The organism is Conyzicola sp. (assembly GCF_046714715.1).
Classification (GTDB): Bacteria; Actinomycetota; Actinomycetes; order Actinomycetales; family Microbacteriaceae; genus Conyzicola.
The window spans coordinates 1-47739 of the sequence record NZ_JBKKAD010000105.1; the positions used below are offsets into that span (position 1 = coordinate 1).

Annotated in this window: 50 protein-coding genes, 2 tRNA genes and 1 pseudogene; 13 read left to right on the forward strand and 40 right to left on the reverse strand. The window is 69.4% G+C overall.

Annotated elements, in window-relative coordinates; all coding sequences use genetic code 11:
- Positions 1-109 precede the first annotated feature (109 nt).
- The 9 genes from ACLQ6X_RS08150 to ACLQ6X_RS08190 form a co-directional block, all read right to left on the reverse strand.
- Positions 110-466, reverse strand: a complete 357-nt coding sequence (locus ACLQ6X_RS08150) for a PRC-barrel domain-containing protein (RefSeq protein ID WP_411699674.1) — start codon at positions 464-466, stop codon at positions 110-112.
- 112 nt (positions 467-578) lie between these two features.
- Complete coding sequence (locus tag ACLQ6X_RS08155; protein ID WP_411699675.1) at positions 579-1787, reverse strand: acetyl-CoA C-acetyltransferase; 1209 nt, start codon at positions 1785-1787, stop codon at positions 579-581.
- On the reverse strand, positions 1784-2410 hold the full coding sequence (locus ACLQ6X_RS08160) for a 3-oxoacid CoA-transferase subunit B (RefSeq protein WP_411699676.1): 627 nt from the start codon (positions 2408-2410) through the stop codon (positions 1784-1786). Before ACLQ6X_RS08160 ends, ACLQ6X_RS08155 begins: the two co-directional genes overlap by 4 nt.
- Positions 2407-3189: a CoA transferase subunit A gene (locus tag ACLQ6X_RS08165; protein WP_411699677.1), complete on the reverse strand. Its 783-nt coding sequence runs from the start codon at positions 3187-3189 to the stop codon at positions 2407-2409. The genes ACLQ6X_RS08160 and ACLQ6X_RS08165 overlap by 4 nt, the downstream gene beginning before the upstream one ends.
- A complete protein-coding gene (gene pcaC / locus ACLQ6X_RS08170; protein ID WP_411699678.1) occupies positions 3189-4316 on the reverse strand; it encodes a 4-carboxymuconolactone decarboxylase in 1128 nt (375 codons plus the stop codon). Before pcaC ends, ACLQ6X_RS08165 begins: the two co-directional genes overlap by 1 nt.
- A complete protein-coding gene (locus tag ACLQ6X_RS08175; RefSeq protein ID WP_411699679.1) occupies positions 4313-5722 on the reverse strand; it encodes a lyase family protein in 1410 nt (469 codons plus the stop codon). The genes pcaC and ACLQ6X_RS08175 overlap by 4 nt, the downstream gene beginning before the upstream one ends.
- On the reverse strand, positions 5719-6240 hold the full coding sequence (gene pcaG, locus ACLQ6X_RS08180) for a protocatechuate 3,4-dioxygenase subunit alpha (RefSeq protein ID WP_411699680.1): 522 nt from the start codon (positions 6238-6240) through the stop codon (positions 5719-5721). Before pcaG ends, ACLQ6X_RS08175 begins: the two co-directional genes overlap by 4 nt.
- Positions 6233-6970, reverse strand: coding sequence for a protocatechuate 3,4-dioxygenase subunit beta (gene pcaH, locus ACLQ6X_RS08185; RefSeq protein ID WP_411699722.1), 738 nt, complete (start codon positions 6968-6970; stop codon positions 6233-6235). Before pcaH ends, pcaG begins: the two co-directional genes overlap by 8 nt.
- A gap of 130 nt (positions 6971-7100) precedes the next feature.
- A complete protein-coding gene (locus ACLQ6X_RS08190) occupies positions 7101-7901 on the reverse strand; it encodes an IclR family transcriptional regulator (RefSeq protein WP_411699681.1) in 801 nt (266 codons plus the stop codon).
- A 106-nt stretch (positions 7902-8007) separates the two neighbouring features.
- On the opposite strand from ACLQ6X_RS08190, the gene ACLQ6X_RS08195 reads away from it, so the two are divergent.
- Positions 8008-8763, forward strand: coding sequence for an IclR family transcriptional regulator (locus ACLQ6X_RS08195; protein WP_411699682.1), 756 nt, complete (start codon positions 8008-8010; stop codon positions 8761-8763).
- A gap of 4 nt (positions 8764-8767) precedes the next feature.
- Here ACLQ6X_RS08195 and ACLQ6X_RS08200 read toward each other — a convergent pair whose 3' ends face one another.
- Entirely contained in the window at positions 8768-9058 is a 291-nt protein-coding gene (locus tag ACLQ6X_RS08200) for a Dabb family protein (protein WP_411699683.1), read from the reverse strand.
- Positions 9055-10902: a TIM barrel protein gene (locus tag ACLQ6X_RS08205; RefSeq protein ID WP_411699684.1), complete on the reverse strand. Its 1848-nt coding sequence runs from the start codon at positions 10900-10902 to the stop codon at positions 9055-9057. Before ACLQ6X_RS08205 ends, ACLQ6X_RS08200 begins: the two co-directional genes overlap by 4 nt.
- A gap of 168 nt (positions 10903-11070) precedes the next feature.
- Between ACLQ6X_RS08205 and aroQ the strand changes: the two genes are divergently transcribed.
- Positions 11071-11532, forward strand: a complete 462-nt coding sequence (aroQ, locus tag ACLQ6X_RS08210) for a type II 3-dehydroquinate dehydratase (protein ID WP_411699685.1) — start codon at positions 11071-11073, stop codon at positions 11530-11532.
- Positions 11533-11541: 9 nt separating this feature from the next.
- Here the strand turns inward: aroQ and ACLQ6X_RS08215 are convergent, their stop codons facing one another.
- From ACLQ6X_RS08215 to ACLQ6X_RS08275, 13 genes are all read right to left on the reverse strand, one after another.
- Positions 11542-12429, reverse strand: coding sequence for a shikimate dehydrogenase (locus ACLQ6X_RS08215; protein WP_411699686.1), 888 nt, complete (start codon positions 12427-12429; stop codon positions 11542-11544).
- 46 nt (positions 12430-12475) lie between these two features.
- Positions 12476-13213, reverse strand: a complete 738-nt coding sequence (locus ACLQ6X_RS08220; protein WP_411699687.1) for an IclR family transcriptional regulator — start codon at positions 13211-13213, stop codon at positions 12476-12478.
- Between the two features lie 62 nt (positions 13214-13275).
- Positions 13276-14322, reverse strand: coding sequence for a TRAP transporter substrate-binding protein DctP (gene dctP, locus ACLQ6X_RS08225; RefSeq protein ID WP_411699688.1), 1047 nt, complete (start codon positions 14320-14322; stop codon positions 13276-13278).
- An 82-nt stretch (positions 14323-14404) separates the two neighbouring features.
- Positions 14405-15679 carry a TRAP transporter large permease gene (locus tag ACLQ6X_RS08230; protein WP_411699689.1) on the reverse strand — a complete coding sequence of 425 codons (1275 nt, stop codon included), beginning with the start codon at positions 15677-15679 and terminating at the stop codon, positions 14405-14407.
- Between the two features lies 1 nt (position 15680).
- A complete protein-coding gene (locus ACLQ6X_RS08235) occupies positions 15681-16256 on the reverse strand; it encodes a TRAP transporter small permease (protein WP_411699690.1) in 576 nt (191 codons plus the stop codon).
- A 264-nt stretch (positions 16257-16520) separates the two neighbouring features.
- Positions 16521-16593, reverse strand: a tRNA-Glu gene (locus ACLQ6X_RS08240).
- A 67-nt stretch (positions 16594-16660) separates the two neighbouring features.
- Positions 16661-17653, reverse strand: a complete 993-nt coding sequence (locus tag ACLQ6X_RS08245; protein WP_411699691.1) for an NAD-dependent epimerase/dehydratase family protein — start codon at positions 17651-17653, stop codon at positions 16661-16663.
- A 52-nt stretch (positions 17654-17705) separates the two neighbouring features.
- Positions 17706-18215 (reverse strand): GNAT family N-acetyltransferase, encoded by a 510-nt coding sequence (locus tag ACLQ6X_RS08250; protein ID WP_411699692.1) that lies wholly within the window; start codon positions 18213-18215, stop codon positions 17706-17708.
- On the reverse strand, positions 18212-19105 hold the full coding sequence (locus ACLQ6X_RS08255) for an alpha/beta fold hydrolase (RefSeq protein ID WP_411699693.1): 894 nt from the start codon (positions 19103-19105) through the stop codon (positions 18212-18214). The genes ACLQ6X_RS08250 and ACLQ6X_RS08255 overlap by 4 nt, the downstream gene beginning before the upstream one ends.
- A complete protein-coding gene (locus tag ACLQ6X_RS08260) occupies positions 19102-19974 on the reverse strand; it encodes a PhzF family phenazine biosynthesis protein (protein WP_411699694.1) in 873 nt (290 codons plus the stop codon). Before ACLQ6X_RS08260 ends, ACLQ6X_RS08255 begins: the two co-directional genes overlap by 4 nt.
- Before the next feature lie 69 nt (positions 19975-20043).
- Entirely contained in the window at positions 20044-20970 is a 927-nt protein-coding gene (locus tag ACLQ6X_RS08265) for a diacylglycerol/lipid kinase family protein (RefSeq protein WP_411699695.1), read from the reverse strand.
- A 21-nt stretch (positions 20971-20991) separates the two neighbouring features.
- Positions 20992-23085 (reverse strand): copper-translocating P-type ATPase, encoded by a 2094-nt coding sequence (locus ACLQ6X_RS08270; protein ID WP_411699696.1) that lies wholly within the window; start codon positions 23083-23085, stop codon positions 20992-20994.
- Complete coding sequence (locus tag ACLQ6X_RS08275) at positions 23085-23366, reverse strand: metal-sensitive transcriptional regulator (RefSeq protein ID WP_411699697.1); 282 nt, start codon at positions 23364-23366, stop codon at positions 23085-23087. The genes ACLQ6X_RS08270 and ACLQ6X_RS08275 overlap by 1 nt, the downstream gene beginning before the upstream one ends.
- A gap of 69 nt (positions 23367-23435) precedes the next feature.
- On the opposite strand from ACLQ6X_RS08275, the gene ACLQ6X_RS08280 reads away from it, so the two are divergent.
- Both ACLQ6X_RS08280 and ACLQ6X_RS08285 read left to right on the forward strand, forming a co-directional pair.
- Positions 23436-24071, forward strand: coding sequence for an MBL fold metallo-hydrolase (locus tag ACLQ6X_RS08280; protein ID WP_411699698.1), 636 nt, complete (start codon positions 23436-23438; stop codon positions 24069-24071).
- A 166-nt stretch (positions 24072-24237) separates the two neighbouring features.
- Complete coding sequence (locus ACLQ6X_RS08285) at positions 24238-25641, forward strand: DUF222 domain-containing protein (RefSeq protein ID WP_411699699.1); 1404 nt, start codon at positions 24238-24240, stop codon at positions 25639-25641.
- A 51-nt stretch (positions 25642-25692) separates the two neighbouring features.
- Here ACLQ6X_RS08285 and ACLQ6X_RS08290 read toward each other — a convergent pair whose 3' ends face one another.
- Complete coding sequence (locus ACLQ6X_RS08290) at positions 25693-26487, reverse strand: amino acid deaminase (RefSeq protein WP_411699700.1); 795 nt, start codon at positions 26485-26487, stop codon at positions 25693-25695.
- Between the two features lie 84 nt (positions 26488-26571).
- On the opposite strand from ACLQ6X_RS08290, the gene ACLQ6X_RS08295 reads away from it, so the two are divergent.
- The 6 genes and pseudogenes from ACLQ6X_RS08295 (at position 26572) to ACLQ6X_RS08320 (ending at position 31631) form a co-directional block, all read left to right on the forward strand.
- A complete protein-coding gene (locus ACLQ6X_RS08295) occupies positions 26572-27333 on the forward strand; it encodes an HAD family hydrolase (protein ID WP_411699701.1) in 762 nt (253 codons plus the stop codon).
- Positions 27323-28300, forward strand: a complete 978-nt coding sequence (locus ACLQ6X_RS08300) for a phosphate/phosphite/phosphonate ABC transporter substrate-binding protein (RefSeq protein ID WP_411699702.1) — start codon at positions 27323-27325, stop codon at positions 28298-28300. The genes ACLQ6X_RS08295 and ACLQ6X_RS08300 overlap by 11 nt, the downstream gene beginning before the upstream one ends.
- 73 nt (positions 28301-28373) lie before the next feature.
- Positions 28374-29129: pseudogene (gene phnC / locus ACLQ6X_RS08305) on the forward strand (phosphonate ABC transporter ATP-binding protein).
- Positions 29126-29956, forward strand: coding sequence for a phosphonate ABC transporter, permease protein PhnE (gene phnE, locus ACLQ6X_RS08310; RefSeq protein WP_411699703.1), 831 nt, complete (start codon positions 29126-29128; stop codon positions 29954-29956). Before phnC ends, phnE (ACLQ6X_RS08310) begins: the two are co-directional and overlap by 4 nt.
- Complete coding sequence (phnE, locus tag ACLQ6X_RS08315) at positions 29953-30774, forward strand: phosphonate ABC transporter, permease protein PhnE (protein ID WP_411699704.1); 822 nt, start codon at positions 29953-29955, stop codon at positions 30772-30774. The genes phnE (ACLQ6X_RS08310) and phnE (ACLQ6X_RS08315) overlap by 4 nt, the downstream gene beginning before the upstream one ends.
- The gene (locus ACLQ6X_RS08320; protein WP_411699705.1) at positions 30771-31631 is read left to right on the forward strand and encodes a MurR/RpiR family transcriptional regulator; all 861 of its coding nucleotides are present in this window, start codon (positions 30771-30773) and stop codon (positions 31629-31631) included. Before phnE (ACLQ6X_RS08315) ends, ACLQ6X_RS08320 begins: the two co-directional genes overlap by 4 nt.
- Positions 31632-31690: 59 nt before the next feature.
- Here the strand turns inward: ACLQ6X_RS08320 and ACLQ6X_RS08325 are convergent, their stop codons facing one another.
- From ACLQ6X_RS08325 to ACLQ6X_RS08350, 6 genes are all read right to left on the reverse strand, one after another.
- On the reverse strand, positions 31691-32284 hold the full coding sequence (locus ACLQ6X_RS08325; RefSeq protein WP_411699706.1) for a dihydrofolate reductase family protein: 594 nt from the start codon (positions 32282-32284) through the stop codon (positions 31691-31693).
- Between the two features lie 145 nt (positions 32285-32429).
- Positions 32430-32696, reverse strand: coding sequence for a hypothetical protein (locus tag ACLQ6X_RS08330; RefSeq protein ID WP_411699707.1), 267 nt, complete (start codon positions 32694-32696; stop codon positions 32430-32432).
- A 22-nt stretch (positions 32697-32718) separates the two neighbouring features.
- Complete coding sequence (locus ACLQ6X_RS08335) at positions 32719-33726, reverse strand: hypothetical protein (protein WP_411699708.1); 1008 nt, start codon at positions 33724-33726, stop codon at positions 32719-32721.
- A gap of 157 nt (positions 33727-33883) precedes the next feature.
- Positions 33884-34450 (reverse strand): hypothetical protein, encoded by a 567-nt coding sequence (locus ACLQ6X_RS08340; protein ID WP_411699709.1) that lies wholly within the window; start codon positions 34448-34450, stop codon positions 33884-33886.
- A gap of 57 nt (positions 34451-34507) precedes the next feature.
- Complete coding sequence (locus tag ACLQ6X_RS08345) at positions 34508-34846, reverse strand: cupin domain-containing protein (RefSeq protein ID WP_411699710.1); 339 nt, start codon at positions 34844-34846, stop codon at positions 34508-34510.
- Between the two features lie 27 nt (positions 34847-34873).
- The gene (locus tag ACLQ6X_RS08350; protein WP_411699711.1) at positions 34874-35140 is read right to left on the reverse strand and encodes a hypothetical protein; all 267 of its coding nucleotides are present in this window, start codon (positions 35138-35140) and stop codon (positions 34874-34876) included.
- Positions 35141-35229: 89 nt separating this feature from the next.
- Between ACLQ6X_RS08350 and ACLQ6X_RS08355 the strand changes: the two genes are divergently transcribed.
- Positions 35230-36024, forward strand: coding sequence for an SDR family NAD(P)-dependent oxidoreductase (locus tag ACLQ6X_RS08355; protein WP_411699712.1), 795 nt, complete (start codon positions 35230-35232; stop codon positions 36022-36024).
- A gap of 29 nt (positions 36025-36053) precedes the next feature.
- Here ACLQ6X_RS08355 and treS read toward each other — a convergent pair whose 3' ends face one another.
- The 3 genes from treS to pstS form a co-directional block, all read right to left on the reverse strand.
- Positions 36054-38309: a maltose alpha-D-glucosyltransferase gene (gene treS, locus ACLQ6X_RS08360; protein ID WP_411699723.1), complete on the reverse strand. Its 2256-nt coding sequence runs from the start codon at positions 38307-38309 to the stop codon at positions 36054-36056.
- A 150-nt stretch (positions 38310-38459) separates the two neighbouring features.
- On the reverse strand, positions 38460-39701 hold the full coding sequence (locus ACLQ6X_RS08365) for a DUF3500 domain-containing protein (protein WP_411699713.1): 1242 nt from the start codon (positions 39699-39701) through the stop codon (positions 38460-38462).
- Between the two features lie 69 nt (positions 39702-39770).
- On the reverse strand, positions 39771-41387 hold the full coding sequence (gene pstS, locus ACLQ6X_RS08370) for a phosphate ABC transporter substrate-binding protein PstS (protein WP_411699714.1): 1617 nt from the start codon (positions 41385-41387) through the stop codon (positions 39771-39773).
- Between the two features lie 218 nt (positions 41388-41605).
- Here pstS and ACLQ6X_RS08375 point away from each other — a divergent pair, with 218 nt between their 5' ends.
- Entirely contained in the window at positions 41606-42286 is a 681-nt protein-coding gene (locus ACLQ6X_RS08375; protein ID WP_411699715.1) for a 4a-hydroxytetrahydrobiopterin dehydratase, read from the forward strand.
- 23 nt (positions 42287-42309) lie between these two features.
- On the opposite strand, the gene ACLQ6X_RS08380 is transcribed toward ACLQ6X_RS08375, so the two are convergent.
- The 6 genes from ACLQ6X_RS08380 to ACLQ6X_RS08405 all read right to left on the reverse strand — a co-directional run bounded on the left by ACLQ6X_RS08380 (position 42310) and on the right by ACLQ6X_RS08405 (position 47372).
- The gene (locus ACLQ6X_RS08380) at positions 42310-42732 is read right to left on the reverse strand and encodes a BLUF domain-containing protein (protein ID WP_411699716.1); all 423 of its coding nucleotides are present in this window, start codon (positions 42730-42732) and stop codon (positions 42310-42312) included.
- A 125-nt stretch (positions 42733-42857) separates the two neighbouring features.
- A tRNA-Gln gene (locus ACLQ6X_RS08385) sits at positions 42858-42929 on the reverse strand.
- Positions 42930-43018: 89 nt separating this feature from the next.
- On the reverse strand, positions 43019-43912 hold the full coding sequence (locus ACLQ6X_RS08390) for an NAD(P)/FAD-dependent oxidoreductase (RefSeq protein WP_411699717.1): 894 nt from the start codon (positions 43910-43912) through the stop codon (positions 43019-43021).
- Positions 43909-45384 carry a glutamate--tRNA ligase gene (gene gltX / locus ACLQ6X_RS08395; protein ID WP_411699718.1) on the reverse strand — a complete coding sequence of 492 codons (1476 nt, stop codon included), beginning with the start codon at positions 45382-45384 and terminating at the stop codon, positions 43909-43911. The genes ACLQ6X_RS08390 and gltX overlap by 4 nt, the downstream gene beginning before the upstream one ends.
- 12 nt (positions 45385-45396) lie before the next feature.
- Positions 45397-46617 (reverse strand): MFS transporter, encoded by a 1221-nt coding sequence (locus tag ACLQ6X_RS08400; protein WP_411699719.1) that lies wholly within the window; start codon positions 46615-46617, stop codon positions 45397-45399.
- Positions 46614-47372: a fumarylacetoacetate hydrolase family protein gene (locus ACLQ6X_RS08405; protein WP_411699720.1), complete on the reverse strand. Its 759-nt coding sequence runs from the start codon at positions 47370-47372 to the stop codon at positions 46614-46616. Before ACLQ6X_RS08405 ends, ACLQ6X_RS08400 begins: the two co-directional genes overlap by 4 nt.
- 59 nt (positions 47373-47431) lie before the next feature.
- On the opposite strand from ACLQ6X_RS08405, the gene ACLQ6X_RS08410 reads away from it, so the two are divergent.
- Positions 47432-47739: aldo/keto reductase (locus ACLQ6X_RS08410; protein WP_411699721.1), on the forward strand; the 308-nt coding region annotated here is incomplete at its 3' end.

Consider the following 47739-nt stretch of genomic DNA (forward strand, 5'->3'; position numbering starts at 1 on the left):
GCCCGGGTAAGTTTTCTAAACCCCACCGGCCCGGGCCTACCCCGCCAACGCCTACGGGGCGGACCCGGGCCGAGGCCCCGGCCCCGCGCCTTCGTCACTAACGCTGGGTTCAGCGGCGGCCGAGCCGGCGTTCGCCGTGCACCCCGGTGCTGTACGGCAGCTCAAAGTGGGCATACAGCTCCGGCTCGCGCGCGGCCTCGAGCTCGCCGTCGGTCGCGATCGATGGCGCGTCCTTGATGAGCTTCTTGTCGAACTGCACCTTGAGGTACTTCGGCGCCACGACGGCACCGTTCAGCGGAACGAAGACCAGCTTCTGCCCACCCAGGATGCCCACGTGCACGGCCGCGAAGGCGGGCTGCTCGGTCGAGGTCTCGAAGTAGATGCTCTCGAACGAGCCGACCTTCGATCCTTCGGCATCCACGACGGGAAGCCCGATCCAGTCGCGCAGGTTTTCCGCTTCGAACATGTTCGTGCCCTTCTCGGCGGGAAAGGTTCCAGCCCGTGCTCTCAACGCTAGCCGCAGCGACCTCGACGGGTGCGACCTAGCGTCAGCGCGCAAGGTGTGCGTTGTGCGTCGCTCAGACGCGCTCGAACACGGCGGCGAGCCCCTGCCCGCCCCCGATGCACATCGTCTCGAGCAGGTAGCGGCCGCCCGTGCGGTGCAGGTGGCGGCTGGCCGTCGCGAGAATGCGCGCGCCCGTCGCGCCCACCGGATGACCGAGCGAGATTCCCGAACCCAGCACGTTGATCCGTTCCCAATCGCCCGGCTCGATCTCCCACTCCCGCGTGACCGCGAGCACCTGCGCCGCGAAGGCCTCGTTGAGCTCGATCAGGTCGACGTCGGCGAACGCGACGCCGGCCCGCTCGAGCGCCTTCGCCGTGGCGGGAACCGGGCCGAGGCCCATGCGCGACGGTTCCACTCCCGCGCGGGCCCAGCCGCACAACCGCACGAGCGGCACGAGACCCAGCCGCTCGGCCTGCTGCGGCGTCGTGACGATCATCGCCGCGGCCGCATCATTCTGTCCGCTCGCGTTGCCCGCGGTGACGGTCGCCCGCGGGTCGTCGCGTCCGAGGATCGGGGTGAGACGGGCGAGTGCCTCCGCGCTCGACTCGCGGGGAGTCTCGTCGCGGTCGACGACGGTGTCGCCCTTGCGGCCTCGCACGTTGACCGGCACGATCTCGTCGGCGAAGTGTCCGGCGGCGACCGCGGCGAGGGCCCGCTGGTGCGAGCGCAGCGTGAGGTCGTCCTGCTCCTCGCGGGGGATGTCGAAGTCGCGGCGCAGGTTCTCGGCGGTCTCGAGCATCCCTCCGGGCACGGGGTGGTTCTTGCCACCCGCCGTCTCGCGGCCGCGGCCGAGCGCGTCGTGCAGGAGCAGGCCGCCGGTGCCGCCCACTCCGAACCGTGCGGTGGTCGTGTAGAACGGCGCCTGGCTCATCGAGTCGACCCCGCCGGCGATCACCACGTCGCTGATGCCGGTCTGCACCTGCATCGCCCCGTCGAGTACCGCCTGCAGTCCCGAACCGCAGCGGCGGTCGAGTTGCAGGCCTCCGACGGTCACCGGCAGTCCGGCGTCGAGTGCTGCGACGCGGGCGACGGGCGGTGCCTCCGCCGTCGGGTAGGCCTGGCCGAAGATCACGTCGTCCACCTCTGCCCCGTCGATGCCGGTGCGGCGCATGAGCTCCGCGATAACGGTCGCGGCGAGTTCCGCTGCCGTCACGTCGCGGAACACCCCGCCGAAGCGTCCGATCGGGGTGCGCAGCGGTTCGCAGATCACGACGTCTCTCATCGCAGCTCGGCTCCCGTCGCCGCCCGAACCTCGGCCTCGGTGACGCCGGCCGCGAGTTCCACGAGCACGAGCCCGTTCTCGGTGACATCGATCACGGCGAGGTCGGTGATGATGCGGTCGACGACGCGCTTGCCCGTGAGCGGCAGCGTGCAGCGCTCCACGATCTTGTGCTCCCCCGTCTTCGTCACGTGCTCCATCAGCACGATGATCTTCTTCGCCCCGTGCACGAGGTCCATCGCGCCGCCCATGCCCTTCACCAGCTTGCCGGGCACGGCCCAGTTGGCGATGTCGCCCGCAGCCGAGACCTGCATGGCGCCGAGCACCGCGACGTCGATCACGCCACCCCGGATCATCCCGAAGCTCTGCGCCGAATCGAAGTAGGCCGCACCGGGCAGCACCGTGACCGTCTCCTTGCCCGCGTTGATGAGCTTCGGATCCTCCTCGCCTTCCCACGGGTAGGGCCCGACGCCGAGAATGCCGTTCTCGGAGTGCAACACGACGGTGATGTCGTCGGCGATGTGGTTCGGGATGAGCGTCGGCAGGCCGATGCCGAGGTTGACGTAGCTGCCGTCGGTGAGTTCCGCGGCGGCGCGCGCCGCGAGTTCGTCGCGGGTGAGAGTCATCGGTCCTCCGGTCGGTGGCGGGTGGTCACGAGCTCGATCGGCAGGTCGGCCGCATCGTCGGGCGACAGCTGCACGATGCGGTCGACGTAGATGCCGGCGAGGTGCACGTCGTCGGGGTCGATCTCGCCCGGCTGCACGAGTTCGTCCACCTCGGCGATCGTCACCCGTCCTGCCATGCCCGCCACCGGGTTGAAATTGCGCGCCGATTTCTCGAAGACCAGGTTGCCGTGGGTGTCGCCGCGGGCCGCCCGCACGAGCGCGAAGTCGGTGACAATGGCCTCCTCCAACACGTATTCCTTGGTCGCCCCCAGCGACGAGAACTCGCGCGTCTCTTTCGGCGGTGATGCGACGAGCACCGAGCCGTCGGGCGCGTACCGCCACGGCAGTCCGCCCTCGGACACCAGGGTGCCCACGCCGCTCGCCGTGAAGAACGCGGGGATGCCCGCACCGCCGGCCCGCAGGCGTTCGGCGAGTGTTCCCTGCGGCGTCAGTTCGACCTCGAGCGAGCCGTCGAGGTAGCGCCGGGCGAAGTCCTTGTTCTGCCCGATGTAGCTCGCCGTCACCCGGCTGATGCGGTCTTCGCGCAGCAGCTCGCCGAGGCCCCAACCGTCGACCCCGCAGTTGTTCGACACCACCCGCAGGTCGCTCGTGCCCTGGGCGAGCAGGGCCCGGATCAGCACGATCGGCACCCCGACGAGTCCGAAGCCGCCGACCGCGATCGAGGATCCGTCGGCGATATCGGCCACGGCATCCGCGGGGTTCGCGACGCTCTTGTCCATCAGTCGTCCAGTTCTGCGAAGACCCGCTTCGCCGTCTCGAAGGCCGAGTTCGCGGCGGGCACCCCCGCGTAGACGGCGGTGTGCATGATCGCCTCGGCGATCTCGTCGCGGCTGAGCCCGTTCGTGAGCGCCGCGCGCACGTGCATCGCGAGCTCGTGCTGGTGGTTTCCGGTGATGAGCGCCGCGAGGGTGAGCAGGCTGCGGTCACGCCGCGCGAGGGTCGGGCGCGACCAGATCTCGCCCCACGCGTAGCGCGTGATGAAGTTCTGGAAGTCGGCGGTCTCGGCCGTGATGCCGGCGCTCGCCCGGTCGACGTGGGCATCGCCGAGCACCTCACGGCGTACGCGCATGCCGCCCAGCCGGGACCGCAGCAGCGACGCCACGACGTCCGGCCGCTCGATCGCCGGCAGGTGGGCGGCGCCCTCGATGAGTCGATAGGTCGCGCCGGGGATCGACGCGGCGAGGGCCTCGAGCTGGGTCGGCGGGGTGGCGACGTCGGATTCGCCGGCAGCGCAGAGGGTGGGCACACGGATGTCGCGTGCCGCATCCCGCGCGTCGAAGTCGGCCAGGGCCTCGCAAACGAGGGCGTACGACACGTCGTCTACATCGAGCAGGGCGGTCAGGGCGGGGGCGCCGACGGCGGGATGCGCGTCGAGGAAGCCCGGTGCGAACCACCGCTCGGCGCTGAGGGCCACGAGCGAGGCGGTGCCGCTGCTTCTGGCGCGCTCGGCCCGTTCGCGCCAGCCCTCGGGGCTGCCGATGCGGGCGGCCGAGCAGATCACCGCGAGGCTCGAGATCCGCTGGGGGTGGCGCAGCGCCAGTTCGAGCCCGACGGCGCCGCCCGCCGAGATACCGGCGTAGGCGAAGGGGCCGCCGCCCACCGAGTCGACCAGGTCGATGACGGCGTCGGCGAGGTCGGCCACGGTGAACGGCTGCGACGCGGCGGGACTCGAGCCGTGTCCCGGCAGGTCGTACCGCAGCACCCGGTGGTCGGCAGCGAGGTCGTTCGCGACGGCATCCCACAGGGCGGTCGTGGTTCCCAGCGACGGCCCGAGCACGACGAGTTCGGGGGCGCGGTCGGGCGACCGCACCGGGGTGACGGTTCCGCGCAGCAGGGGGAGGCTCACGATGCCTCCCCGACGGGCGCCGTCACCGCGCGGAACGCCGCGAGAACGCGGTCGATGGCGGCGTCCGCGGCGGCGGTGCTGGTGGTGTCGGCGCTGCCGTCGGCGGCGCTGCCTTCGAACGCGGCCGCCACGGCGTCGCGCACGCCCCGGTCGTACGAGCCAGCCGCCATGGCCTCGGCGACCACCTCGGCAAGCGGGTGTCCGCTGCGGGCGGCCTCGCGCGACGCCGTGCCGACCAGCTCGAACGCGGCGGCATGCCCCACGCTCTCGGCGAGCACGGCCACCACCTGTTCGCTGTAGATCAGCCCGCCGGTGAGTTCGAGGTTGGCGGCCATTCGCGCGACGTCGACGTCGAGCCCGGCGGCCAGGGTGGCGGCGCCGTGGGCTGCCGAGATCGCGGTGCGTTCGAGCTCGCGCAGCGGCAGCCACTCGGCGTGCCACGCGCCGGTCGGGCGTTGGTCGTCCGCGAGCGCCGAGCCGTAGAGCGAGGCGAGCTGCTGGGGTGCGCGGCGTGCCGCGGCGTGCACGAGCACGGCCGTCACCGGGTTGTGCTTGTGGGGCATCGCCGACGATCCACCGCGGGCGCGCTCGGTGACCTCGCCGATCTCGGTGCGGGCGAGCACCGTCACGTCGAGCGCCACCACCCCGACCGCGGCAACGGCTCCGGCGAGCGCCGAGGCGAGCGTGAGCACGGGTGCCCGGCTGCCATGCCAGGCGATCGGCGCCACGCGCAGACCCAGGCGGCGCGCGACGGCCGCGGCGACGTGGTCGGCGCTCGAACCCCGCGAGGTCGCCGCCCGGGAGAGGGAGGCGAGCGACCCGACCGCGCCACCCAGCTGCAGCGGTAGCCCCGCGCGAGCACGGTCGACCAGGTCGATCGCCGTGGTCACGCCGTCGAGCCAGCCCGCGGCGACGAAACCGAACGTGGTGGGGGCGGCGTGCTGACCGAGCGTGCGGGCGACCATCGGGGTGGCGCGGTGGGTCTCGACGAGCGCCGCGAGCGCCGCGCCGGCGTCGTGCAGCCGCGCGAGCACCTCGTCGCACACGTCCCGGGCGACCAGCATGGCGGCCGTGTCGAGGATGTCCTGGCTGGTGGCGCCGAGGTGCACGTGGTCGGACGCGCCGTCGTGCAGGGCGTCCGCCGCGGCGCCGAGCCGCGTCACGAGCGGGATCACCGGGTTGCCGCCGGCGCGCGAGGACGAAGCTATCGCCGCGACGTCCACGCCCGCCGTCTCGAGCCCGTCGCACACCCCGAGCATCCACTCGGGGGCCACGCCCTCGTCGACGAGGGCGCGCGACAGGGCGAGCTCGGCCCGCACCATCGCGGCCAGGAACGCCGCGTCGCCCGTGAGGTCGAGCGCCCGGCTGCCCTGCGCGAGCGGGTCGAGCAGGCCGGCGTCGATCACGTGTACTCCAAGAACACGGTCTCGCCGTCACCCTGCAGACGGATGTCGAACCGGTACGAGCGTTCGGCATCGGCCGTAGCGACGAGGGTCGCCCGGCGGTCGGCGGGCAGAGACGCGAGCAGCGCGTCGTCGACGTCGCCGAAGTAGGCGCGGGTGAACAGGTGGTGGCTCAGGCCACGCGCGAAGACCGCGAGGGTCGCGAACGAGGTGCCGGGAACGACCGTCGTGAAGGAGTACTCGCCGGCGAGGTTCGTGGCAGCGCGGCCGAAGCCCGTGAAGCCGTAACCGTCGCGCACGAGACTGCCCCGACGCCGGCTGGGCGACCCCGTGTCATCCGCCTGCCAGATCTCGACCACCGCGTCGCGCACACCCGTGCCGGCCGCGTCGAACACGGTGCCGTGTAGGCGCACGGCACGCGGGTCGGTCGCGGGCACGACCCGGGGTCCGTCGGCGTACGGCAGCGCGAAGTGGAAGAACGGTCCGACGGTCTGCGACGGCGTCTGGGCGAACTCACTCATCGGCGTCTTCCGCCTCCATCCAGGTCGAGCGGGGCCCGGTCAGCACGATGTCCCAGCGGTAGCCGAGCGAATGCTCGGGAACGCTCGACTCGTGGTCGTACCGCCCGACGAGGCGCTCGCGTGCGGCCGGGTCGACGATCGACTGGTAGATCGGGTCGAGCGCGAACAGCGGGTCGCCGGGAAAATACATCTGCGTCACGAGCCGCTGGGTGAACTGCGAGCCGAACACCGAGAAGTGGATGTGCGCCGGGCGCCAGGCGTTCGTGTGGTTGAGCCACGGGTACGGGCCGGGCTTGATGGTGCGGAACGAGTACGAGCCGTCGTCGCCGGTGATTGCCCGGCCCACCCCGGTGAAGTTCGGGTCGAGCGGCGCCGGGTGCTGGTCGCGCTTGTGCACGTAGCGACCGGCCGAGTTGGCCTGCCAGAGCTCGATGAGCTGCGACCGCACCGGCCGGCCGTCACCGTCGACGACGCGCCCGCTCACGGTGATGCGTTCGCCGAGCGGCTCGCCGGCGTGCTGGATGGTGAGGTCCGACTCGAGCTCGTCGACGTCGGTGTGGCCGAAGGCCGGGGAGAAGCGCTCGATCTCCTCCGGGTCGACCCTGACGAGCCGGTGGGTCGGATGTCTCAGCAGCGAGCTGCGGTAGGGCGGGTAATCGCGGCGAGGGTGCAGCTCGGGTGCTCCCCCGGCACTGACGAGGGCCGCGGCATCCGCCTCGATCCGTCGCATCTCTTCGGAGATCGCGCTCTGGGTGGTTTCGTCGTGCGTTTGGGGCTGACTCACGATTCTCTCCCTAGCGACGACGACAGGCGGCTCCAGTCTGCGACAGCGCGACTCCTCGGCTTAGCGGCTGTTCCACTCAGTGGGTGACGCGGTGCCGCGAGACCGGCGGCAGACTGCTCAGGCGGCCGAGGTTGAGGGCGGCGAGGTGCACGGCGGGACCGATGCGGTGCGGGTCGAAGGCGCCGATGCGGCCGGAGACCGAGAGCGCCGCGACCGCTCGCGACTCCGCGCCGAGAATGGGACTGGCCGCCGCGGTGACGCCGGGGCCGGCCTCCGCGGTGGAGTACGCGAGGCCGGTGGCGCGGATCGTCGCGAGCTCGCGCAGCAGCGACGTCGAGTCGGTGATGGTTCCCGGCTGGTAGGCCACGAACCCGTTCTCGATCACCCGCTCGACGACCTCGGGCGGGGAGAACGCGAGCAGCGCCTTGCCCGCGCCGGTCGCGTAGGCAGGCAGGCGGCCGCCGACGCGCGACAGCAGGTAGGAGGAGTCGTATCCGCGCAGGATGCCGATGTAGACGATCTCTGTGCCCTCGAGCACCGAAAGGTGAACCGACTGCCGGGTCGAGCTGCGCAGGTCGACCATGGTCGGCAGAGCGAGTGAGCGCAGTTCGTTGGGCTGGCCGGAGAGGGTTCCCAGCTCGAACAGCCGCAGGCCGATGCAGACCAGCCCGCCCCTGCGCTCGAGGTAGCCGTGCTCGACGAGGCTCGATACCAGGCGCGACGCCGTGGACTTGGGCAGGCCCGAGCGGCGGGCGATCTCGTTGACGCCCATGCGGTCGTTCTCGGGCGAGAAGGCGCCGAGCACGGCGGTCATTCGTTCGATGATCGATACGGCGGCGCTCGGCTCTGCCATTGTCTCGTCACCGCCTTTGGTCACTATCCATATGCTGGATACATCATCTACGATATGAATACAGCATGGCCCCGTAGCGGGCCGCCGTCAATCGGGTGGCCCGGATAACCACCCCGGAGAGGACACCCACGTGCCAGTCGAGCGCACCGACATGGTCGGCAAGGCCCTCTCGCTTCTCGTGCTGCTGGGCGACACCGCGCAGGGCGCGACGGCGACCGAGCTCTCGGTGGTGGCGGGGCTGCCGTTCAGCACCACGCACCGCCTGCTGCGTTCGCTCTCGCACCAGGGCTTCGTGGCCTTCGACGCGGGCACGAAGCGGTACGCGCTCGGCATCCGGGTCTTCCAGCTCGGGCAGCGGGTCTCGAACGCGAACGGACTGGCCGGGTCGTCGATCCCGGTGCTGCGGTCGCTCACCGAGCACACCCGCGAGGCCAGCATCCTGGGCGTGCTCGACGGGGACCACGTGCTCACGGTGAGCAAGGTCGACGGCCCGCAGGCCTTCCGCGTCACGAGCGACCCGGGCACGCACAGCCCGCTGCACGCCACCGCGCTCGGCAAGGTGCTCGTCGCGTTCTCCGACGACTGGGAGGCGCGGGTCGCCGGCCTCGACCTGTTCGCCCGCACCGAGAAGACCATCACCGACCGGCGGGTGTTCCGCGGCGAGATCGAACGCGTGCGCGAGCTCGGCTACGGCAGCATGTACGAGGAGAACGAGGTCGGCATGAGCGCCCTCGCGGCTCCCGTGCGGTCGGCCGACGGCCGTGTCATCGGCGCGGTCGCCATCGCGGCCCCGGTCTTCCGCCTGCCGTTCGACGCGCTGCTCGGCTTCCTGCCCCAGCTGCGGGCCGCGGCCGCCGAACTCTCGGTGCGGGTTCCCGCGCCGTAACGGCTCACACCTCGAAGTCGACGACCGCGAGAGACGCCTTCACCCCCGCGGAGACGGCGAGTACCGCCGCGTGGGCCGGATGCGTGGAGTACGTCTCGAGGTCGGTGAGCGTCGCGAAGTCGGCGACGATCGCGAGGTCGTGAGACGCCGGGCCGTGCACCACATCCTCTCCGATCGACAGCGACAGCACCTCGGGGATGTGGCCGGGCAGCGCGCGCACCATCGCCACCCAGTCGGCTCTCTGCGCGGGCGTGAACCCGGCAACGAAGGTGAAGACGGCGACGTGCCGGATCATGCCGGGTCCGCGGGTGCGCGACGGGTGTGCTGGGCGGCGAGCCGCACGGGGGCGTTCGTGGCGCCGTACCCGGCGTAGCCGCCCCGCCGCTCGACGATCTCGAAGAAGACGCTGCCGAGCGACTCGGTGTAGAAGTGCAGAAACTCGCCGCGGTCGTCGCGGTCGTACATGAGCTGCAGTTCGCGCAGCTGCTCGAGGAACGCCGGCTCGAGGTCGAAGCGCGAATCGAGGTCGTCGTAGTAGTTGTCGCCGATGGGCAGGAACGAGAGGCCCCGTTGCCGCGCCCGCTTCGCCGCCGCCACCGCGTCGGGCGACGCGAACGCCACGTGCTGCGCCTGCACCGGGTTCGCGACGTTCTCGGCCGGCGAGAGGTTCAGCACGAGCCGAACCGCGCCGCCGGGTGCGCTCATCACCTGGCTGCGCACCAGCCCGGTCGGCGCCGCGACGTCGAGCGACGGTTGGGGGGCGAGAGCGAGCACACTCGTGCAGAACAGCACGGCCGCGTCGAAGTACTGCCACGACTGCGCGAGGTTGACGTGGTCGACCCGGGTGACGAGGGCGTCGGCGGCGGGCCTCGGCGAGTTCCCGAACTCCGCGACCCACGCCGGAACGCCCGCCGTGCCGATGCGCCCGAAGAACACCTCGGAGGAGTCGGGCGCCCGGACGCCGAGAAGCGGTTCGTCGCCCGCCCCCTCCTGGCGCGGCACCGTCGGCGCGAGCAGTCGGGCGGCCCGCTCCGCCGCCGCGTGCGGGTCGGCCACGTCGAACCCGAGCGCGGCGACGGCGGGAGCGCCCGCGCTCGCGTCGCCGTTGTTGATCACGACCCGGGCGTCGCCCTGCGCCCACAGTTCGACCGGTTTGGTGCGGTGCGATCCGCCGTCGTCGAAGCCGAGCTGGTACAGGGTCGTCCTCACCCGGTCGCGTTGGCCGTCCTCCGCGCGGATCTCGACGAAGTTGAAGCCGACCGGCGGGCGCATGTCGGGGAGCGGCGCCACGTCCATCCGCGCACCCTCGCTGCCGTCTCGGTCGAGCGCCTCCGACGCGAGCTGCTGCAACCACTGCAGCGATCGCATCGCGTCGACCGCGGTGCGGAACGGGTCGGTGCGGCGGAACGTGTCGTTGAAGATCTCGAGCGAGACCGGTCCGTCGTAGCCGGATCGCAGCAGGTGACCCATGAAGTCGGCGAGGTCGAAGGCTCCCTCGCCCGGAAACACCCGGTGGTGGCGGCTCCACGACAGCAGGTCCATGGTGAGGCCCGGTGCATCCGCCATCTGCACGAAAAAGATCTTGTCGGCGGGGATGGTCTCGATCGCCACCGGATCCCAGCCCCGCGACAGGATGTGGAAGCTGTCGAGGCAGTGTCCGACGGCGGGGTGGTCGACCGAGCGCACGATGCGGGCGGCATGCTCGTAGTCGGCCACGAAGCGGCCCCACGCGAGCGCCTCGTACGCGACCCGAACGCCGTTGTCAGCCGCCACGTCGCCCAGGCGGCGCAGCTGGTCGACGGCGAGGGCGTCGTCGGAGCTCACCGCCGTTCCGACGTTGCTGCAGAGCAGCATGGTGTCGATGCCGAGCCGGTTCATGAGGTCGAACTTCGCGCGCGCCCGACGCAGATTGTGCCGCAGCTTCTCTTCGCTGACCCCCTCGAAGTCGCGGAACGGCTGATAGAGGTCGAGGGTGATCCCGAGGTCTGCGGCGAGCGCCGCGACGTCGCGGGGAGGCAGCGGCGACGACACGAAATCGGGTTCGAAGATCTCCACCCCGTCGAAGCCGGCGGCCGCGCTCGCCCGCAGCTTCTGCTCGAGCGTCCCGCTCAGACACACCGTGGCAATGGAAGTCTTCATCGACGCACCGCTTCTCCCTCGTTGACCCGGTGATGGTGACCCCCAGTGTCAGAGGGCGTGCCGACCGCGCACAATCGCTGCGCCCATCCAGTGGAACGGCCCGTGCGCGCGCTGGGGCAGGCCCGCAGAATGGCGGGCAGCACTACTCGACGGTCGAAGGAGACAGCAATGAACGCGCAGCGCCCCAGCATCCTCGTGGTGAACGGCCCCAATCTCAACCTGCTCGGCCTGCGCGAGCCGGGGATCTACGGACACGACACCCTCGCCGACGCCGAGCAGCTCGCGCGCGACACGGCGGACGCGGCCGGCTACGACCTCGACTTCTTCCAGAGCAACTGGGAAGGCGCGATCGTCGATCGGCTGCACGAGGCGCGGGGGGTGGCGAGCGGGATCATCGTGAACCCCGCGGGCTTCACCAGCACGTCGATTACCCTGCTCGACACGCTGCTGGCGGTCGCGCTGCCGGTCGTCGAGGTGCACGTGTCGAACATCCACCGGCGCGAACAGTTCCGGCACTTCTCGTACGTGTCGACCATGGCCGACGCGGTCATCGCGGGGTGCGGCATCGCCGGCTACCGGTACGCCGTCGACTACCTCGTTGCCCGCACGGCGGGCGACTCGGCCCGCTGACCGCGCGCCTCAGCCCGGCTGCCGGGCGCCCTGGCTGCCCGCGGCGATGATGCGCTCGAAGTGGCGCAGCATCCGTTCCGCGTCCGGCGTGACGCCGGTGAACAGCCGGATGCCCTCGGCGGCCTGGAACACCAGCATGTAGCCGCCCCCGACGGTGAGGCAGCCGAGCGCGCGGGCCGCGGTCATCAGCTCGGTCTCGAGCGGCATGTAGACGACATCGTGCACCCAGAGGTCGCTGCGCAGCAGGTCGAGGGGGACGGCAGACCCCGGATGCGACGGCATGCCAACCGGGGACGCGTTGACGACGCCGTCGGCCGAGGGAAGATAGCGCCCCGCGTCGTCGACGGATCCGCCGACGATCGCCGTGCGCTCGTGCGCCGTGTTGAGTGATTCGGCGACGGTGCCCGCGCGCTCGGCGTCGACGTCGAGCAGAACGAGCCGCTCGACCCCGCTGCGCAACAGCGCGTGCGCCACGGCCACCCCGGCGCCGCCCGCGCCGAACTGCACCACCGTGCGGCGGGGCACACCCGCGAGGTTCTTCTCGATCGAGTGCGCGAAGCCGTACCAGTCGGTGTTGTGCCCGATCGAGCGTCCACCCTCGAACACGATGGTGTTCACCGCGCCGAGCACCCAGGCGTCGCGCGACATCTCGTCGACGTGGTCGACGGCGAGCTGCTTGAAGGGATGCGTGATGTTCACGCCGCGGAAACCGCTCGCGCGCGCCGCCTCGATCGAGGCGCCCACGTCGCCGTAGGCGGCGTCGCGGCTGCCGTCGAAGACGGCGTAGCTGTAGTCGAGGCCGAGTGCCGCAGCCTCCGCCTCGTGCAGCACCGGCGACAGAGACAGTTCGAGCCCGAGCCCGATAAGCCCGACGCGATACGACTCCGTTGTACTCATACCTGTGACCCCGTTGTCTCGTATGTCTGATGTGCCTGGTCGCTGGTTACAGACGCCGGGCGAGCCCGAGTGCCGCCGTGTGCACCGCAGGCCCTGCACCTGCCGCGTCGAACGCGCCGGTGCGGCCGCACACCGAGATGGCCGCGACGGCGTTGCCCGCGCCGTCGAGGATCGCGCTCGCCACGCAGTCCGCGCCGCCGTCCGAGTCGAGCGCGATGCCGTCGGCCCGCACCCGATCGAGCTGCGCGCGGAATGCCGCGACATCGAGGGGCGCGGAGCCCACCCGGGGCAGGCCGGTCTCGATGACGCGCTCCACGGCATCCGGGGCTGAAAAGGCGAGTATCGCCTTTCCCACGGCGGTCGTATGCGCGGGCAGCCGGCTGCCGATGCGGGCTCGCGGCGCGGGCGGGTTGCGGCCGTGGATCACGCCGACGTACACCACCTCGACCCCCTCGAGCACGGCGAGCTGAACCGTGTGCCCCGTGACGTCGCGCAGGTCCGCCATCGCGGCGAGCGCCAGGGTGCGCAGTGCCCTCGGCTGGGCCGCGAGCTCGCCCAGTTCGAACAGCCTCAGCCCCAGGCGCACCCCGGCACCGTCGCGTTCGAGGTAGCGGTGGTCGACGAGTTCGGAGACCAGGCGCGACACCGTCGACTTCGGCAGGTTCGCCCGCCGCGCCAGCTCGGAGATTCCGACCCGCTGGTCGTCGGCGCCGAAGCATCCGAGCACGATCGTGACCCGCTCGATGACCGAGACGGCGTCGCTCCACTGCGTTGTGCGCATCATGTCCCCGCTAGCCCACAGGGGGGGAGCGGCCCTGTCCGGTCCGCTCCCCCGCCGGTGTGGCGTCAGTTGACCATCCCGCGGATGGCTTCGTACAGCTCGAGACGCTCGCCGTCGTAGTAGCCCGTGAAGAACTCCTCCGCCTGCTCGATGAACGCGGCCTTGTCGACCTCGTCCTCCTCGACGACCGTGAACGACGAGTCGGCGCGGTACTCGTCGAGGATCTTGTTGGTCTCCTCTTCGACGCACTCGCGGTTCTCGGCACGGATGCCGTGAATGGTCTCGTCGAGCAGTTCGGCCTGCTCGTCGCTCAGCTTGTCGTAGGTGTTCTCACCGACGACGAGCCAGTGGATGCCGACCTGGTGGTTGTTCAGCGAGGCCACCTTGAGGATCTCGTCGAAGCTCTGCGAGTGCGTCGCCACGATCGGGTTCTCCTGGCCGACCGCGATGCCCTGCTGCAGCGCCACGTAGATCTCCTCGTTCGCCACCGCGACGGGTTCTACGCCCATGGCTTCGGCGTTCGCGAGAAACTGGGGCGAGTCGGGGAAGCGGATCGCGAGGCCCTCGAGGTCGTCGGGGCTCTCGATCGGTGTGTCCTTCGTGGTGAAGGTGCGGTTGCCGAAGAACCAGCCGTCGACGATGCGGGTGCCGGTCTCCTCGTTGAAGCTGGCGAAGAGATCGGATGACTCGTTGTCGATCCAGTCGAACGTGTGGTCGACGTCGTTGAAGACGTAGGCCGCGTCGACGACGCCGATCGGCTCGTAGGTGGCGCTCAGCGCGGAGGCCCCCTGTAGGTCGATGTCGATGTCGCCGGCCTGCACCGCTGCGAACCGTTCGGTGTCGGGGCCGAGCTGGCTGGCGGGGAACAGGTCGACGGTGAACCCGATGTCCGCCTCTTCCAACCGTTCCTTCAGCAGCTCGACGCCGCAGTAGAAGTTAGGCGTGGTCTCGGGCTGGCTGGTGGCGACGGTCAGCGTGACGTCTTCGTTGCCGCCGGAGTCGCCTCCCCCGCCGTCGTCGGCCGGTGCGGCACATCCGGCGAGAAGGAGCGCCCCGGCCGTCAACACCGACGACGCGAAGACGACCCGGGACTTGCTGTGAGCGTGGCTCATGTGAATCTCCCTTGTACTGTGCGGTTGCCGGAGCCTCTCGGCCCGGCACTGGACGGCCCGTGAGGCGGGCCGAAGTATGGAGTTATAGCCCGAGGAGGTCGGGAACGATGGTGACGATCTGCGGAAAGACGGTGAGAAGCAGCAGCACCGAGACGAGCGGGATGAGGAACGGCAGCACACCCCGGAAGACGACGCCCATCGGTTGTCGGGTGATCGACCCGACCACGAACAGCACCGCTCCGACGGGCGGGCTGAGCGATCCGATCATCAGGTTGAGGATCATCACGACGCCGAGGTGCACCGGGTCGATGCCGAACTGCGCCGCGATCGGCATCAGCACGGGCACCAGCACCAGGATCACGGGCGGCGCCTCGAGGAACGTGCCGATGAGCAGCAGGATGACGTTCAGCACCAGCAGGAAGACGATGGGGTTGTCGGTGAGCCCGGTGAGCCACTGCCCGAGCACCCGGGAGACCTGTTCGCGGGCGAGCACCTGACCCATGAGGTTGGCGGCGCCGAGGATGAGCAGGATCCCACCCGTGACGACCACGGTCTCCTTGGCCGACTGGATGAGCACCTTGAGCGACAGCGTGCGATAGATCGCGCCGAGAACGATCATGTAGGCGGCGGCGACGCCCGCGCCCTCGGTCGGCGTGAAGATGCCGCCGATGATTCCGCCGAGGATGATCACCGGTGTGAACAGCGGGCCGATGACCCTGACCGTGGCGGCGCGGAACGCCTTGCCGTCGAAGGGGCTGCCTTCCATTCCCTCGCGTTTGCGGGCCCAGAGGAAGATGTAGAGCGCGAGCCCGAACGTCATCAGCATCGCGGGCAGGATCGAGCCGGCGAACAGCGCGCCGGTCGAGATCGACGCCGTCGCGGCGAAGAGTACGGCGGGGATGCTCGGCGGCATGATCGTGCTCAGCAGCGAACCGGAGGCGCTCAGCCCAGCCGCGAAACCGTAGGGATACCCCTGCCGGATCATCTGCGGCACCTGCACCTTGCTCAGGGCCGCGGCGTCCGCCAGGGCCGAGCCGCTGATCCAGGAGAATCCGACGCTCGTGCCCAGGTTGACGTAGGCGAGATTGCCCCTCAGCCGCGGCAGGCTGGCGAGCGCGAAGTCGAAGAGTCTGGCGGCTATTCCGAGATGGTTGGCGATCGCTCCGACGAAAATGAACAGCGGCACCGCGAGCAGCGGGAAGCTGTTGATTCCATCGACGACGGAACGGATGGCCAGCCCGGCAGAGTTGCCGTTGGTGTAGAAGTACAGCATGCTCGCCGCGATCATCGCGAAGGCGACAGGCACGCGCAGCAGAAGCAGCGCCGACATCACCACGAGATAGATGGTGAGATCCATGTCAGCCCTCCATCTCGGAGATGTCGAGCCGCGGCTCGGGGCGGTTCGCAGCGAAGATCTTCGCGATCGAGTGGATCACGCCCGACGTGAACCCGATGAACGCGAAGATATAGATCACGGCGAGCGGCATGTGCAGCACCGTCGTGACCCTCCGCCAGCCCTGCTCGATCGTCAGTATCGATTCCCACGCCAGCGCCGCGCACGTCGCGACCATCACGAGGGCGGCGAACACCCGCAGGGCGACGAAGAGCTTCTTGCCCCGCAGCACCGAGTCGAAGACCTCGATGACGATGTGGCCGTTCTTGCCGATGAGGTAGCCCGCCGTGATGAAGGTGAGGGCGACCATGGACAGCCGCGCCACCTCCCCGGCACCGACCCACGCGATCGGGGGCACGTAGCGGCCGATCACCTGGTACATCACGCCGAAGAAGATGAGAGCGAAGAACACGGTGCCGGCCCAGAGCTCGACCCGAGACAGCCAACGGAGCGGAGCGGGCAGGTGGTGGTCGGCCTCGGGCGGCGGGGTGGCGGAGTCGGTCACCGGGTGATCGGCGTCGTTGGCCGGGCGGTCGCTCACGCGCGACACCAGACTCGTCGGATGCCGCCCCGCGGGCCGGGCAATGATGCGACCTGGAACATCATCAACCTCTCTGTCAATGTGCGGGCTCATGCCGCTGACTGCGACTCTGAGTGGTCGGCAGGCTGCACACAAGCGACCGTCCCAGCGAATGGAACGCACCGTCAATAGATGTGAGGATATCTGTCTGAATCGGTAGCGCCGAGGTGCGGCGGGCATAAAAAATGCCCGGTTCCCAATGAATCAAAGGGAACCGGGCTGTTGTGACCCCAACCGGATTCGAACCGGTGTTACCGCCGTGAGAGGGCAGCGTACTAGGCCGCTATACGATGGGGCCGAAAGCAACTAGATGAGTATGCCATACGCGTGGGGCACTTCCAAACCGAGGCTGCGGCTCGACGCGATCAAGGCGCGAGCGCGAGCAGCGCGGCCTCTTTCGCGGGCGGCAGGCCGACGACCGGGCGGTCGGGCCGCTGGGGCGCGACTCCCCCGATCGAGTGCAGCCATCGCCAGGTGTCGTCGACCGTCTCGGCCAGCGGCCGCACGGTGAGCCCGGCCGCCAGCGCGGTGCTCACATCGGCCCGGTGCATACCGTCGGAGTCGGGGCCCGGCGGAATCCAGATCGGCAGCTCCAACCACGGCTCGATGCCCGCCTCCGCGATCTGCTCGGGGGCGAACCAGCGCAGCCGGGCGTCGGAGCCGGTCGCGGCGACACTCGCCTCGAGCACGTCGCGCATCGTGGTGATGTCGGGCGGGCCGACGACGTTCACGGCTCCGGTCGCCGCGGTGTACAGGCCGAACGCGGCGAGGTCGCGGGCGTCGACGTACTGGATGCCGGCGCCGGCCGGCCCGGGCGCCACCACCTCGCCACCGCGCGCGATGCGGGCGAGCCACCACGGCAGCCGGCCGATGTTCTCGCGCGGCCCGAGGATGAGCCCGGCCCGCAGCAGCAGGGCGCGGTCGCCGAAACCCGCGAGGGCGCCGAGCTCGCCACCCCGTTTTGCGCGCGCGTAGTCGGAGTGATCCGTCTCGTCGGCCGACGCCTCGACCACGGGCGCATCCTCGCGCGCGTAGGCCGGCGGCGGATACGTGTGCACCGAGCGGGACGACACGTAGACGTATTTCTGCGCGCGCGACGAGAGCAGAGCCGCGGCATCCGTCACCGCTTTCGGCGACCACGACCAGGTGTCCACGACGAGGTCCCACTCGCCGTCGGCCAGGGCGTCGAGACCGCCGGGGGCCGTGCGGTCACCCACGAGCGCGGTCACGTCGGGGCGCGGTTCGCGGCTGCCGCGGTTGAGCACGGTCACGTCGTGGCCGCGCGCGACGGCCTCGTCGACGAAGGCGTGCCCCACGAACTCGGTGCCGCCCAGGATCAAAACGCGTTTCGCCGTCATCACCCCAGCGTCGCGCACCCGGGCCGGGTCGCCAAGCGATTCTGCTCTCGGCCTACGACCAGCCCAGCGCGAACACGACGTCGTCGCCGAGCGCCTCGCCGGTGACCCGGTCGAGGTCGGCACGGCGTTCGAGTCCGGCCTTGAGTGCGGTGCGCTGCGAGCCGACGTTGCCGTGCGTCGTGTAGGCGATGAGCGGATGCGCCGAATGCTCGTCGCGCCACAGCTCGACCGCGGTGAGCGCGACCTCGGTGGCGTAGCCCTTGCCCCACGCTCGCGGCGTGTACCGGTACGAGAGGTTCAGCACCGTGCGGTCGTTCCAGGTGGAGAAGCGGATGCCCGAGAACCCCACGACGCCCTCGTCGTCGCGCACGGTCCAGTAACCGAATCCGTGCTCGTGCCAATGCCCGAGCCACTCGCCGAACTGCCGTTGCGCGTCGGATCGGGCCGTGAGCGGGCCCGCCGGGTTGAAGGCGTTGGTGAGGGGGTCGGCGTGGATGCTCCACATCGCGTCGAAGTCGACCACCGAGAGGCGGTCGAGGCTCAGTCGTGCCGTGCGGGTCATGCGCCCGCCGTCAGGTCGAGGATCGCGCGGGCGAATTCGCGCGGCTCCTGCTGCGGCACGTTGTGGCCGACGTTCGCGAGCAGTTCTTGCCCGTACGGACCCACGAACTGCGAGCGGTCGTCGTCGGCGCTGGCTCCGAGCACGCCGTCGGCTCCGGATTCGAGCACGATGGTCGGCACGAGGATCGGCGGCGACTCGGCGAGAGCGGCCTCGATCTCGTCGTAGCGCGGGTCACCCTCGACGAGGCCGAAGCGGTGCCGGTAGGAGTGCACGACGACGTCGACGAAATCGGGGTTGTGCAGGCTGGGAGAGCTGGCCGCGAACACCTCGGGCGAGAAGTTCCAGGTCGGCGACCAGGTGCGCCAGAGCAGTTCGCACAGCTCGTCGCGGTTGCGTTCGAGGCCGAGGCGTCCGCGTTCACCGTGGAAGTAGTACTGGTACCAGTAGGTTGCCTCCCACTCGGGCGGCGCGGGCTCGCCGGCTGCGGCGAGGTTCTGCACGTTGTAGCCGCCGGCGCTGACGAGCCCGGTGACCCGCTCGGGCCACAGGGCCGCCACGATGCACGCGGCGCGTCCGCCCCAGTCGAACCCGGCGAGTACGGCGCTGTCGATGTCGAGGGCGTCGAGTAGCGCCACCAGGTCGGCACCGAGCGCGGCCTGCTGGCCGGAGCGCGGTGTGGATTCGTCGAGGAAGCGCGTGGGCCCGAAGCCGCGCAGGTAGGGCGCGATCACCCTGTGGTTCGCACGGGCGAGCCGCGGCGCTACCTCGTCGAACGCGCGCACGTCGTACGGGAACCCGTGCAGCAGCACCACGGGAGCACCGTCGGCGGGCCCCCACTCTTCGTAGGCGATCTCGAGCACGTCGGTCGTCACCGTCTTGATCTCGTTCATACGATCTCCACCGCCGTTCCGCTCACGACGATGCCGCCGGACGGCGGGATGTCGACGGTGAGCACACTCGGTCGGCCGACGTGTGCGCCCTGGTTGATGAGAACGCGCTCGGGCGCGAGACCGAGGGCACGCAGGTAGCCGCCCACGGATGCAGCGGCGGAACCGGTGGCGGGATCTTCGGTGATCACGCCCACCGGGAAGAGGTTGCGGGCCTCGAACTCGTGGCTCGAGATCGCGAACAGCGTGGTGACCGTGCCGGCCCAGCCCTGGTCGTCCATCAGCGCACGCATCGCTGCGGGATCGAAGGTGAAGTCGTCGAAGCGCGAGCGGGACGCGAAAACCAGCACCGGGTGCCAGTTGCCCGCGAACGAGATCCGCGGCGGGAACCGCGGATCGAGGTCGTCGCGGGTCAGCGCGAGCAGGCCAAGCAGGGTGTCGAGAACCTCGCCGTCGATCTCGACCACCTCGGGCTCGACGCTCGTGAACGCCGCGTCGATCTGGTCGCCCGCGGCTGAGCCCTCACCGGGCAGGGCGACGACGGTGGCGGTGTCGATCGCGATCGGGCCCACGGCGGTCTCGAACGTGAACGTGCCGGGGCCGTCGCGCCGGGCGAGCGCGACCGCGGTGGCCACGGTCGCGTGGCCGCAGAACGGTACCTCGGCGATCGGCGAGAAGTAGCGCACACGGGCGTGCCGGGCATCGCCGTCTATCGCGGGATCGATGAGGAACGCGGTCTCGGCGAAGCCGACATCCGCCGCTATTCTCTGCATCTGCGTGTCGTCGAGGGCGCTCGCGTCGAGCACGATGCCCGCCGGGTTGCCGCCGTCGGGCGTCGAGGCGAACGCGGTATAGCGCAGAACGGAAGTCATTGACCCATCGTGGCAGCAACCGCCGACAGCGGGCATCGCCGACGGGTGGCTACTGCCTCACGACGGGGGCTATGGCATCAGCACGTGCAGCGCGCCGGGCACTATCTCGACGTCGACGGGCAGCAGCGAGACCCGTTCGCCGTCGGCGTAGGCGGCGACCGAATCCGCCTCGATGCGCACGGTCTTCGCGCGGTGCACGGTGACCCGCCGGTCGGTGAGGTGCGTGCCGGCGAACACGCGCGGGAACACCCGCACGAACGCCATGCGCGACAGCGGGGTCACGACGAGCACGTCGAACAGTCCGTCGTCGATCACCGCGTCGGGGGTCACACGCATGCCGCCGCCGATCGACCGGTTGTTGCCCACCGCGATGAGCGCGGCGTCGGTCACGGTCTCCGCTCCGTCGAGCACCAGGCGGTAGCGGATGGGTCGCAGCCGGGCCAGCTCTATCGCGAGGGCGACGAGGTAGCGGCTCTTGCCGCGTGGACGCCGCAGCGTGTTGGCCCGCTCATTGACGATCGCGTCGAAGCCGGCCGAGAGCACGCTGGCGAACCAGGTCGTGCGCGGTTCGCCCGTGGCGTCGTCGGTGTGGCGGATGCGCCCCGCGTCGATCGCCCGAGACGGTCGCGCGATAGCGGCGAGCAGCACGTCGATCGCGGCGCCCGTGTCGCCGATCGGAATGCCGAGCCCGCGCGCCATGTCGTTGCCGGTGCCCGAGGGGATGATTCCGAGAGGGAGGGTGGTGGTGGCCAGCAGGTTGACCCCGAGGCTCACCATCCCGTCGCCGCCGACGACCACGAGAGCGTCGGGCTTCTGCGCTATGGCGCGGGTCGCGACCTCCACGAGACGCGCGAACGTGGGCTCTTCGAGGGCGGTGACGGTGTGGCCGGCCGCGCGCAGCCGGGCGACGACCGTCGGACCGACCGTGCGGCTCTTACCGAACGACGCGGACGGGTTGATGGCGACGACGATCGTCAGCGGCTGCGGTGTCGGCACGGTTCATCTTAACGGCGCCCGCTACAGCTTCACCCGCCGCAGCAGCTGCGCGTTCAGGGCCACCACGATCGTCGACACCGACATGAAGACCGCACCGACGGCCGGCGAGAGCAGAATCCCGGCGCCGTACAGCGCTCCGGCCGCGAGCGGGATGCCGATGACGTTGTATCCGGCACCCCACCAGAGGTTCTGCTGCATCTTGCGATACGTCGCCTTCGAGAGACGGAACGCGGCGGCCACACCTCGCGGATCGCTCGAGGCCAGCACGATGCCGGCCGATTCGATCGCGACATCCGTGCCCGCCCCGATCGCGATGCCGACGTCCGCCTGAGCGAGCGCGGGGGCGTCGTTCACGCCGTCGCCGACCATGGCCACGCGCGTGCCGTCCTTCTGCAGGCCCGACACCACGTCCGCCTTCTGGCCGGGCAGCACCTCGGCGAACACCTCGGTGATGCCGAGCTGGGCAGCGACCCAGTCGCCGACCTCGCGCGAGTCGCCGGTGAGCATTGCGACGCGCACTCCGCTCTTCTGCAGTTCGGCGACCGCCTCGGCCGACTCGGGGCGGATCACGTCGGCGAGCGCCACGAGTCCGAGCACGCTCGTCTCGTCGAGCACGTAGACGACGGTCTTTCCCTGCGCGTTCGACTCGCGGCCGGCCGCCTCGAGCTCGGGCGGGAGGGTCAGCCCGCGTTCGCTGACGACGCGCGGGCTCGCGACCGTGATGCGGCGGGAGCCGACGGTCGCGGATGCGCCCCGCCCCGAGAGCGACTCGAAGTCGGTCGCGCGGTTCGCGTCGCGAGGCCCTGCGTCGGCCGCGCCGGCCGCCGTCACGATGGCGCGGGCGATCGGGTGTTCGGAGTCCGCCTCGACGGATGCCGCCAGCGCCAGCACCACGGCGCTGTCGAGCCCGGCGGCCGCAACGACGTTCGCCACGCCCTGCTTGCCCTCGGTGAGGGTTCCCGTCTTGTCGAACAGCACCACCTGGATGTTGCGGGCGTCCTCGAGTGCGGCGCGGGACCGCACCAGCAACCCCTTCTTCGCTCCGATGGCCGTGGACAGCTGCGCCACGAGCGGGATCGCGAGACCCAGCGCGTGCGGGCAGGCGATGATCAACACGGTGACCACGCGTTCGATCACGAACGCGGGATCGTCGGGCGTCACGAGCGACCACACCACGAGGGTGATCACCGCGGCTGCGACCGCTATATAAAAGAGGAGTGCGGCGGCGCGGTCGGCGAGCACCTGCGCTCCCGACTTGCTGGCCTGCGCGTCGGCGACGAGCTTCATCACGCCGGCGATCGCGGTGTCGTCACCCGTCTTGGTCACACGCACGCGCAGCGCGCCCGAGCCGTTGATGCTGCCCGCGATGACACCGTCGCCCGCGGCCTTCTTCACCGCGTTGGATTCGCCGGTGAGCAGGGATTCGTTCACCTCGGATGCGCCGTCGCTCACCTCGCCGTCGACCGGTACCGCGGCGCCGGGTCGCACCAGCACGGTGTCGCCGACGCTGAGTGAGGCGACGGGGACGGCCATGACGTGCTCGCCGTGCACCACGTCCGCTTCATCCGGAATCAACTTCGCCAACTCGCCGAGCGCGTTCTGCGCGCCCATGATGGCGCTCATCTCGACCCAGTGACCCAGCAGCATGATGGTGATGAGGGTTGCGAGCTCCCACCAGAAGTCCATGCCAGGGAAGCCGAGCAGCACCGCGACGCTGTAGACCAGGGCCACTACGATGGCGAGCGAGATGAGGGTCATCATGCCGGGCTGCTTCGCGCGCAGCTCCTGGATGCCGCCGCGCAGGAAGACGAGTCCGCCGTAGAAGAAGATGATGACGGCGAAGACCGCCGGGATGAACTCGCTGCCGGGGAAGCGCGGACCGTCGAGGCCGAGGATGTCCTGCAGGCCCTGCGAGAAGACGAGCGTGGGGATGGTGAGCACCAGGCTCAGCCAGAACTTGCGGCGGAACTGCGCCGGGTCGTGGTGCGAGTGGTCGCCGTGGCCTTCGTGGCCCGCGTGCTGATCGGTCGCTGAGCCTGTCGAAGCGCCGTGGTCGTGGTGGTTTTCGTGGGTTTCGTGGGTTGAGCCTGTCGAGACCCCGTGATCGTGGGTCATTATTCTCCCCGGTTGTTGTTGAGTTCGTAGACCTTGAGCAGTTCGTCGACGGCGAGCTGTTGCTGCTCTCCCCCGGCGGCGAACATGTCGGTCACGTGCGTGCGCAGGTGGTTCTCGACGAGCAGCTTGTTCAGGCTGCGGAGGCTCTTCTGGATGGCGAGCGACTGCGTGATGATGTCCATGCAGTAGTCCTCGTTGTCGATCATTTTCTCGAGGCCGCGCATCTGCCCCTCGAGGATCTTGCTGCGGTGCAGCGCGCGCTTCTTGATATCGGCGATCATGTCAAGGAGTATACCCCCGGGGGGTATTCAATACAACGATCCCGCACACCCGGGCTTACTCTCGGATTTATGAAGCTGACCAAGCACGAACACGCCACCCTCGTTCTCGAAAAAGCCAACGAGACGCTCGTCATCGACCCGGGTGCGTTCACCCTGCCGCTCACCGAGGTGCGCCACGTGGTCGCCATCGTCATCACGCACGAGCACCCCGACCACTGGACTCCGGAGCAGCTCGACCGCATCCTCGAAATGAACCCGGGCGCGAAGATCTACGGCCCGCAGGGCGTCGCCGTCGCAGCGTCGGCCTACCCCGTGATCGTCGTTCGCGACGGCGACGAGATCGCGGCGGGCGGATTCGCGCTGCGCTTCTTCGGCGAGAAGCACGCCGTCATCCATTCCTCGCTGCCGACGATCGACAACGTCGGCGTGCTGGTCGACGGCGCCCTCTTCTACCCGGGCGACTCGTTCACCGTTCCGTCCGTCGAGGTCGACGTACTCGCGGTTCCCGCCGGCGCCCCCTGGCTCAAGATCGGCGAGGCCATCGACTACGTGGCCGCGGTGAAGCCCAAGCGCTCGTTCCCGACCCACCAGATGGTGCTCTCGGTGATCGGAAGCAACATGGCCAACGACCGCATCGAGGCCGTCACGGTCGCGAACGGCGGCGAGTTCTTCGCGCTCGAGCCGGGGCAGTCGCTCGACCTGTAACGGATTTTCACGAGCTGCGGATGCCGCGGGGCCGGTCGCTCCCGTGGCATCCGGTTTCTCCGTCTCCTGTCCTCCACAGCCCTACTCGTCGCGTCGTTATCCACAGTGAAAAGCGCGTTTGACCTGCTTTTTATGCAATGTCAGTGGCCCCGGTGACACTACTGACATGAACGAACCGACCCAGACGATCACGCAGATCGGCGACCAGCTCGCCGCTCTCGCGGTAGTGACTGCTGCCGCCGTGACCGACGACGATCTCGTCGCGTTCACGGTCGAACTCGAGCGAGCGGGGCGCTTTGTCGATGCACTGCGAACGCAGGCCGCGGCCGAGCTCGACGAGCGATCGGCCAGTCGGCTCGACGGGTTGTCCGATAGGTACGGTTTCCGAACCGGCGCTCAGCTGCTCGAGTTTCTCACCCGCGTTTCTCCGGCAGAAGCGGCGCGTCGGGTGCGCCTCGGAAGAGCGACGATCGCCACCACCAGTCTCGTCGGCGACGAGCTGCCGCCCAAGCACCCGCGGGTCGCCGTGGCGCTTCAACAGGGCGAGATCGGAGTCGACGCGGCGAGCATCATCATCCGTTGCCTCGACCAGGCCTCGCCGCATGCGACCGCCGAAGACCTCGAGCTCGCCGAGGCCGAGCTGGTTGCCGCGGCGGCCCACGACGGCGCCGGCCTCATCGCCGTGCAGGCGCGGGCGTGGCGTGAGGCTCTCGACGCCGATGGAGCCGAGCCGCGCGACGAACGCATCCAGCGGTTGCGCTCGTTCCGGCTCGGTCGCGAGAACGAGAACGGCCTCACCCCTTTCACCGGGGTCGCCGATCCCTACTTCGCCGGTCTGCTGCGTGCCGCGCTTAACAACGCGAATAAGCCGGGCGTCGAGCCGCGCTTCCTTTCCGAGGCCGACCGGCAGGCGGGTCTCAGCATCGTCGAGTCCGATGACGGCGAGGTGATCGAGGGCGTCACCGATCCACGCACGCGTGACCAACGCAACGACGACGTGCTCCAGGGCATCGTCACCGCCGGACTCCGGTCTACCGGAACGAAGACGGGCGAGATGCGCGACCTCGCCCAGGTCACCGCGGTGATCACCATGGACGACCTCGAATCCGGCACCGGTGTCGCCTGGATCGACGACGTCACCGAACCGATTTCCGCCGCAACGACCGCCGAGATGGTCTGCGCGAAGGGACTCGCCAAGATCATCATCGGCAAGAACGGTGAGCCGCTCTATCTCGGCAAGCACAAGCGCTATTTCTCCGCCGCCCAGATGCGTGCTCTCGCCGTGCGCGACGGCGGCTGTGTTTGGCCCGGTTGCGGCGCTCCGGCGGCCTGGGCCGAAGGCCACCACGTTCACCCGCATGCCGCCGGCGGCCCGACCGACATCGACAACGGGGTGCTGCTCTGCCGGTACCACCACCACAAACTGCACAGATCGGGTCTCCAGATCCGCATGATCGACGCCCGTCCGCACATGCTGCTCACCCCGGCGATGGACCCGGCGCAGAGATGGCGACCGGTCGGAAAGTCGCGGATAGAAGCCGTGCAGGTGCGGCGCAAGAAGGCGGGGTGACGGGTTGGGGAGGCGGGGCGGCGGGCTCGCAAGGCGGGTCGGCGTGAGCGGTTAGAAGTTACGCAGCATCACTTCGCGGTCGACGAGAGGGGCGGATGCCACGTTCCGCTCGTCCACCGCGTTGTACCGCAGGCGCGGCTGACCGGCCACTGCGCGCTCGAGCCAGCCCGCGTCGAAACCCTGAAGCGGAAACAGCGTCACCAGCAGGGGCGCGTCGACCGGCCCCACGGCGTACAGCAGCGCGGTCGCCCCCGAATCGTCATCGCTGATGACCACGGTGCGGGCGAGGGTGATTACGCTGGCGATCGCCTCCCCGGCGGCGGCATTGGCATCGGGATCGGTGGCATCCGCCCCGCTCTCGCCGGTCTCGTCGATCCACAGCACGGTGAAGTCGCCGTCGGCCGGGTCGGCTACGAAGGGTTCGGCGAGCGCGAGAATGCGTTCGAGGGGTGTGGAGTCCGCGGCCGACGGGGTCTCGAACCACGGGGCGAAGGCATCGGCCGGCAGGCCGAAGGCTCGGGCGACCCCGCCGTCGACCCAGCGGTCGCGCTTACGTCCGAACGGAGTCTCAGCGGTCGACAGGAGATACCCGTAGACGTGCAGCAGACCCGCGTTGCCGACCGGCCACGCGATATCGGCGCCGTGCAGCCCGGCGATCTCGTGTAGTTCGTCGAAGAGTTCCCGCGATAGAACCGGCGCGCCGGCGCCCTCGTCGACGACGGTGGAACGTCCCCAGCGGGCGAAACGGCCGGCCGCGGCATCCGCGACTATCTGCGCTGCCATCCAATCGGGGATCACGGCGGAATCGAGGTCGGCGAGCGCGGCGGCGCGGGTGGGAGTGGTCACCGGTTCATCGTAGGCGCGCACGTTAACGCGATGTTCACACGCTGGCGGCCTTTCCGTCCATAGCCGCTGCCTACTATGGACGCAATGACCACGCCGCCCCTCACCCCAGCCCGCGAACGAACGATCGTGTTCGACTTCGACGGAACCGTGTCACTCGGGCACGGCCCCGTGCGCGCCTATGCGCGGGCCGCATCCGCTGTCCTCGGCTCCGAAGAAGCGGCGACGTTCCTCGCCGCCGTCGACCTGGCACTCGACCACGCGCCGAGCGGCCAACTCGCGGGAACCGAAGCGATCGACGGCTACGACCTCGTGCGCCTGCTCTCGGCCGAGCACGGCATCGACCCCGCGACCCTGAGCGACGCCTACCTGGCGAGCCGCACCCGGTTGGCTACCGCCGACTCCCCCATCACCGCGCCGCGGGGCCTGCCCGAGTTCCTGCGCTTCGCCCGCGACTACGCGTCGATCGTGCTCGCGACCAACGCCCCCGATATCCGGGTTCCCGAGGCGATCGGGGAGCTCGGCCTGACCGGCCTGTTCGACGCGGTCTACACCTCGGTCGGCAAACCCGGCGGCCTCGACCAAGTACTCGACGACTGGCTGCCGCGCGGCGAACTGCTGAGCGTCGGCGACGTCTGGGTCAACGACCTCGCCCCCGCGTCCGCTCGCGGCGCCCTGACCGCACTCGTCGGCTCGCCCGACACCGCCGCCACTCCCACTTACCGCGCCGACCACCTGCACGAGCTCTACCCGGTGATCGCCGCCTGGCTCGAATCCAACCCGTCCGACACAGACCGCACCACCACTGCAACCACAACCACCATGAAAGGCCCAACCAGTGTTCTCTAGAAAGCGCCTCCTCGTCACCGGCTCGCTCGCCGCGGTCGCCGCCCTCTCGCTGGCGGGATGCGCGCCCGCCGCGACCGCAGAGTCCGACGCCCCCGTCGAAGACCCCACGTCGCTCGTTCTCGCGCTCGTTCCCTCGCAGGACCAGGGCGCACTCGTCGACACCGCGACGCCGCTCACCGACTACCTCACCGAGGAACTCGGCATCGACGTGACCGGCGTCGTTTCCAAGGACTACCAGGCGTCGGTCGAGGCGATGGGCGCCGGCCAGGCGCAGATCGGCTTCCTGCCGTCGCTGCAGCTGTGGCAGGCGAGCGACATGTACGACGCGTCCGTCGTGCTGCAGACCGAGCGCAACGGCAACATCACCTACCCGGCACAGTTCATGACCAACAACCCCGACAAGTACTGCGACGACGAGCCCGTCGAGCGCGACGGCAAGCTGTTCTGCAACGGCGCCGACGCCCTCGCGGGCCCGGCCGGCCTCGACTCGATTGACAAGATCACCGACGGCGTGAAGGTCGCGATGCTCGGCCCCGGCTCGCCCGCCGGCTACATCTACCCGATCCTCGCGCTGCAGGAGGCCGGCATCGACACCGATACCGACATCGAGCAGCTGCCCGTGACCGCGAACGACGCGAGCGTGCTCGCCGTCTACAACGGCGACGCCGAGGTGGGCTTCAGCTTCTGGGATGCGCGCGACATCGTGTCGAAGGATGTTCCGGACGTCGGCCAGAAGGTCGTGGTGTTCGCCCTTTCCGAGGAGATCCCGAACGACGGCGTCGCGCTGTCGGCCGACCTCTCCCCCAAGCTGCAGGACCGGATCACCAAGGCGCTCGAGGACTACTCGAACACCGAGGAGGGCTCGGCCGTGCTCACCGAGATCTACTCCATCACCAAGCTCGCTCCCGCCGACCCCGAGTCGCTGGATGTCGTCGCGCGTGCCGCCGAGAAGCTGGGCCTGAAGTAACTTGACGCTCCATTCACGAGACAGCGCGGAGGTCGGAACCACGGTTCCGGCCTCCGCGCCGTGGGCGATCCGCATGCGCGACGTGACGGTTCGGTACCCCAACGGCGTCGTCGCGCTCAATGGTGTCACGCTCGACATCGAGGCCGGCTAGATGGTCTCGGTGGTCGGCCTGTCCGGGTCGGGCAAGTCGAGCATGATCCGCACTATCAACGGGCTGGTACCGATCACGAGCGGCAGCCTGACGGTCGGCGACCACACGCTCGAGACCGCCCGCGGCCGGTCACTGCGCACGCTGCGCGGCGAGATCGGCATGATCTTCCAGGGCTTCAACCTCGCCGGACGCACGAGCGTGCTGAACAACGTGCTCGTCGGGCGCCTCGCCCACACCCCGCTGTGGCGCACCCTCCTCGGCGCGTACACCGCGGACGACAAACAGATCGCCTTCGAGGCACTCGAACGGGTCGGAATCCTCGCCAAGGCCTGGGACCGCGCGTCCTCACTCTCCGGCGGCCAGCAGCAGCGAGTCGCCATCGCCCGCGCCCTCTCCCAGCAGCCGCGCCTCGTGCTCGCCGACGAACCCGTCGCGAGCCTCGACCCGCCCACCGCCCACGCGGTGATGCGCGACCTGCGCCGCATCAACGAGGAGCTCGGCATCACCGTGCTCACCAACCTGCACCTCGTCGACCTCGCGCGCACCTACGGCACCCGCATGATCGGCCTGCGTGCCGGCGAAGTCGTCTACGACGGACCCGCCGCGACCGCCACCGACGCCGACTTCGAACGCATCTACGGCCGCTCGATCGAGGCGGAAGACGTGCTCGGCCCGTGAGCGCGCAGAAGCACGCGGGCGCACAGAAGCACGCGGGCGACCTGCAGATTCCCGCCCGCCCCGGCGGACGTTGGAAGCCGTGGGCCGCCCTCGCGGTGGTCGCCGCCATCACCGCCATCACGGCGAGCCCGCAGTGGGGCGTCGCCGTCTCGTTCGACGCGATCGCGCGAAACTGGCAGAACGGCGCCGAGAAGATCGTGCAACTGCTGCAGCCCGACTGGGCGTTCTGGCCCCGCACGATCGCGCCATTACTGGAAACGCTGCAGATGGCAGTTATCGCCACTGCGGTCGGCGCCGTCGTGTCGCTGCCCCTGAGCCTGTGGGCGGCGAAACTCACGAATCCGAACGCCGTGAGCCGCGGCATCCTGCGCACCGCGCTCAATATCGTGCGGTCCGTGCCCGACCTGCTCTACGCGTCCGTTCTCGTCGCGATGGTCGGCGTCGGCGCGCTCCCCGGCATCATCGCGCTCGTGCTCTTCAACGTGGGCATCATCGTGAAGCTCGTCTCCGAGTCGATCGAGTCGAACGACGCCGGTCCGCTCGAGGCCGGCCGCGCCGCCGGCGGTTCGCAACTGCAGGTCAACCGCGCCATCGCGCTGCCCGACGTGTGGCCGAGCTTCATCAACCAGACGCTGTATGTGTTCGAGCTGAACGTGCGTGCGTCGACCGTTCTCGGGCTCGTCGGCGCCGGCGGCCTCGGCCTGCTCATCGACGCGGTGCGCACTTACTACCGCTACGACCAGCTCTCCCTCATCATTCTCGAAATCCTCGTCATCGTCGTCGTCATCGACGTGCTGTCGAGCGCCATCCGGAAGCGACTCGTATGAGCGTCACCGCCCCGCCGAGGCCCCGCGTCGTCGCGCCGCCGAAACCGCGAAACCGCATACTGGCGGTCGCGACCCTGATCGTGACGGCCGTCGTGGTCGCGTCGTTCTGGTCTGTGGATGTCACGTGGTCGCGCCTCATCGACCTGCCGGCCGAGATCGTGCGCTACCTGTGGCTGATGTTCTCGAACCCCACCTGGGAGAAGCTGCCCGAGGCGCTCGCCCAGACCTGGAAATCCGTCGCGATGGCGTGGATCGGAACCGTGCTCGGCATCCTGATCGCGACACCGCTGAGCTTGCTGGCCGCCCGCGGCTTCGGTCCGGCGCCGGTGCGCTGGGCGTTGCGCGGCCTGTTCTCGGTGATCCGGGCGGTTCCCGAGATCATCATCGCGATCGTCATCCTGTCGGTGACCGGCCTGACGCCGCTGACCGGGGCGCTCGCCCTCGCCATCAACGGCATCGGAACGCTCGGCAAGTGGGGCTACGAGTCGATCGAGGGCGTGCCGGCCGGTCCGATCGAGGCGGTACGGGCATCCGGCGGTTCGACGGCCCAGGTTCTGCGCTGGGGAGTCTGGCCGTCGGCCACCCCCGAGTTCCTGTCGTTCTGGCTCTACCGCTTCGAGATCAACGTGCGCTCGTCCGCGGTGCTCGGCCTCATCGGTGTCGGGGGCATCGGCGACATGCTCACCTCCTACACTCAGTACCGTGAGTGGTCGACGGTGGGCATGCTGCTCATCGTCGTGGTCGTCGTGACCATGTCGATCGACGCCGTCTCCGGCGCCATCCGTCGCCGGATCACCGAGGGAGCGCGCGCGAAATGAGCTGGACCGGAAGTGAGGATGTCGCGCCGACGACCCGCATCGCGACGGTGATCAACGCGCTGCTGCCGAGCGAACGCCGCGTGGTCGAACTCATCCTGGGCGACACCGAGGGCGCGATGGAGAGCACGGCACAGGAACTCGCCGACCGCGCCGGCGTCGCACGGTCGACGGTGGTGCGCGCCTGCCAGAGCCTCGGCTACCGCGGCTACCCACAACTGCGGGTCGCCCTCACCCGCGAGCTGGCGCAGGCCGGCCAGCGCGTCGACGACTACGGAACGAGCGCGTTGGGGCGCATCCGGGCCGATATCGACGCCCTCGCGGCGTCGCTCCCCCAAGTGGCGAGCGTGCTCACCGAAGAGAGCGTCGAGAGCGCCGTCGCGCTCATCGTCGGCGCCCGCCGGCTGCTCGCCCTCGCCACCGGACTCTCGTCGCCGCTCGCGAGCGACCTCTCGATGCGCCTCACCGCCATCGGGCGCCCCACCGAATTCGTCGGCGACCCGATCGGCCAGCAGATCGCCGCGCGTCAGCTGACCGCCGACGACACCGCCGTGGTGATCAGCGGCAGCGGCGCCAACGAGTCGAGCCTGCGCTCGGCGCGGGCCGTTCGCGCGGCCGGCGCGAAACTGATCGTGGTCACGTCATTCGCGAGCTCACCGCTCGTGAGCATTGCGGATGTCGCGCTGGTGGTAGCCCCCGCGACGGGGTCATTCCGGCACGAGCTCGAGCACACCTCGCGGGTGCCGCACGTGATCCTGCTCGAGTCGCTCGTCGAAGTGGTGGGCACCCGGCTCGGCGACGCGTCGCGCACCGCACGCTCGACGGTGCTGTCGATCCTGAGCGACAACCTCAGCGAGTAGGGGGCGCGCCGCCGCTGATCGGGTGGGGCGATCCGGGCGGCCGAACCGACCGGCCGGGGTCACGCCCGCGGCACCGGATACGTCAGATGCGTCACGCGCGCGGTCTGGATGAGCGACGTCGGGTCGCCCAGCACTCGCGTCCGACCGCCGGTGAAGTAGGGGCGCCCCGCCCCGAGCACGACGGGGGCGAGATCGACCCGCACCTCGTCGAGCAGCCCGGCCTCGAGCGCCTGCGTTCCGATCTCCCCGGCGGCGACGGCCACGTCGAGGTCGCCGGCGATCGTGCGCGCCACCCGCACGGCGGCCTCGATGCCGTCGGTGACGAAGTGGAAGTTCTTCGCCCCCGGGTAGTGCCAGTCGGTGGGCGGCTGGTGGGTCAGCACGACGACCGGAACGTCGTAGGGGTGCCGCCCCGTCCAGCCGTCGGTGACGTCGAACAGGCGACGTCCGACGACCAGCGCGCCGAGACGGGCAACGAGGTCTCGCAGGTACTCCGCGGAGTGCGGGGTGACGTGGAAGGTGACATCGGGCGTCGCCGTGGCGATCTCGATGTCACCTGCCTGATACCAGTCGAAGACTGCACCGGGATCGTTGTCGTCACCGGCGATGAAGCCATCGAGCGACATCGACGCTGCTGAATAGACCGTGCCCATGGGCGCACCTCCGGCTCGTGTGCCGTCCAATGTAGGAGCCGACGAGGTGGGCGGTCAACGGGGTCGGGCTGGAGCGGCCTCCCACACCGACGACGACGGCCTCCCCTCCCGTCGCGGGAGGAGAGGCCGTCGTTGTGCCTCGAACTTACCCGGACGACCGACCGCGCTCGGTGTCGCCACCACGCTCGGCATCACGACGACGCTGGATACGCCGCGCGACGAGCCGGCTCGCCACGATCTGCGCGACGACCACGCCCATCACGATGTAGCCGGTCACCATGCGGTGCTCGGTCGTGCCCCACGCGAACGCGGCGACGGCCAGCCCGACCGCGATTCCCCACACCGCCCAGTACACCGACGCGAACAGCCCGGTGTGGGTCGCCTCCCAGAGGGCGCTGCGCTGCGTGACCACCGTTTCCTCCCTCGTGCCCACGCTAGGCATAGCACCTGATATAGGCGAGATGCGGGTAGGAGACGAAGTTCGCCTTCCACACGCGGAACCCGATGCACTGCCCGCTTCCCAGAGCGAGGCTGGCCTGTGCCCAGGCCCCGGCGAGAACCGCGGCGCACACCGGCGCACCTCCGCCGAGAATGGCACACGCCCCACCCACGTTGAGCACCCGGGCCGCGAGTGCCGCCGTCTCGCCGCGGGTCAGCTCGAGCGTGCACCACAGCCGGTCGCACCGCACCCGGGGGTCGGCGATCACGGGATAGGCGGCTCCGGCGTGCGCGACGTTCTGCGTGAGGATGTTGCCGGCCACCGAGTATGACGTGGGCACCGCGGCGCCCGTCGCATCCTTGGCCCAGGCGGGAACGACGGAGTTGACGAGTGTTCCGCCGGCGCTGAGAACGTCGATTCCGCCGCCCTCCGCCGGTCGGAGCACGGCAGGCTTGCCGTCGACCATGAACGCGAACCGATAGCTGATCGGTGCGTCCGGTCCGCTGATCACGGCGTAGCCCGCGTTACCTCCGGTGCTCGACGTGCTGAGGGCGAACGAGGAGTCGGCCGTGTTCGCGTACACCGCGAGACCCGACGGGCTGAGCGCCTTGGCCGAGCCGGCGACGGGCACCGGCGTGATGCTGAGGGTGTTCGACCCGGTCGGGATGGTGAGGCCGGTCTTGAGCGAGACACGGGCGCCGCTCGTGACCGCCGGTGCCTGAGCGGTGGCCGCGTCATCCGGCATCGCCAGCTTCGAGCGCGACGGGGGCGCGACATCCGCGACGGCGCCCGCCTGGCGGAGGATCTGCTCGACCCCCGCCGCGTCGACGCCGCCCGAACCCGTGGAGCCCGCGCCGACACCCGCGGAGTGTGCCGGGGTGGCCGTGAGTGTCGACGCGGTGATCGTGAGGGCCGCTATCGCCGCGAATATGAGGGTCTTCTTCGCGTGCGCCCGGGTTGGATAGGCCCGCGCCGGGAAGCCCTCGGTTGGCAAACTTTTCACAATGCTGCTCCTTTGTCTTCGGTGAATCCCGGCACGCGGAAGACGTTAAGCGAGGAGGAGCAGCAGCGGTGTGAATGGGAGAAAACCGGTCGAGAAAGTCGGACGGCCTGTGGATAACCCGGGCCGCCCGAAAAAGCCGTTTATCGCGTGGAAAGCGCTATCGCCCGTCGCGCACTTCTTCGAGACGGTGCAGCATGATCGCCTCGAACCGCACGTAGAGGCTCTCCGGTCCCGCGTCGTCGGCGCTCTCGACGATCCAGCGGTTGGTGACCTCGAAGCACTCGCGGGTCACGTCGGCCGTCAGCTGCTCGAGTACCTCCTCGGAAATGCGTGCCCCCACGAGCGTGCGGATCTGCACCGCGATCAGCGGCGCCATGACCTCGGCCATGCGCGCGTCGAGCTTCGCGGCGACCGACCCGACGCGCACGGCCCGGTAGAACGCACGCCGCGTCGCGAAGTGATGCGAATAGGCGCTCGCACTGGGCGCCCCCGCCGACCGCGCCACAGCATCGAGCCGGAGGTCGTCGGCCGCCATGCGCAGGGCGGCCTCGATCAACAGGTCGTCGACCGAGTCGAAGAGACCGGATGCCGCATCGGCGTCGACCTGAGCGGCGGCGGCGATCTCGCTCAGCGTGACCGCGGACGTTCCCGCGCGCTCGACGACGCCGATCGCGGCCGCGGTGAGAGCGGCACGCTGATCAGCGGGCCCGCGTCGCTCAGTCATTGCCGCAATCGTACCGAGCGCACATTTGACCCCGCTGTGCGCGCCCGAGGTGACGGCCTACCCCTCCCAGTCCTCCTGGATGATGCGCGACGACGCGTGGATGTTCACCATCAGCGACCGACGGTCGGAGCGGTTCGTGAACTCGTGCCACGCACCCGCCGGCACGACCGCGATCGTGCCGGCCCCGAGCATCCGCAGCTCATCGTCGACGATCACCTCGATCTCGCCCTCGATGATCACGAACGTCTCGTCGTAGGGGTGACGATGCTTGGCGGCGCCGTCTCCGGGCTGGTTGCGCACGACGAAGAACGATACGGATGATCCGTGCCCCTCGCCCTCGAACCGGGCCGTGCCGCCCGCCACCCGCGTCAACGTCTCGAAATCGATAGTCTCCATGGCGCAGATCGTAGGGCGTGGCGCCCGTCACTCGTAAGTGCCGACGAGAACCCATTCGTTGCGCGCGGAGTCGAGCCGCACGTCGAACACGCGACAGTCGCCCGTTATGGTGGTCGCCTGGAAGCGCCAGCCCCCGCCGAGCCCCGTGGTCGGATGCATCGTCCACTCGTTGATCGGAGCGGCCGGTAAGACCGTGGGAGCATCCGAAACCCGGTACCGCTCTCCGGCGTAGACCAGTCGACGCGGCACTCCGCGCTCGTCGAGCCACACCGCGACGCGATCGTGCAGCATCATTCTGAACTCCAATCACTCGAACAGGTGTTCGAATGTATCGATGATCGCACTCCCGCGCGCGACACGCCAAGCGCGCCTAGGCTCGGATTATGCGAATCGATCTCGAAGGCACAACGGCGCTCGTCACCGGATCTACCCAGGGCATCGGACTCGCCATCGCGACGGGTCTGGCCGCGGCCGGAGCGCGCGTGGCGATCAACGGGCGAAGCGAATCCAGCGTGCAGCGCGGCATCGCCGAGGTGCGCTCGACGGTGCCCGAGGCGGATCTGATCCCGCTCGTCGCCGACATCAGCACGCAGGAGGGCAGCGCGACCGCGGTCGAACTCGTTGCCGACGTCGACATCCTCGTGAACAACCTCGGCATCTTCGGCGCGAAACCCGTGCTCGAGATCGACGACGACGAGTGGCGACGCTACTTCGACGTCAACGTGCTCACGGCGGTGCGCCTGACCCGCCTCTACCTGCCGGGAATGATGCAGCGGAAGTGGGGCCGCGTGCTGAACATCGCGAGTGACTCGGCGATCGTGATCCCCGCCGAGATGGTGCACTACGGCGTCTCGAAGACCGCCCTGCTCGGCGTCTCACGCGGCTACGCCAAGGAGGCCGCCGGCACGGGCGTGACGGTGAACTCGGTGATCGCCGGACCGACGCACACCAAGGGTGTCGAAGACTTCGTCTACGAGCTCGTCGACTCCGCCCTGCCGTGGGAGGAAGCGCAGCACGAGTTCATGGTCAAGCACCGCCCGCAGTCGCTGTTGCAGCGGCTGATCGAGCCGGAAGAGATCGCCAACATGGTCGTCTACCTCAGCTCGCGCTTCGCCTCCGCGACGACGGGAGCCGCCGTCCGTGTGGACGGCGGCTACGTCGACTCGATCGTGCCGTAAGAGGGGCCAGCAGCCCGCCGTAAGCGCGATCAGGCGGTCTCTTCGGGCTCCGGCTCTTCGCGGCGGAGGATGAGGAAGCGCGCGCCGTAGGGCTCGAGGCTGATCGGGAAGCTGCGGAGGTCGTCGACGACGCCGATCTCGGTGTCGTCCGCGGCATCCACAACCGTCGCACGCGGCGGCAACGACTCCGAGTGAATCGTGCCCTCGATCGCCTCGTCGGTGAAGTTCAGCGCCGTGATCTGCATCACGGGCACGCCGTTCTCGTCGAGGTCGAGTAACTCGTGCACGAGCACGAGCATGCCCGGACGCGCGACGTTCGGGATGTCGAGCTGCGTCGCCGTGGCGATGCCGTACTTCGCCCGCACCGCGAGCATGCCACGCAGCCGCTGGGCGAACGAGTCGGGCTCGGCGAGCTGCTCGGGAAGCGCACCGTAGAGCGACCGCGCACGCGGCATGCCCGACGGAGACTTCGTGGCCTCCGGCGACTGGCCGAGCAGGTCGAGCGCGCCGCGCTCGATCCACCGGGTGTCGCCCTCGGCGATCAGGTCGGCCACCTCGGAGCGCGGCACGGTGAGCATGCCGAGCAGGTCCCAGCCGGACAGTGCGAAGACGCCGGGCTGCCAGGAGTTGAACGCGGCGAGCAAGAGGTGCGCATCGCGGATGGGCGCGACGTCGTCGTCTCCGATGGAGTCGAGCGTCTCGTGCCCACGCGTGGCGGCGATGAGCGACGCCGTGGTGCAGGCGATTCCGTTGGTTGTGAACACGAGGTTGTAGTCGGCCGCCGGCTCGGTGAGCGCGGCGGTGAGGTCGGCGCGCACCGACTCGGCGAGCTCGGCGCCGGTGACTTCGCCGTTCTTGTAGCCGTAGACGTCGTCTTTGTGCAGCGTGGCCCAGTGCACGAGTTCGTAGGTGAGCTCGTCGTGGTTCTGCAGTCCGTGCACGAGGCTGACCGGCTCGACGCCCAGCTCGAGCGAGGTGCGCAGCGTCAGGCGCAAGAACTCGGTGTCGCCGGTAGCGAGGGCGTGGTGGTATGCCGGACGGTTGATGAAGTCATACGAGAGGTCGGCGCCGACGACACCGGTGTCCCTGATGTCCTCGATGGTGAGGTTGAGTTCCTGGAAGCTGAAACCGCCGACCTTGCGCACCATGCCGGCGATGATCTGGTTCGCGGCGTGCGAGAGCGGGTGCCCCTCCGACCAGGCCGGGAGACCTTCCGCGCTCTTCTCGACGCCGAGGAATCCGTTGGCGTCGAGTCGCAGCGCGCTCGTGCCGAGGTCGCCGAGCGAGTGCAGGGCGTCGCCGATCACCAGGCGCATGCCCGCGAACGTCGGGTCGAGCCAGTTGACCGAGGGCTGTCCCTCTTTGAAGTAGTGCAGGTAGACCCAGCGACGGGTGACCCCGTCGACGCCGATCACCGGAGCGGTCGCGCTCCAGTTGGTCTCCTTGACGCCGGGCTGGTAGAAGATCACGCGCTGCAGCTCGCCGATGATGTAGCCGTGCTCGGCGAGCGCGGCCTCGGTCACCGAGTCGAGGTTGACGGAGTCGCGGCCCGCGGGAACCTCGGGGAGGAGTCCCCACTCCTCGGGCGGGATCTCGACCATGTGGTAGATGCCGGGGTAGTCCTTGAACGCCATCTCGGCGAGGCGGAAGTCGGCCCCCTTGCCGGTGTGGCCGGGGACGATGTCGTCGATGATGATGCCGTCGTGTTCCTCCGCGACATCCGTCATGCGCCTGAACGTCTCTTCGTCTCCGAAGGCCGGGTCGATCTCGGTGCTGATGCGGTCGAAGTGGCCGTCGACGCTGGGGGTCTCGCCCCAGCCGACGATGCCGCCGGCGCGCTTGACAGGGCCGGTGTGCACACCGTTGATGCCGATGGCCTGGAAGGCCTCCCACAGCTCGGGCTCGGCGAGCGCGGCGAGGAAGGACTCGCCCGGGCGGGTCATGATCGAGATCGGGTAGGCGGTGAACCACACGTCGGAGATGCCGACGGCGCGGCGGGCGTCGGGCCGGGCGTAGGGGTTGCGCCACATGCTCGGCTGGCCCGAGAGCTGGCGGCTGAGCACGTCGGCGTCCTTGAGCATCGCCTGGCGCACGAGCCACTCGATGTAGGCGGGGTTGAGCCCGTTCGCCGAGCGCGGGTCGGAGAACGAGCGACGCAGGCTGCCGCCGCGCAGGTTCGCACGGGGGCGGAGTCGCCGGGGCCGCGCAGGGTAGAGCTGTTCGTCGTAGGTGATCTCCGAAGCATCCCGCTCGAGGATTTCCTCTTCGGTGTCCGGTCCGGTCAGTTCGGGATTCTCGTCGTTCACATTGCCACCTTTTCATGCCGCACCGGCTCTCAACGAGAGTACAGTTCAACGCGCCGCGGTGGCGGCCGGGTGCGGGTCGTGGCGGGTTAACTTTCGGCGTGGTATTGCCGTCGCCCTTCCCGCGACCCGTCAGTTGCCGGAGGGGCCGGTTCCGCCCGGCGCTCCCCCGCCGCCCATGCCTGACGCCTCCTGCTGGGTGGCGCTGTTCGCGTAGTCGTTGCTCGGGTCGCGGTAGATCGTGTGCACGTGGCCCCAGCCCGCCGTGACGACCCCGTCGACGTCGGCGCCCGCCGAGCCCTGCTGGCTGGCGAACTCGATGTACGCCTTCGGCCCGGAGATCTGGAAGTAGATGCCGTCGCCCTCCGTCATGTCGTAGACGGTTGCACCCGACCAGTTGATATAGGTCTCATCGAGGGTCGCCTCGATCTCGGCCAGAGCCTTCGCGGTGGTCTCCGCGTCGGACAGGCCGACCCAGTTGGCGATGACGTCGAGCAGCAGCCGCTTCTGCTCGTCGGTCAGGTCGGCGCCGGAGAGGCCGGTTCCGGTCGGGTAGTCGCAGGTGCCGCCCGGCGCACACACCATAGCCGCGACATCCTCGCCCTGATAGAGGTCGGCCTTCTGCGCGTCGGTGAGGCTGTCGTAGAACTCGAACGCGGTCTCGTACATGCCCGAGAACGCCTGCACCTCGGTGCCGTCGGCGTCGGTGTAGACGGCCGGCTGCACGCCCAGGTGGGTGGGAGCGAACGTGATGGCGTCGGCGGAGCCGTCGAGCGTCGCGTTGATGCCGAGGTGGTGCCCACCGAACTGCACCTCCCACGCGCTGGTGTCGGAGGGGTCGCCGAAGAACGCGATGTAGTACTGGCCGAGCGAGGCCTCGGTGCTGCTGCTGGTCTCGAGCAGGTACTCGTCGCCGCCCATGATGGCCGTGACGGTCTCGTAGCCTTCCGCGCTGAGCAGCGACTTGAGAACGGCCATGGCGGCGGTCTGCTGTTCTTCGGTCAGGTCGGCGAGGTTGAGGCCGGCTCGCTCGACGAAGGTGACCGGGAAGTTCGACCACGAGGTGGTCTTCGTCTCGTCGTCGTAGTCGTACTGGAGCGTTTCGCGCTGCTCGTCGGTCAATGTCGCCAGAAACGCTTCGGCCGCCGCGGCGGTGTTCGCGATCGTCTCGGCGGTGGTGCTGGAGAGCTCGGCTTCGGCGCTGTCTGCCGCGGCGGAGATGGTAGAGGTGGAGCTGGCAGATCCGGATGCCGCGGAGCCGGTCGCGGCCGCCGCACATCCGGTCAGCACCAACCCTCCCGCCAGGAGAAGGCTGGTGCTCCAGACGATTCTCGATCGGCGCGGTCGCATTTTCGTGTCCGTGTGTGTTGTCATGGCCCGACGGTAAAACGGGCCGCTATGCGTTCTCTATGCGTGGGCTTTGCGAACCGGCGGGCGCGTCGCTCAGCGCGAGGTGATCGTGAGCGTGAGCTTCGCCGTGTAGGTTCCCGCCGGGCTGTCCACCGGCGAGACGAGGGTGACCTCGCCGCCGAGCACCGTCTCCCCCGCACCGCTCCCGGACGCGTACTGGGCCGGGTAGACGGCGGAGCCGGCGACCTGAGCCACGCCCGGCGCCGAACCGACGGCCGTCGACCGGGTGACGAACGCGCGTAGACCTACGTGTCGGGTGCCGATCACCTGGCTCGCGTCGGCCGTGCTGACGAACGGGGTCAGGTTGGCGGCGACATCCCAGCCCTGCTCGCTCGAGACGCGACCGTCGTGCACCGTGATCTCGGGCAGCGCGCCCGTAACCACCGAGACCCCGTTCACGAGTCCCGGCTGGCCGAACTCGGCAGGCTCGTCGGTGGGGAACTCGATGCTCAGCGGGGTGTCGACCGCCGGGATCGTCGTGACGGCAAGCCCGATCGCGTTAGGAGCCGGGGCACCGCAGTCGGAGACGTCGACCGATTCGGCTCCCGGGATGATGCGGATCTTGTGGAGCCCTTCGGAAACGAGGTTGACCGGCAGCGGGGCGTAACCGAGACTTTCGACGAGCGCCTGACCCTCGCACAGGGCGTAGCGGGCGAACTCGCCGAGCGAGCGGCCCTTCTCGGTGGTGAAGTTCGGCGAGATCTCGTTCGGCACGATCATCGACGAGTAGCTCGACAGCGGGTAGGCGCCGGGGTCGGGATTGGCGAATACGCCGTCGTCACCGGCCCACGAACCCTGGAGTGCGATGCCCACGGCGGCGGCCGTCGGCGCGACGAAGGAGCCGCCGGCATTGAGCAGCTTGGCCGTCGCGAGGCCGGTCTTCAGGGCGTAGCTGTTCTCCACGTAGGTGATCGAGCCGTCGCCGTAAGACTGGCTGACGTAGCCGGCCACGCCGAGTGAGCCGGACTGCGCCTTCATGGCCCCGCTGACCGGATACTGCGACGCGGCGCCACAGCTCGCCGTTTCGCCCCGACGCACGCAGTAGTCGCCCCAGACGGCTTCGTGCTGGGTAGCCATCCACCGGGTGAACAACTCCGTGGATCCGGAAGCGTCGGCACGCACGACGGGAGTGATGGACTGGGCCGGCAAGACGATCTGTGGGTTTTCCGCCTGGATCGCCGGGTTGTTCCAGACCGTGATGACCCCGGTGAAGATCTTCGCCACGGTGTCGCCGCTGAGCTGCAGGTCGGTGATGCGCGTGCCTCCCGAGCGCAGGTTGTACGCGAGCGAGGTCGCGCCCGCCGCGATCGGCAGGGAGCCGAAGGCGGTGGTTGGCGCCTTTATCGGGTAGCCCCCGTCTGCCGGGGAATCGAAGGTCCGGTCGCTCACGGCGAAGTCCACGGCGCCGGCGGCGAAATCCTCTAGCCCGCTTCGCGAGCCCGATCCGGTGTAGTTGACGGTCTGGCCGGAGCCTGAGGCGACGCCGCTGCGCCATCGATCGATGGCGTTCTGGGCCCAGGTCGACCCGGTGCCCGTGATCGGCACGAGCGCTGCGGCCTCGGCAGGAGCCGTGCCGAGCGGGCCGAGCAATGCTGCCGCGAGGGTGAGTCCCATTGCAGCGCTGAGCGCGGTCAAGCGTCGTGTCCCCATTGCCGAACGCTCCCCCGTGTCATCCATCACCGTAAAGGTGAGCCGTGAATGGAGCATGAACGGGCAACGGCAAAATGAGAAATAAACCACTCTCTAGGCGAGCGCACGTCTTGAAGCGCCGTCCGTTTTCCGAAATACTGTTGGCACTCTCGCACGAGAGTCACTTTTCGCTGTCTCCCCTCGAGCGCCGCCGCCGGACTGAGATGAGGTCGTTCCCCATGGACATGCTGACGGGCGACCAGATCGCCGAGGCTGCGTTGACCGACTGGCGCAAGTTGGCGCAAGGACTTCATGCGCGCTACCTGGTCGCCGACTTCGGCACCGCCGCCCGGTTCGTGAGCGCGGTCGGCGAGGCGGGCGACGCGCTCGGACACCACCCGACCGTGACGATCGGCACTCGGTACGTCGACCTCAAGCTGGTCAGCCCCGACGCCGTCTACCGCGACGGCGAGGGAACGGAACACATCGTCGAATGGGTGACCCAGCGCGACGTCGACCTCGCGCGACGAATCTCCGAGATCGCCGCCGAGCACCCGGTCGAACCCGACCCAGCGTCGGTCAGCGTCATCGAGCTCGGACTCGACACGGAGCACTCGGCGACAATCGCGCCTGTCTGGGCCGCCCTCTTGACTGGAATCGCCGGATCCCACGGCCACGGCTCCCCCAGCGACGAGATCCGCGACCCGAAGGGGCGCGTGCCGAACCTGTGGTTCGGCGAGACCGTCGACAACCCCGGTCAGCGTTTCCACGTCGAGATCTATGTGGCGCCTGAGGCGGTCGAGCAACGGATCGCCGCTGCGCTTGCCGCGGGCGGCACCATCGTCGACGACAGCGAGGCGCCCGCGCTCACCGTGATCGCCGACCAGGACGGCAACACGGGAGTCCTCGGGGTCGCATAGCCGCCTGCCGACTCAGCCCGAGCTCACGCGGGCAGCCAGTACTCCCCGAGCCACTCGAGAAACTGCTGAGCCTCGTTGTCGGCGTGCTCCAGTCGGGTCCTGCCCGACCGGGCGAAGAAGTCCTCGAACCCGTCGAGCAGTTCTAGCGAGTCACCGGCCGCGGCCCGGAACCCCATCGTCCACTGCGGGAACTGGCGTGCCCAGATCTGCTTCTGCCTCATCGTGTGCACGTCACGGTGCCGGGGGTCTGCGGCGATTGCGGCAACCCGTTTGAGGACGATCTCGTCGTCGCCCTCCACGATCTGCACGAAACGGCCGCGGTGGTACAGCAGCATGCCGGTGATGCCGTCGCGCGCGTTGTTCAGGCGTGAGATCGCGAGGATCCCCTCGATGTCTTCAGCCGACATCGGCGTGGTTGCGACGCTCACGTACGCGACTGACAGCACTATGACCCCCTGGAGATCGGCGCCGTCGACGAGCCGACGGTTCGTCCAATACTCACATACCGTGGCAGACACATGTCGCTTAAACAGAAAAGCCCCGGATGACCGGGGCTTTCGTTTTACTAAAGCTGGGGTACCTGGACTCGAACCAAGAACAAGAGAATCAGAATCTCCCGTGTTGCCAATTACACCATACCCCACAGTCCCCAACCGAAGCTCGGGCCGACGGTCTACTTTAGCCCATACCCGGCCAGAGTAAAAACCGAGCCGGTCCTGACTCGGTGGAGGGCTAACCCAGCAGGTCGCGGTTGAGCGCCGCGGCCAGTTTGGCGCCGGCACCGGCCGCCACGATCAGCTGCTGCGGTCCCGGCGCGGTCGAGTCGCCGGCCGCGTAGACGCCGGGCACCGAGGTGCGTCCGCCGCCGTCGACGACGAGGTAGCCGTCCGCGTCTGCCGAGAGCCCGAGCGAAGAAACGTAGGCAAGGTTGGGCGCGTAGACGGGCCGCACGAACGCCGCGACCCGGGGCACGGTCTCTCCGTCGGCGAGGGATACGCCCGTCAGGCCGGTACGGTCCCCCGTGACATCCGCAATCTGTCGTCTCTCGACTCGGATGCCGCGCTCGGCTAACGACGCCTCTTCCTCCGACGTCACGTCACCGACGCCGTTCGTGAAGACGATGAGGTCGCGGCTCCACTGCGAGATGAGGATGGCGCGCTCGGCGAGGTCGTCCGTCTCGCCGATGAGAGCGATCGGCTGGTCGGCGTACTCGTAGGCGTCGCATTCGACACAGCTGTGGATTGTTGTGCCGTAGAACTGGCGCAGGCTGGGCAGCGGCGGGAACTTCTCGGTGAGCCCCGTGGTGATGACGATCGCACGCGCGGTGACGGATGTCGCGCCGTACGCCACAACGAACCCGTCGGCTTCGCGCGTCACCGAGGTGACCACGGCCTTCTCGAACGACGCCTCGGGATAGGCCTCGAGCTCTTCGCGTCCGAGCCGGCGAAGCTCGAGCGGCGGAATGCCGTCGCGCGTAACAAAACCGTGGGCGAGAAACGTGGCCGCGTTGCGGGGGCGGTTGCTGTCGAGAACGTGGGTGGTGCGGCGGGCGCGCGCGAGGTTGAGGGCGGCGCTGAGTCCGGCCGGTCCCGCGCCGATCACGACGACCTCGCGGTCGAAGCTCACAGCCGGGCTCGCAGGTTCTTCATACGGGTGAGGCTCGACTGCTTGCCGAGCAGCTCCATCGACTCGAACAGCGGCGGGCTGATGCGCTTGCCCGAGATGGCGGAGCGCAGCGGCCCGAAGGCGATGCGCGGCTTGAGCTCGAGGCCCTCGATGAGGGCGGCGCGCAAGGCGGCCTCGATGGCCTCGTGGTTCCAGGCGGTGACGGCCTCGAGTGCCGTGATCGACGCGTCGAGCACGGTGGCGCCGGCGTCGCCCGGCATAGCGTCGGCGTCGACGACGATCGCACCGTCGCTGAGGAAGAGGAAGCCGAGCAGCGCCGGCGCCTCGCCGAGAAGCTGCATGCGCTCCTGCACCAGCGGGGTGGCGCGACGCAGCAGGTCGCGGTGCTCGTCGCTGGCGACGAGGCTGCCGAGGTAGGGCTCGATGCGGGCGGCGAGATCCTCGACCGCGAGCAGCCGGATGTGGTCGCCGTTGATCGACTCGGCCTTCTTCAGGTCGAAGCGCGCCGGGTTCGGGTTCACGTCGGCGACATCGAACGCGGCGACCATCTCGTCGGAGGTGAAGACATCGCGGTCGTGCGAGAGCGACCAGCCGAGCAGCGAGAGGTAGTTGAGCAGCCCCTCGGGAACGAAGCCGCGCTCCCGGTGGTGGAAGAGGTTCGACTCGGGGTCGCGCTTCGAGAGCTTCTTGTTGTTCTCGCCCATCACGTAGGGCAGGTGGCCGAAGCGCGGGATGAACTCGGTGACACCGATCTCGATGAGCGCGGTGTACAGGGCGATCTGACGCGGCGTCGACGAGAGCAGGTCTTCGCCACGCAGCACGTGCGTGATGCCCATCAACGCGTCATCCACGGGGTTGACGAACGTGTAGAGCGGCGCACCGTTGGGGCGCACGACCACGAAGTCGGTGAACGACCCGGCCGGGAAGGTGATCTCGCCGCGCACGAGGTCGTCGAAGCTGAGGTCGGTGTCGGGCACGCGAAGGCGCAGCGCCGGGCTGCGTCCCTCGGCCTTGAACTCTGCGATCTGCTCGGGCGTGAGGTCGCGCTCGAAGTTGTCGTATCCCTGCTTGGGGTCGCGGCCGGCGGCGATGTTGCGCGCCTCGATCTCCTCGCCGGTGGCGAAGCTCTCGTAGAGGTGGCCGGAGGCCTTGAGCTGCGCGATCACGCCGAGGTAGATGTCGCTGCGCTGCGACTGGCGGTAGGGTTCGTGCGGCCCGCCGGTCTCGACGCCCTCGTCCCAGGTGAGGCCGAGCCAGCGCATGGCGTCGAGCAGCTGCAGGTAGCTCTCCTCGCTGTCGCGTGCGGCATCGGTGTCCTCGATGCGGAACACGAGCTTGCCGCCGGTGTGGCGCGCGTAAGCCCAGTTGAAGAGAGCGGTTCGGATGAGACCGACGTGCGGGGTGCCGGTGGGCGACGGGCAGAACCGCACGCGAACATCGGCACCGGCAGCGGTGGAGAAAGTGGCAGACATATCGCCCCAATCCTACCGGCGCGAAACCAGCCGCAACCGGATCGCCAGCGAGACCGTCACGGCCACGATCGCGAGGGCCAGCACCGCGAGTCCCGGGTAGCCGAGCAGCGCGAGGGCCGGTCCGGCGAGCGCACCGCCGAAAGCGCCGGCGCCGTTCATCGCCAGGTCGGAGCGCCCCTGCGTGATCGCGCGACGGTCGGCGGTGACCGACTCGGCGAGCAGGGCCGAACCGGCAACGGTCGACGCGCTCCAGCCGAGCCCGAGCAGGACGAGCCCGACGGTCACGCCGGTCTGGCTCTCGGCGCCGAGGGCGACCGTGAGCAGCGCCGCGACGAAGATGACCTGCCCCAGGAGGATCACCGGCACGCGCCCGACGCGGTCGGCGAGCGTGCCGAATACGGGCGACAGCGCGTACATGCCAGCGATGTGCAGGCTGATGACGAGGCCGACGATGGTGATGGATGATCCGTGGTCGACGAGATGCACCGGGGTCATCGCCATCACCGAGACCATCACCGCATGGCTGAGCGCCACCGCCGTGATCGCGAAGACCGCGTGGTGCGGCCGGCCGACCGCGGGCGCCACCGACGAGGGTGCGGCGGGCGCGGCATCCAGCTCCTGGCGCAGCAGCAGGGGGTCGGGACGCAGCCCCACCACGTAGACCGCCGCCGCCGCGATCTGCGCGACGACGGTGAATACGAACGGCCCGGCGAGCGACGGAAGGCCGAGCGCCGCGCCGACGACCTCGCCCGGGCCGACGAGGTTGGGGCCGACGACCGCGCCGACCGAGGTCGCCCAGACCACGAGCGACAGATCGCGGGCGCGGTGGGTCGGGGTCGCGAGGTCGGTGGCGGCGAACCGGGACTGCAGGGCGACGGCCGTTCCGCTGCCGAGCAGGGCGAGGGCGAGCAGCAGCAGCGGGAACGAGTCCACGACGACGCTCGAGATCGTGGCGACGGCACCGAGCGCCGCGATCAGCGCGCCGACCGTGAGCGCGACGCGGCGGCCCCGCACCCGGGCGAGGCGGGCGAGCGGGATGGCGGCCGCGGCGGCACCGAGCGTGGTCATGGTGGCGGCCATTCCGCTCCACGCCGGCGAACCGGAGAGGTCGGCGGCGATCAGAGCACCCAGCGAGAGACCGGCGCCGAGGCCGAGGCCGCCGAGCACCTGGCCCGCGCCGAGCAACGACACCGAGCGACGTTGGATCGCACGGTAGTCGTCGAGCACGGTCATGCGCGGGGGCGGGTGGTGTTTCCGAGAGTGCCGATGCCGCTGATTCCGACCTCGACGAACTGGCCGGGGGCGATCTCGCCGGCACCGGCCGGCGAACCGGTCATGATGATGTCGCCGGGCAGCAGGGTCCAGATGCCCGAAGCGAATGCCACGAGCTCGGCCACGGTGTTCTTCATGTCGCCGGTGGAGCCGGACAGGCGGGTCTCGCCCTCCACCCGGGTGGTGATCGTGGCGTTCGACGGGTCGAACTCGGTCTCGATGATCGGACCGATCGGCGCGAACGTGTCGAAGCCCTTCGCCCGCGACTGCTGGCCCGTCTCGGCCATGAGGTCGATCGCGGTGACGTCGTTGCCGACCGTGTAGCCGAAGACGAAGTCGGCGGCGTCGTCGGCCGACACGTTCTTGGCGATGCGGCCGATGACGACGACGAGTTCGCCCTCGTGCACGATCGCGCCGGCGTCGGCCGGCAGCAGGATGGGGTCGCCCGGGCCGACCACCGACGTGTTCGGCTTGAGGAAGAGCAGAGGCGCCGCGTCGGTGTCCTCGTCGGGGTTCGCCGGGTAGTTACCCTCGACCGCGATCACCTTGGAGCGCGGGATGACCGGCGCGAGCAGCCGCACGGAGGCGATCGGCACCCGCTCCTCGGTCGTGTCGAATCCGCTGAACATCGGGTCGCCCTCGAGCACGACGATCTCGTCGCCGTCGACGATGCCGAAACGAGGGTCCCCACCAGTGCTGAAGCGCGCGATTTTCACGCTGTCAACCATAGCGAAGCTGAGGGGTGCGCCCACCCCGCGGGGTTAGCGTGGAACCTATGGAACATAGGTATCTCGGAAACAGCGGCCTCAAGGTCTCGGAAATCACCTACGGAAACTGGCTGACCCACGGGTCGCAGGTCGAGAACGAGGTGGCGACGCGCTGCGTGCACGCGGCCCTCGACGCCGGCATCACCACCTTCGACACCGCAGACGTCTACGCCAACACCGCCGCGGAGCAGGTTCTCGGCGACGCGCTCAAGGGCCAGCGCCGGCAGTCGCTCGAGATCTTCACGAAGGTCTACTTCCCGACCGGGCCGAAGGGTCCGAACGACACCGGCCTCAGCCGCAAGCACATCCGCGAGTC

Bases quoted from the DNA above. Each gene is read 5' to 3' on its own strand.
- ACLQ6X_RS08150 (WP_411699674.1), bottom strand. From the start codon at position 466: ATGTTCGAAGCGGAAAACCTGCGCGACTGGATCGGGCTTCCCGTCGTG.
- ACLQ6X_RS08155 (WP_411699675.1), bottom strand. From the start codon at position 1,787: ATGAGAGACGTCGTGATCTGCGAACCGCTGCGCACCCCGATCGGACGC.
- ACLQ6X_RS08160 (WP_411699676.1), bottom strand. From the start codon at position 2,410: ATGACTCTCACCCGCGACGAACTCGCGGCGCGCGCCGCCGCGGAACTC.
- ACLQ6X_RS08165 (WP_411699677.1), bottom strand. From the start codon at position 3,189: ATGGACAAGAGCGTCGCGAACCCCGCGGATGCCGTGGCCGATATCGCC.
- pcaG (WP_411699680.1), bottom strand. From the start codon at position 6,240: ATGAGTGAGTTCGCCCAGACGCCGTCGCAGACCGTCGGACCGTTCTTC.
- pcaH (WP_411699722.1), bottom strand. From the start codon at position 6,970: ATGCGACGGATCGAGGCGGATGCCGCGGCCCTCGTCAGTGCCGGGGGA.
- ACLQ6X_RS08200 (WP_411699683.1), bottom strand. From the start codon at position 9,058: ATGATCCGGCACGTCGCCGTCTTCACCTTCGTTGCCGGGTTCACGCCC.
- ACLQ6X_RS08205 (WP_411699684.1), bottom strand. From the start codon at position 10,902: ATGAAGACTTCCATTGCCACGGTGTGTCTGAGCGGGACGCTCGAGCAG.
- aroQ (WP_411699685.1), top strand. From the start codon at position 11,071: ATGAACGCGCAGCGCCCCAGCATCCTCGTGGTGAACGGCCCCAATCTC.
- ACLQ6X_RS08215 (WP_411699686.1), bottom strand. From the start codon at position 12,429: ATGAGTACAACGGAGTCGTATCGCGTCGGGCTTATCGGGCTCGGGCTC.
- ACLQ6X_RS08220 (WP_411699687.1), bottom strand. From the start codon at position 13,213: ATGATGCGCACAACGCAGTGGAGCGACGCCGTCTCGGTCATCGAGCGG.
- dctP (WP_411699688.1), bottom strand. From the start codon at position 14,322: ATGAGCCACGCTCACAGCAAGTCCCGGGTCGTCTTCGCGTCGTCGGTG.
- ACLQ6X_RS08230 (WP_411699689.1), bottom strand. From the start codon at position 15,679: ATGGATCTCACCATCTATCTCGTGGTGATGTCGGCGCTGCTTCTGCTG.
- ACLQ6X_RS08245 (WP_411699691.1), bottom strand. From the start codon at position 17,653: ATGACGGCGAAACGCGTTTTGATCCTGGGCGGCACCGAGTTCGTGGGG.
- ACLQ6X_RS08250 (WP_411699692.1), bottom strand. From the start codon at position 18,215: ATGACCCGCACGGCACGACTGAGCCTCGACCGCCTCTCGGTGGTCGAC.
- ACLQ6X_RS08255 (WP_411699693.1), bottom strand. From the start codon at position 19,105: ATGAACGAGATCAAGACGGTGACGACCGACGTGCTCGAGATCGCCTAC.
- ACLQ6X_RS08260 (WP_411699694.1), bottom strand. From the start codon at position 19,974: ATGACTTCCGTTCTGCGCTATACCGCGTTCGCCTCGACGCCCGACGGC.
- ACLQ6X_RS08270 (WP_411699696.1), bottom strand. From the start codon at position 23,085: ATGACCCACGATCACGGGGTCTCGACAGGCTCAACCCACGAAACCCAC.
- ACLQ6X_RS08275 (WP_411699697.1), bottom strand. From the start codon at position 23,366: ATGATCGCCGATATCAAGAAGCGCGCGCTGCACCGCAGCAAGATCCTC.
- ACLQ6X_RS08280 (WP_411699698.1), top strand. From the start codon at position 23,436: ATGAAGCTGACCAAGCACGAACACGCCACCCTCGTTCTCGAAAAAGCC.
- ACLQ6X_RS08285 (WP_411699699.1), top strand. From the start codon at position 24,238: ATGAACGAACCGACCCAGACGATCACGCAGATCGGCGACCAGCTCGCC.
- ACLQ6X_RS08295 (WP_411699701.1), top strand. From the start codon at position 26,572: ATGACCACGCCGCCCCTCACCCCAGCCCGCGAACGAACGATCGTGTTC.
- phnE (WP_411699704.1), top strand. From the start codon at position 29,953: ATGAGCGTCACCGCCCCGCCGAGGCCCCGCGTCGTCGCGCCGCCGAAA.
- ACLQ6X_RS08320 (WP_411699705.1), top strand. From the start codon at position 30,771: ATGAGCTGGACCGGAAGTGAGGATGTCGCGCCGACGACCCGCATCGCG.
- ACLQ6X_RS08325 (WP_411699706.1), bottom strand. From the start codon at position 32,284: ATGGGCACGGTCTATTCAGCAGCGTCGATGTCGCTCGATGGCTTCATC.
- ACLQ6X_RS08340 (WP_411699709.1), bottom strand. From the start codon at position 34,450: ATGACTGAGCGACGCGGGCCCGCTGATCAGCGTGCCGCTCTCACCGCG.
- ACLQ6X_RS08345 (WP_411699710.1), bottom strand. From the start codon at position 34,846: ATGGAGACTATCGATTTCGAGACGTTGACGCGGGTGGCGGGCGGCACG.
- ACLQ6X_RS08350 (WP_411699711.1), bottom strand. From the start codon at position 35,140: ATGATGCTGCACGATCGCGTCGCGGTGTGGCTCGACGAGCGCGGAGTG.
- ACLQ6X_RS08355 (WP_411699712.1), top strand. From the start codon at position 35,230: ATGCGAATCGATCTCGAAGGCACAACGGCGCTCGTCACCGGATCTACC.
- ACLQ6X_RS08365 (WP_411699713.1), bottom strand. From the start codon at position 39,701: ATGACAACACACACGGACACGAAAATGCGACCGCGCCGATCGAGAATC.
- pstS (WP_411699714.1), bottom strand. From the start codon at position 41,387: ATGGGGACACGACGCTTGACCGCGCTCAGCGCTGCAATGGGACTCACC.
- ACLQ6X_RS08375 (WP_411699715.1), top strand. From the start codon at position 41,606: ATGGACATGCTGACGGGCGACCAGATCGCCGAGGCTGCGTTGACCGAC.
- gltX (WP_411699718.1), bottom strand. From the start codon at position 45,384: ATGTCTGCCACTTTCTCCACCGCTGCCGGTGCCGATGTTCGCGTGCGG.
- ACLQ6X_RS08400 (WP_411699719.1), bottom strand. From the start codon at position 46,617: ATGACCGTGCTCGACGACTACCGTGCGATCCAACGTCGCTCGGTGTCG.